Here is a 57,671-nt window from a genome sequence, read left to right as displayed (position 1 = left end):
CCAAGATCGCCCGCAAAATATCGTTTTGTGCTGACGCCGTTGGCGGACGCGATGTTCCAACTGCTGATCTTCTTCATGCTGTCCAGCAACCTCGCGCCCTATTCACTGCTGACAATCCGCAGCGGTGCAACAGGCAGCCCTGAAGGCGGCGAAACCGGCGCCGAAGAACCAGCACCAGCGCCCGCCGCACCTATTGGGGACGTGGCCATCTGGAACGTTGATGCCGGTAATGTCGTTGTCGGCGGCCAGCAATTCGGGTTTGACTTGCTGGCTGATCTGGCCGCATCCCTGAATGCAGACGGCGATGCATCGATCATTCTTGTCGTCCGCGATGAAGCGAACGTGCAGGATTTGTCTAGCGTGCTCGAAGCATTGGCCGCAGGCGGCATTTCCAACATTCAGATCGCAGGGGGGCCTTCCTGATGCGTCCTCTGCCGCAGGCCAAGAAACCGATCGCACTTGATGTGTCGCTGGCCATCGTAAACATCGTTTTGCTGCTGATCTTCTTCTTTCTGGCGACGGGCCAATTGCTGAACCCGCCTGCCGCAGACGTTGATCTTGCCGAAACATCTGAACTGCCGCTTGATCAACTGCCGTCGCCCGTACTGGTCGTCGTGGCCGACGGATCATGGGAATTGGACGGCGCACCAGTGGCACCCGATCTGCTAGAAGTCGCGCTAGAACCGCTCGAACGTCCTTTAACGCTGCATATCCTCATGAACAAGGACGCACCCGCGACCAGCCTAATCTCTGTCATGAACCGCCCTGAACTGGCCGAAGCCGAATTGCGGCTCGTGACCCTGCGTACAGCGGGGGCCGAAGAATGAGCTTAGGACAAAAAGATAAGGCAATCCATTGGGCCGAAGCGCTTGGCCTATCTGCAGCCGTGCACGTCGGCGCCGCATACCTGTTGTTCAACTTCACCGTCGATCTCGACCGTTTGATGCCAGACGACGTTGACGAACGCCCTGATCTGCTGATCACGTCGCTTGTGCTCGATAACAACGCCATTGTCAGCGCGACCAACCAAGCTGCGGGCGTGGAAGAAGTCGAAGAAATCGATGCTGCGAACGAATTGAACGACGGGGCCTTTGTGGATCCCGAAACGCTCGATCCGGTCACAGAGACTGACGAAATCATCGACGCCGTTGTTCCGGAAGACCCCATCGAGGAAATCGAACCGGAACCGGAAGCCCCCGAAGAGGTTGTCGAAGAACCTGAAGCCGTGGCTGAAGTTGTCGAACCCGAAGCGGTCGAAGAGGTGCTTGAACCGGAAACCGTCGGCGAACCTGACGCGCCCGAAGAAGTCGCAGCTGTCGAAGAAGAACCCGAAACCGTTGATGGCACCGATCTCGTCGATACGCCGGAACCGGAAACCGCCCCCGAAGAAATCGAACCCATTGAACAGGCGTCGCTGGAACCGGAACCAATCAGTCCACTGCAACCTGAAGAACCCGAAACACTGGCACCATCCGGCACATCGCCGCTTGGAACTGGCACGGAAACGCTGACCGCAACCGCGCCTGCCGCGGCAGCACTTGTGCCAGAACGGATAGCACCGCGCGCCACGGGTATCGGCACAATCAGCACGGCCGCAGCTGCTGCAGCCGCCGCACCGCGTCCTGTCCGCAGCCTGCCGACCGTTGCCCCCCCTGCCCCCGGCACCCCCGAAGCCGTGGTCAGCCAATTGGTGAACCGGATCCGCACAAACGTCAGCGACACCTGTCTGATCGCCATCCCGCAGATGGCCGATAATGGTGCGCCTGAATTGCTGATCATGACCGCGACAGAAGCGGACGTCGCCCCATACGCCAGCGCAATTCTTGATGGGATCGAACCACGTCCCGGTCAACGGTCGGTGCTGATGGATCCGCGCCAATGTGCGGTGCTTGATTACCTGCGTCAAAACCGCAGCTACCCTGCGTTCCGTATGTCGTTCGGGCTTGAGGTCGATCAGATCACAAGCGGCGAACAACTGACAGGTGCTGTTGGCGGCACGGCTGGCCGCTATGTGTCCCTGATCCTGATCGACGATAACGGCGTGGTTCAAGACCTTGGTCAGTACCTGTCGTTTATCGGTGATCAGGCACGCTTTGACGTGCCATTGCGCCGCGCAGGATCGACACGTGACACCAAGCAGCTTTTGGTGGCCATCGGCACAAACAGCCGCCCACGTGCAATCGACGAACAAAACGGTCAGCTTGCCGAAGATTATTTCGAAGCACTCACCGCAGAGGTCGGCACGAATGTGCCAATCGTCATGCTGCCCTTCGATGTAAGGTAACATCGGGCCATTGGCCCGGTGCATTTCGCACCACAATCCGAAAAATACCGATTCTCCAATTATGGCGAAATAGTGGCGCGCGCTTCGCACACCCTAAAATTGCGCTCTCTTTTGGATAGTTTGCTATGCAACCTCATAGATCGGCTAGGCCGACGTTACCCAAACCATCCTCTCGGTCAGCGGAAAAAGTGACAAAATTTAGCTAAAACTATGTTCATCGCAACGACGGACTGCCTGGGGGCATCCTGAATAAGGATAGAACATATGACCGACGGTCGACCAAAAGAACCAGGACGAGGCTGCCACCTCACACCTGTAAAAACGCTAAGAATATCAGCGACTACGCCAAGAACAGGCACTGCTTTCAATGATATCGAAGGCAACTTCCTAGATCGCCTGTCGTCTCATGTGGATGACCTGCTGGCAGAAAAACAGCAGTCCCAACGTACCCCGCGACGTCGTCGACATTGGTGCACGCACCTTTTGAAACGACTGACAGCAGACAACACGAACCGTCCCATTCAACGGCTTCCGTCGTCACCGATCGAAACAGGGCACACGCCCACACAATCAACCTAAACGTTAAAACTGAAATAAACCCAAGGAAATACCTATGCTTAAAATCACTTTCGCCGCAGTCACTTTGATCTCTCTCACCGCTTGCATGGACATCGATGGGTCCGCACAAAAGAACAAATTCGAAGGCAGCACATCCGGTTGTGCAAACCGTTCCGCCATTTCGCAGCAGTATATGCAAAGCGTGAATGGTCTGGCCGTGCGCTGTGGCCCGCAGTCTGTTCTACCAGTGACTTACCGCTAACAAAACGACCCCAAGGCCCGCCAAACAGCGGGTCTTGGTTCTTTACGGTTTCAGATCAAAATAGCCAAGCGTCATGCCCGCTTCGCCATCACGGCCCAAAATCTCAGCCTCAAGCAGTGGCATCACCGACGCGGCACTTGCCCCGTCCACAGTCGTCGCCGCCGCAATCAACGGCGCGTCAGCGGCCAAAGCCACCAGCACCTGTGGCTGCGCATCACTGCCAGCGGGCGCGTTCAACGCAAAGCTAAACGTCGCACTGCCATCTGCTTGTTCAGTCAAACGATCCGTCAGGTTATAAACACCGCCTTGCGTCGTCACCAAAGCCAACCACACAGGCCGCCCGCGTCGGTCAGACAATCGACCAACGATTGACCCGCCACTTTCCATGACATTGCTATCCAACGTCAGGATCGGTGCAGACCCGGGAATACCCGCTAGAATTTGCGCCAGATCGGCTACCGGACACTGGGTCGGGTCCAGCGTAAATGACTGCGTCGCAGGAGCCGCATCAAACAGCGCCTCGTATTCGGTCATCATCCCATCAAAAACAGCCGCATCGTCGCTATAGGTCGCGATTGTACCGGCTTGCGGCCCTGCCGACAGACGTTCTGCGAAACCACAGCCGTCCTCATGGTAGCTCGCCAGAAACGCACCACGTGTCATTGGGCCATCAGGCGTTTGCGCGGCCTCGTCTGGCAATGGATCACCGGCAACTTCTTCTGGTGGGAAAATCAGTTCTGGGTTTTGCGAAACGTAATAGCCACCCGCACCCAACATCCCTAACAGGATCAACCAACGTACAATGCCGCCGGCACCGCCCGATTTCTTCTCAGCCGTCCGTGCACCCGCCATCGTTTGTCCAGGCTGTGACAGGTTCAAGCCTGTGGTCGCACCGGTATTTGCGCCAAACGGGCTTTGCGATGTATCGCCGATGCCTGTGACGGGCACGATGCTGCGGGCACCACCTGGCGGGCTTTGCAGTCCAGTCGATGACACAAAACTTTGCGGTTGTGCCGACACTTCATTGCCCGGTGGAATGATCCCTTCGGCGCGCCCGTATTTCTCTGGGATTTGCTCGGGGTGGTCCAAAAGCCGCGTGATGTCCGACATGGTCGCAGGACGATCAGCAGGATTTGGTTCCAGCATATGCGCCAACAGCGGGCGCAGCGCCATGTCGATGTCAGTCAGATCGGGGATACCGCGACGGGCATCCACGGCCTCGACCACGGAACTCCCCATATCAATGGGTTCGCCACGCAGGGCGGCGGCCATCAGCAAACCAAGCCCGTAAATATCGGTACGCGGACCAATTTCACCACCAAAGTGGCCAAGTTGTTCAGGCGAAATATATTTGAATTTACCAGCCAACTGACCGTGCAACGTGCTTTCGGCCATTTCACTGGATTTCGCGATACCGAAGTCGATCAGTACAGCTTCGTCAATGTCGCCATCGCGCAGCATCACGTTGTCAGGCGATAGATCGCGGTGCACAACATCCATCGCATGCGCGCGCGCCAGACCATCTGCCAAGCGGTGCAGCAAACGATAGCCTTCTTCGCGCGTGATCGGGGCAACATCCTTGACGTGATCGGACAGTGCGATCCCGTCAATGAATTCCATGATCAGACAGAAACGGTCCAGTTCGGCATCACGCACAAAGTTATAGTAACGTACGATGGATTTATCGGACAAACCGCAAAGCACCTTGGCTTCACGTTTGAACAGGTTCGCGATTTTTTCGTCATGAGCGAGCGATTGCAGAACGATTTTGATCGCCACGGCGTCACCCGTGAACGTGTTTTCACCGCGGAACACTTCGCCCATACCACCCGCACTGATCAGCTGGGTAATCGCGTAGTTATTGTTAATGACCGTGCCAATTGGCACAGCGCCACCATCCGCGACAGGCGGTGGCGGTGCTGGCATCGGTGCAGGCGTCGGCACAGCTGGAGGCGCCGTCACAACAGGCGGCGCTGTTGGTTCAACAGGTTGCGGCGGTGCCGTTACGACAACAGGCTCAGGCTCAGGCTCAGGCTCAGGCTCAGGCTCAGGCTCAGGCTCAGGCTCAGGCTCAGGCTCAGGCTCAGGCTCAGGCTCAGGCTCAGGAATATTTTCTGGTTCAACGGCCTGCGCAACCGGATCAACAGGCAATTCTTCAGGCGGAGTTGTCACAACAGGTTCGGCAGGCTCAACTTCCAAGACCTCGGGTGCCGCGACGGGCGGCGACGTTGGGTTAACTGCAAACGGATCGACATCAGGGGCAGCAAAGGGATCTTCGATCGGGCTTTCAACAGGATCCTCAAGCGGCGCTTCGTCAGGAATTTCTTCGGGCGCTTCGCTTGGTAATTCCGCTGGCGCAGGGTCGTCGACCGGAACATCCGCTGGATCTTCTACAGGCGGGGCGTCCGGCGTTTCGTCTGGTGTATCGACAGGGGCCTCAACAGGTTCATCTTGCGGAACTTCCGCAGGTGCGTCTTCAGGCACTTCAGCCGGAGGATCGATGCGCGTCGGTGGTTGCGTACCCTCTGCCGTCACAGCGTCATCCGTCGCGGGCGGGATCGTGCCTGCATCTTCGACAGCATCGGCGGTCGGCGGAACAGTCGCACCAAACCCTGCTAACGGGCTACCCGCAATAATCGTGCGATCATTGTCCACAGGCGGCTGCTTTTTGGGCGGCATAATCGGCGGCAGCGACGCAATCTTTGTTTTATCGTCGTCGTCGTCACTCATGTCCAAATATCCACATCAGACGGGGCGACGGTGACGACAACGGCTGTGGTGTTGTCTTTCGCACCACGTTCAAGCGTTTGGGCAATCAACATGTCACAGGCTTCCTGCGGGGTGGTCGCGGCATGCAGAAGCGCCTGCAGATCAGCGTCGGAATTGTGTTCGGTCAACCCGTCAGAACACAGCAGAAACACATCACCGGCCCGCACATTGCCAGTCACCATATCGCAGTTGGGATCTTCCGACACACCAATCGCGCGGGTGATCACGTTTTTACGCGGCCATGTCTCTGCTTCTTCGGGCGTGATCATACCCGCTTCAAGCAATTCGCGAACCTCTGTGTGGTCATTGGTTAGCTGTTCCAGCAGGCCGTCACGCATCCGGTAAATCCGGCTATCACCGGACCAGATGCAGGAAAACTCAGCTTCAAAGATCAACAGACCAACAAGGGTCGCACCGACTGTACCGCCTCCAAGGCTTTCGGCATGGGCCCGAATTTGATGATGCGCGCGCCCAAGCCGTTCCATGAACCGCGCCTGTAGATCAGTGGTCGAAATCGAAAATCCGACAGACGCCATTTCACCGGTAATCGTCTGACTGGCATAATCACCCGCGTCATGGCCACCCATGCCGTCGGCGACCACCCAAATGCCTTGATCAGGGCGGACAACAAAGCTGTCTTCGTTATGATCCCGCACGCAACCCGTATCGGTGGCGCCGCCAGTCTCAATCTTAAAATAGTCGTTTGGCATCGCGTCGTTCCTAATGGGTTGGCTGCGGTACGTCCGCAGTCTCTTGTTCTATGGCGCCTTCGTCAGGCTCTGTTTCGGGGGCCGGTGCGCGGACAGCGTCCGTCATCAGCCAGTTTATCACATCAGCCGATTGCAATTGATCGGCAGCATGGATCGCAACACCGCCGGGGCCGTGGACCCACATGTAGGATCGGCACACAGCGGCGCGCGCATGGTCTGCAATCGCAATATCTTCGGCCAGTCCTGTCAGGTCACCATCAGGCCGCACAGCCCAGAAATCAGGCGTGCTGTCATCGCGCAAGGCAACCATCGGTGCGGTCAGGTTCAGTAGGTGGGCTGCAAATTCGTCGGCACCATCGCCAGTGCGGCGCACAAAACTATCAAGCGCTTCACCCAACGCGTCGTACAATTCAGGTCCGCTATCCAAAACAGGGGGCAACTGACCACAATGGGTCACACCAGCCACCATCGGGAAACGCCGACCGACTTTATCCTGCGCGGGGCGGATCAATCCGCAAATACCACCGGGGACAATAGCAGCACCCAACCAGAACCGAATTTCGGGCGCGTGATCAAACCGCTGTTGCCACGTCCCTTCATCAATGCCGCGCAACGCGGGCAACATCCGGTTGAGCCACGCTTCCAGAATTGCTTGCGTTTCAGATGGCAAACCGCCTGTCACAAAATCACCAAATGACGGGTGTTTGCCATATAGACCAATCGACGGTGTCACGACGCTTCCCTCCATCAGTCTAGGCTCTGCGGGCAGCTGAACTCTGACAGTTCAGGCATGGTGAACGGGTTCGACGCGGTGTTGAACCCGATGTCATAGGAAATCGACCGACCACCGACGTTGAATGTCGCCCGCACCGTGTTGCCCGTACGCTGGGTCGACGCTGCAGACCGCATAAAATTCACGAACGTCCATTGGCCGCCACGGAATTCCATCGTCGAATTACGATCAAGCGTCGGGAACACCTGCAACGTCGTCGATGCACCCGCACCGGGCCATGTCACCGTCTTGGGCGGATCACCCGCCGCCGTGATCGTATTCACGCCGTTAATCTCAAGATGCGCCTGTTCAATTGTCGGGTGCGATGCCTCGTGCGAGATCGTGATCTGCACCTCGGGGTTCGTGCCCCCTGCCCCAAAGAACGCGCGCCTGATCTTGATGGCACGGTCAAACTGACGAATTGCAGAGGTGGACAAACGATCAGCCAGCGGGCTGTTCGGATCAACGGCAAGCCCGTCACCGGTCGCCAGAACATGCGGTGCAAGATAGGTGTTATAATACACATCCATATCACCACCCGGACCGAAGAACCGACCGAAATCAGCTGTCGGCACTTGGCGTTGCGAATTCGAGAACGGGAAGAAATCCGTGATCGTCGCACGACACACTTGGGTAATCGTGTTGTTCAACGCACGGTTCATCTCGGCCAATGTGGCGTCTGTCGCCTCCGACCGGAAATCGCTTTCCGCGTCATTCACGATTTTACGCAAGGCTTGGGGAAGCCGTGAATTATTGCGCGTCAGGTTCGACAACAATTGCGGCAGCAGGGCTGCAGATTGAGCAGGGTTCGACGCCGCAAGGCGCAGGTTCCCACGGATCGCTTCCAGATCGGCAAGCACGATATCAATCGGGCGTTGGCCTTCCGGTCCTTCCAACAGGATATGCCAGCTTTCAAACACTTGGGTCAGCCGTTCGACAGATCGCGTTGGGCTATCGCCGCCGCTGCTGCCGTTGACGCGCGTCTGATCCTTGTTCGAATTCCGCACAGAATCCGTCAAAATCCGTAGGGTACGTGGACCGCGCCGCAACGTGTCCCGCGCAACAAAAGCCCCGACATCGCCGGCTGCGTTTTCAGCAACGCTACCGCCTTCGCCACCAGCCAATTGCGCTGCAAGCGCGTCCAATTCGCGGGTCAGTTTTGTTTCATTGTCTACGGCTTTCACAAGCTGCAAAATCGGGGATGCAAACGGGGCAGCCGCAACTGCAAGCGTGTCATAAAGCGGCGCATCAGCCGACATATTCGCAAGCCGGATTTCATCGAACATCGCGAGCCACGCAGATTCAAAATCGCGGCGATACATCGTCTGCAACGCCTGATCCAAACCAGCCATCTGGCTGTCAAAATTCACAAGCGACGCTTGATCACCCAACACCCATTTATCCGCTTCCAGCGCATCACCAACCTCAGTCAGCTGTTCAAAGAAGAAGCTCCAGAAACCTTCGTAGGTATACAGACCTTCAATCGTCACCGTGCTCAGGTCAGATCCGTCAACGGTTTCAAACACCAGACTTCCCTGCACGCCAAGCGCATTTTCCAGTTGGAAATCAAGTAGGCCAGCGGCCTTGGAACGGTCCTTGATCAGCGCATAAGCCTGATCCGCCAGTGACATCTGCACAATCGCAGACCGCGCATTCGTGATTGTCGTCTCGTCCAGTTTCACACCAACATCGCGACGCCCATCAAGCGTCAGCATCGCATCCAGATGGCTGGCCAATGTTTCGCGGGTATCAAGGCCATTCAGGCCTGTGAATTGGTCAAACCAAAGGTCATCAAAGAACGTCTTGATCGCGTCGTCGTCAGATTGATCCTCGGTCTCACCCAGCAGCAAATACACCTTCAACGCGCGGTAAATTTCAGCGGGTTCTTCGGTATTGCGCAGCTCGGCCAGACGCGTTTCAAGGTCCAGAATAAGACGAGGCCGGAACATCTGTTCCAGCGCATCAGCGTAAGCATTTTCAGTCGCGGCACTCAGCCGGTCACGTTGACCCAGACCGAACCCTTCCCAGATGGTCGGCTCAGCCGTTTCACCATAGCCCGCAGGCATCAAACGCAGGCTTTCCAGATACGGCAAAATCGGTTCAAGCGCGGAATCGTCTACCTCAGTCCGTGCGATTTCAACTTGGGCCGCACGCGAATAGGTCGCGGCTTCTGTTTCGGCGACATTCACTAGGTTACGGTTATTCCAGAAACTGATCCCGAAAACAGCCAGCATAGCAGCCGTCGCGACACCAATCGCACCAAGGCTAACAGCACGCAAAACCGCCGTCCGGCGGACAGCGCCCATATCGTGCGACACCCAATCACGTTCCTCGAAAATCACCTTTTTCAGCAGGTCGTGGATAAAGAAACTCTTCCCCTGCCCCGACATAAACGCAGGCGCCATGCCCGCACTTGCATCCGCGGTCTGGGACATCGCACCCAGCACTTGGTCAATCGGCGTGCCTTCTTGGGTACCCGACGTGAAATAGAACCCGCGCAAGATCGCGTTTGTGTTGTGCTTGGATGGCGCGAAAACACGGCGCAGGAATTCAGACACGTTATCGCGCATCAGCGCCATTTGACCGGGCAGACCAAAGATCGCGACGCGCGAAATGCCGTCAGGTTCTTCGGACAAGCGGTCAATCAATTCATCAGACAGGCGGCTGACAAGCTTATCGAACTCTGGCTTCACCTGCTCGAACGTGTCTTCCTTGCGGTCCTTCGTCTGGAACGTGACACCCCAAACATTCTTGCGGCGATTGACGTTAAAGCTGGAAAAATACTCTCGGAAACCGCTGATCAAATCAGACTTTGTAAACAGCACATAAACCGGAAAATCGACGCGCAGATGTTCATGCAATTCACCCAAACGCGCCCGCACCGTTTCCGCGTGATCAGACAATTCCTGATCATTCATCGTCATCATGTCTTCGGCAGAAAACGCCAACATTACGCCGTTGATCGGCTGGTTCGGGCGCGACTTTTTCAGCAATTCAAGGAACGATGTCCAGCTCGCGGAATCCGCCGATGAATTGCTGTCTTGGGTCGTATAACGACCCGCCGTGTCGATCATGATGGCGTCTTCGGCAAACCACCAATCGCAGTAGCGTGTGCCACCGAAACCTTCCATGCCACCGTCATCACCGTCGTCGCCAGACACGGGAAATTCGATCCCAGAATTGCGCAGCGCTGTCGTTTTACCAGCACCCGGTGGGCCAATAATCACGTACCATGGCAGGTCGTAAAGATAGGTCGCACCGCCAGATTTCTTCAGCTTGGCAAGCGCGCCAGACATCTTTTCAGACAGAACTTTACCGTCGCCTTCAGGTTCAGGCGCAATCAGTTCGGCTTCCATTTCAGCGGCCAGTTTGCGCCGCTTACGCCACTTGAAGAACTGTACGATCAGGATGATCGAAATGATGACACCCAGCACAACGGCCCGCAGCCAAATGGTCTGGAAAATCGCCAGCGGGATCATCGGGAACCCGAACCAAATGGCTATGAACAGACACAAAATCCCCAGCACAATCGCGGGGATACGCATCCAAGGACGCCATTTGAAAATCTTCTTCATCTACTGCGCCTCAGTCTCTTCGCTTGCCGCCTCTTCGGGCGCTTCAGCTTGGTCGTCTTCAAATGTGCCATTGCGGGCAATCAGGATTTCAACACGCCGGTTCAGCGCTTGGCCTTCGCGGGTGTCGTTTGTCGCAATCGGGTCTGCTTCGCCACGACCTTCGACACTGATCCTGCTCGGATCCGTGATCAGATCGTTCAACACCGTTTGCACGCCTTCAGCACGGGCAACGGACAGTTCGAGGTTCGTTTTGTAACGCCCCCGACCAGACGCCGGAATACCATCAGTGAAACCTTGAACGATGATCGGACCGGATTCTGCATTCAGGGTCGCCGCGATCTTTTCAGCGACAGGACCAAAGGCGTCTTTCACCTCTGCCTGACCACTTTCGAACAACAGCGCGTTGCCAACACGGACAAAGATGAACTGACCTTTTTCACCAATCTCAACCGATCCATCGGCGATCTGCGGGGCAAGACTTTGCGTGATCCGTTCAAGCTGCGTGGTGTCCACAACGGGCACATATTCCTTCGCAGCGACCGACCGGATCAGGCTGATCTGCGCCACGTTCGGATGCATCAGGTTCAACGTCCGAGCGACGTCATTGCCTTGATTGTTAATGTACGTTGACAGGCCGGCGTAGCTACCAACCACAACAACTGCGGCCACAGCACCAACGATCCACATCGGAATAGCGCCGTAGCGTTTTGTCCCGCTCAGCGGAACAGCGGACCAGTTGACCGAAATATCCTCATCAGGGCGCGGCTGCACACGGCGCAGCGTTTCATAAATCGCGGCACGAATGCGGGACAATTCCATGCCACCGTTCGGGGCGGTCCGGTATTGACCTTCAAACCCGAGCGATAGGCACACAAGCATCAATTCCAGCAGCTGATACCGTTGACCGGGGGCTTGCATCGCTTTTTCGGCCTCTTGGAAAAAGCCGACCCCTGAATCGCGCTTCTGAAAAAACTGGGCGACCATCGAATATTCGATCCAACGGCCACGATCCGCACCGGGCAAGTTCTGCACGATATCATCGGCAGTACCGCACAGCGCATATTTCGCGATCTGGGCTTCCATCGGATCAGCGCCACCATTGATGGCGTTCTGTTCAAACATGCCGATTTCATTGACGACGTGCTGCATCAACGGTTCGGCCTGCATTTCGACCATGCCTGTCCGCAGGCGGCCAAACAGGATCAACAGGTTCGCGGCAGCGGCAAGCAACGGGTTCGACGGACCACCAGCCCCAAGACCGGTCGCCTTCAACGCCTCTTGCAAACCAATCTGCGGACCCTTGTGGACCGGCTGCGGTGCAGGTGCTTTTTCCTGACCGGGGAAGAAACCTTGCGCGCCCTGACCGGGTGTTGGCTGACCAATGTTGGCCTGTGGATACGGGCTAGGCGCCGCTGGCTGTTGTGGGACGGACCCACCAATCCACGTGTTACCACCGGCAGGCGGTTGCTGGTTTCCGTAGGTATTTGCGGGTGCCGCAGGGGCCTGCTGGCCAAACGGGTTTTGCGACGCGGGCGGTGCGGCGGGCTGCGCAGGCGGGATCGGCGGCGCGGACCCGGGGCGTGGTGGCACAGGCAGCGATCCGCCAATGACCGTGCGATCCCCACCTGGTGCAGGGGGTTTGCGCGCAGGTTGGTTCGTTGGCTGAACAGGAAGCTTCCCGCCAAAGACGGTTTTGTCGTTTTCGTCAGCCATCTACGACTTCTCCGGGATTGCCCACAGTTCCAATTTCATATCCGCCCAGTCACCGGCAAAATGCATCCCGATGGCGGGGGCGGTCGAAAACTCTTGCCAAAGCGGGGTATTCTTCTCGAGCAGGAAGTACACATTCGACGACACCACACGGATTTGACGCGGAGGGTTCGGCAAATGGACCAGATTGATGCCCGGCAAGTTGTTCATCACAATCTCGGACATACGGGTGTTTGGACCCAGCTTGCACAGTTGCGGGAACTGCTGTTGGACCTGCGTCAGCGGCTTGCCAACTTCGACTTCGACCACAAAGGTCGCGTCGCGGAACAGGTTCCTGTCGGCCACTTCGGCGATGAAAGAATTCTGACGCACCTGCTTAAGATCAAGCCGGACAGCACGGCCAACATCACGTGCCAGCAACCGTTGAATATCTTGGACGATAGGCGTGAACGTGGCTTTCGGATCAGCATGATCATAGGTGCCGTAATCACGCGCCATCCGGTCGCCGTCGTTGAACGTAGACAGCTCGCCTGCGAAAGAAATCAGCTTTTCGTACATCCGTTCTGGATGCACAGCGTGGGATTTCGCGTAATGACGTAAAATCGGAATTTCACGGTTCAGCGTCATCAGCATCAAATAATCAGTCGCTTGCATCCCACCACCCGCAGACGGGTCGGCGGCGTAACGCGCAAGGCTTTCCAGCTTGGCTTCAACCCAGCCGATGACACGGGTCAGATATCCCATGACCACAGGATGCACACCCACGATCAACGCAGGCGGGGCGACGGTTGTATCAAGCGTGATCACACCATCGCGGATTTCTGCGATCTTTGCGATGCGCAGACATTGATAGCCCGGCTTCGTCGATTTGCGGATATCCAGTTCCAGACGCGGAATAGCCGTTTCGATTTGGTGTTCGATCCGCGTGGCAGAGGCATTGTCGGCAATCGTGGCCGACGACAGCGCGTAACGGGTCGCGGCCGCATCTTCGCCAAGACCAACATCACGCCCGTTCTGGCTGATATCAGGCAAGGTCAACCAGACGGATAGACCAGCGGCATCATCATCGACACTGACAGGTGTCGGCAGATCACCCATTGAAGGCGCATCAAACGGGCCACCGTCAGGCATGATCCCAGTCACGCTACGCAGACCGATCCGGCCTTGCTGCAACATATCGTTGTCGATTGTCATCTCGGACAGCCCCCACGGATAGGGGGTGATTACATCTGTGCGAGCCGTGATCAGGCGTTCTAGATACCGGTCACTTTGCTGAAGATGTTGGGGCTGGAGGAAAAGACCTTCTTTCCAAGCAACCTTGCTATACCAAGACATGATTATCCAATCGTTCAAAATGCAGCTTTTGCAATGCTGCAACTTTGTTCCGCCGCGACCCTTTGGTCAAGGGAACAACGAAAAACTTACTGTTCCCCAAAAGGGTGCCCGCCGCCCGGATCAATCCAAGGCAGCGGGGGTTTGTTTAGAACTGGAAGCGAACCTGACCAGTGATGCCGTAGCTTTCCAGCTGATCGCTATACCGGACATCGGCACGCGCACTGGCACTGACCTGCTTCACATTACCCAACTCGTTTGGCTGCAAGATGCGGACAAAGTTAATGCCGGTGCTGATCTCGCCATAGGTGCCAAGGTTCTGAGATGTCAGTTCCACATCGTCGCTGCCATCTGCAGGGCTAAAGATCGATGTCGGATCGTCAGCCAGATCAGAATACACAGTCGCAGAGAAGAACTGACGCGTCGCGGATACGCCATCGTCGCCAAACTGTGACTTCGCCAAGGTCGCCCCGACAAACAGAACGCTGCTGTCAAAGTCCTTCACATCCAGATCACCAAGGTTTTCAAAGCTGATTGGCCCAGTTTCAACCTGCGTGTAGGCAAAGCCGGCTGTTGGAACAATCGACAGATCCGATTCAGGGATCGAGTAGAAGTAGCTAGCCGCACCCGATAGCGTCGATGCTTCACTGCTGAACTTCTCACCGTTCAGACCCAGCGTGCTGTTTGTCGCGCTAAAGTCTGTTGTTTCCAACCGGTACTGCAAATCGAACGCCGCAGGACCGTTGGCGGCTGTGGCATACAGACCCGCATAAAGCTGGTCAAACCCGACACCCGTTGTCGAAACCGTGGTCTTTTGGTCAAGCCCAAACACAGGCTGGGTCGATGAACCGATGTTCACACCCATGATCCCGCCCATCGACAAGTCCCAACCGCTGACGGCACCGTTGAAGCAGGCGTAATCGGAACCGACTTGGATACCACCATATGTCGCGGAAATAGTGCCTTCGATCGGTGAGCGCCCTTCTTGCGTCACAGTCCCCGTCGTATCGGCAAAACCACCCGTTGCACGTGACCACACACCGTAGCCGCATGGATCTTCGTCTTCAAACGCCAAGCCTGTTACAAACGGGCTGGTTGGACGGTTCACAATGGAGCCAATCAAAGACTGTGTCAGGACGATGTTACCAGCCAGACCGGACAGACCGGAACTCAACCCGTCTTGGATCACCAAATCGCCGCCGTCTGACAGACCAATCGTGTAAGACAGGATGCCACGTTCATCGACAACTTCGTCGGATGAGAACGTGAAGGCAGACAAATCTTGGTTTTCGTCCAGATCGACAAGCGTGACGTCAATATCGCGCGCATCAACAACGTCCAGCAGGTTAAAGCTCAGGTTCACTTCACCAGTGACGAATGCGCCCGCACCCATCACAATTTGGTCGGCCCCCACGTTACCTTCTGACAGGTCGATATCAAAGACCAACTGACCACCACCCGTCAGACCACTGCCACCGATTGTCACAATGTCTGTCGCGGACTCGTTCGTGCTCGACAGATCAAGGATACCTTGGTTGTCCAAGCCACCGTCGAAGTTCAACGTACCAGTGCTGTTGATTGTGCCTGTGTTGTTCACCTGCCCGACAAAGGTTGTACCAGTTGGCGGTGTCAATGGGGCGAGGGCAATTGGACCAGAACCTGCGCTTAGGTTCGTGACATTCAACGTGCCAGTGTTTGTGAACGTACCATCAATCGCAGTGATATCACGCGCGGTAAACGTACCCGCGTTGTTTGTTTCGGTCGCAGTCAGCGTCGTGCCCGTAGACAGTTCAAACGATGTGCTCGCGGCAATATCAAATGTGTTGCCAACAGTCAGGTCGCCGCTTGCCATGATGGCTTCAGCAGCGGACGTCAGCGCCAAATCACCAGTCACATCCAGATTGTTGCGGGCAGTCAGATCAGTTCCGACTGTCAGATCACCATCAATGGTTGCACCACTGAAGGACAATGTTGATCCGGCATCCGCAGTGACATCTGCAACAACAGTCGATCCTGTCACGGCCAATGTACCACCGCTTGCGACAGTACCCGTTGACCCGGACGTCAACGTATTACCACCCGACACTGTAATCGTACCAGCGTTCGTGAACGACCCAACAGTCAAATCACCGCCAGTGACATCAACTGTCCCTGCGTTGGCCAATGTACCTGTGACGGTACCGTCCAAGGATGACATCGCACCCGCGTTCGTCAAATTGCCTGTCACGACCCCTGCAGCATCCAGCGCCAAGGACCCCGACGTGTTCGTCACATTCCCAGAAATCGGGCCAGTCACGGAAACGGTACCGCCATCATTTGCGATGCCGCCGTTGAATGTACCGCCTGCCGCAGTCAACGTGCCGCCAGTCAGGCTAGTCTCACCGCTGGTCGTGCTGCCTGCTGATGTGTTCACCGAACCACCTGAAATCGCCACGTCACCAGTGATGGTCCCGTCGTGGTTCAACGTGCCGCCAGACGCGGTCACATCACCGGCAACAGTCCCATCAACCGATGTCGTGCCAGACACCTGGTTCAAATCGCCAGCCAATGTGCCCGCCGCTGCAACAGTGACATCGCCACCGCTGTTCACAAGCGCGCCGCCAACCCCGACGCTACCAGTCACATCAACTGTACCACCGTTCGCCGTGACGTTTCCGCCAAAGCTGCCGCCCGCGGCAGTCAGCGTACCATCGTTGACCGTCGCATCACCACTCACGCTTGACGTGGCAGACGTCGTCATAGTGCCGCCGCCAACAATGACGTTGCCTTGAATCTCGCCATCCACAGTGGATGTACCGGACGTATTGGTCAGGTCGCCTGCCAACACATTGCCAGCAGGGATCGCAACAGTTGATCCATCGTTTTCGATGTCACCTGTTGTGTTAGCGTTTAGGTTCAGGGTGCCGCCCGTTGTGCGGATTCCGCCCGAGAACGTACCACCGTTGGCATCCAATGTGCCCGCAGACAAGGTCGTCAGACCTTGCGTATCCGCACCAGAGTTCTGATCTACCGTGCCACCTGAAATGGTCATAGCTCCGGTAACAGTCCCGTCGTTCTGGGTTGTGCCTGTGCCGCTGTTCGTCACACTTCCGGTCAAAGTGCCGGCAGACGCAATGTTCAAGGCACCGCCGGTGTTCGTCACAGAACCGGTCGTCGCACCATTGATGTTCACCGTACCGCTCGTGTTTGTCACACCACCGGTCAAGTTCCCGCCGGTCGCGTCAACTGTCCCGCCATTGTTCGTAACAAGACCGGAAATGTTTCCGCCTGCGGCGACCAGTTTACCAGCTGTCAAACCAACCGTACCATTCAGTGTACCGCTGTTTGTCACTGTCGACGCAGCGTTCGACACAGTCACGTCACCTGTCATCGTGCCGCCCGTAATGGACAGATCACCACCGTTGCTGTTCACATCAGCAGTTGTGGCACCCGCCACAGTCATCGTGCCTGCGTTGTTCAAAACAGTCTGGTCAAATGTTGACCCATCTGCGGTAATTGAACCACCGGACTGAGTCACGACACCCGTGACCCGGCCACCGTTTTCGTCCAACGTACCAGCGGCTGATACAGCTACTGTTCCGTCCAATGTGCCTGCGCTGGAAACCGTTCCCGCTGAAACCGTCACTGCACCGGTGATCTGACCGGTTGCATTCACCGTGACCGAAGACAGGGCATTTCTGTTGTCGACAGTGCCAGTCAACGTCGCAGCAGGGTTAACAACCAGATCACCACCATTGTTGTCCACATCGGCAGTCGAATTGCCGGTGACCCGCATCGTTCCGCCGTTGTTCAGGACTTCTTGGGTAAACGTACCATTCGCAGTCACAGTTCCTGTGTTGGTCACTTGGCCCGTCACAGTCCCGTTGTTCGCCAACGTGCCGCTCGTATTTGCAACCGTCGCAGTCAGACCACCACCTGTCGACGTATCAACGCGGACCGTACCGCCGGTGTTCGTGACAGTGGTCAACGCAGTCGCACCGTTCACATCCAGTGTACCTGTACCGCTGACAGCGACAGTTGAATTCGCAGCATCCGCCGCAGTCCGGAATGTACCACCATCGGCATCCAGCTCGCCGGACGAAACAACAACGTTATCATCCAGAATCTTACCGCCAGTTTGGTTGCTCAGCGTACCGCCTGAAACCACAACATCACCGGCAATCGTATTTGTGTTGTTCGTTGTCCCAGCATTCACCGTCAGGTCGCTCGTTACGGTGTGACCACCTGTCAGGTTCAGCGTTGTCGAACTCCCATTCACAATACCAAGGCCAACGGTCACATCACCGTTCACCACAAGACCCGCATCACCACTCAAGGCAATGCCGCCGCCGACACCAGTGTCGTCTTCCATTGTCAACGTACCGGAAGATGCAAGCACGTTTCCGGTTACACCGACCCCAAGCACGCCAGCTGCAGGCGTCGGATTACCAGCGCCTGTCTCCAACGTCACAGACCCGTCGCTCAGCGTCACGTCACCGACAATCTGACCATCAACAGTCGTCGTGGCACTATCGTCGGAGCTGGCAAAAGCACCCGTCAATTGCTGACCCGCGTCAATTGCCACAACGCCACCGTCATTGGTGACATCAGCCACAGTGGATGCATCAACGTTCAGCGTACCACCAGTCAAATTAATATCTGGCGTCAGCAGACCGTCAGTTTCAAAGGTACCACCGTTCGCATTCACAACACCCGCGCCAGAAATCGTGGTCTGGCCCGTGATGATACCGTTGTTGGTCAACTCGCCGCCCGTTGCGGTCAGCGTTCCGTCGATCGTCCCGCTCAGCGCGGTTGTCCCGTCTTCCTGTGTGAAATCACCAGTCAACGTCACAGGACCAGCAACCGACAACCCGACCACACCATCATTGGTCACATCACCAACGGTGCTTGCATTCAGATTGATGGTGCCACCCTGAACGACAAGACCACCGTTGAAGGCACCGCCGTTCGCAACCAGCAAACCATCTGTGACGGTTGTTTCACCGGTAACTGCGGCACCAGCGCTGTTCGTAAACGTCCCATCGGCAACAGTCACGTCATCGCCAATCGTACCGCTGTTCACAACAGTACCACCACTCGCGGCAGCGCCCATGTCACTATCAACCAGCGCGACGGTACCGGACAAAGTCTCGTTCGCGGCGATCGTAACCGCGCCTGCATCAACGCTTACGTTGGCAGTTGTTGTTCCATTTGGCGTAGCCAGCACATCAAAAGTACCGCTTGTCACGTCAACCGCTGCGAATGTCGCGCCAGTTGAATTCAAGTCACCACCATCAACAGTTGTGGCCCCCTGTACGGTACCCGTCGCATTCACAGTGCCACCGTTTACATTCAGCGCGTCCGTGATCGTGCCATTATGATTGATAATCCCGTTCGTGCCTTCAGCAGTCACGTCACCTGTCACGGTCAGCCCGTCATCAATCTCGAAGGTAATACCATCAGCATTACCCACGGTCCCGTTCGCGATGTCGCCAGTCGTGTTCACCGTAATATCGAAAACTGCGGTGCCGCTGACAGTCAAACCACCGTCGAAGGACCCGCCATTTGCGTTCAGATTGCCGGACGTGGCCGTCGCGGCCCCAGAGATCGAACCGTTAGTATTGTGGTTAAACGTACCACCTGTCACCGACAGCCCACCAGTAATATCAGCCGCGTTATCGGTCTGGCCAGCTTGCTGGGTAAAGTCGCCCGTGATTTCGAAATCACCAATGGTCAGCGGGGCTACCCCGTTATTCGTGATCGCCGCGACGGTGTCCGCAGTAACGTTGATCGTACCGCCACTCACAACAAGACCGCCGTCGAAGTCACCACCCGCAGCTTCCAGAACACCGCCAGTAACAGTCGTCAGACCAGTCACGGTCGCATCGGTATTGTTTGTAAACGTACCGTCAGCGACGTCGACGGTCGAACTAATGGTCCCATCGTTTACCACGGTACCGCCGCTTGCAGTTGCACCCATATCGGAATCGATCAAAGCAACCGTACCGTCCAGCTCTTCGTCAGCAGCAATTGTCAGGCCACCCGCATCAACAGTCACATTCGCAGTTGTCGTGCCAGCGGCCATGCCTCCGGCAACAGCAAACGTACCACCGTTCACAGCAACCGTGTTTGTCGTACCACCGTTCTCAAAGGTACCGCCAGTTGATGTCAGGGTCCCGCCAGTGACCGCAACAGACGTATCCGTCACAGTACCCGTGACACCAACCGCGCCACCCTGCACATCAAGATTACCCGTCAGCGTCCCATCAATCGTCGTCGACGATGCGGTCCCCATACCGTTATCGAAACTTGTCAGATTAGAAGTCAAATTCGCGCCGGACTGAACCGTTACAATCGCGCCTGTGTTGTTGACCTGCGCAGCAGTTGTATCGGCGGTAACATCAAGCGTACCGCCGTTCGTGACAGTGAACGTCGCCATACTATCCGCTACGCCACTCCCCAGCGCAGTCTCCGCTCCAAACGTACCACCTGCGGCAGTCAGCGTACCACCGCTCACTGCAATATCGTCGTCGAGGTTAACAGACCCAGATTCAGCGTCGAATTCGCCGGCTGAAACAACGATGTCACCAAGGATCGTGCCAGAGTTGGTCGTCGTACCTGTACCAGAGTTGGTAACGCTACCTGTAATCGACCCGTTGTTTGTCACAGTACTGGTGCCACTGTTCACAACGTCACCAGTCAAAGACCCTGCAGCGTCGACAACCACAGTGCCGTCCGCGGAGTTCGTAATTCCTGTGCTTCCAACCGTCGCGGCGCCATCGACCGTGACGCTGCCCGTGGTCACTGCAACGCCCATCGACAAGTTCGCACCGCCAATTTGGACAATACCGCTGCTTGTCACTAGCCCGCCAACTTGACCGCTATCAGCGTCAAGCGTCGCACCCGACGCCACATTAATCGCACCGCCGTAGTTACCGCCTAGGTTCAGCTCACCGCCGTTAACAGCCATCGCGCCAGTCGCAGTCACATTGTCGCCGGAAAGCTGCAACTCGCCCGCACCAGCAGTATTCACCGTGATCGCACCGTTGCTCGTAATCGGCGCAGACACGATCGCGACATGTCCGGCAGTCGTCACATCAAACGAAAGCGGGTCACCGCCAGTAACAATGCCAAATCCAGGATCGGCGGCAATTGTATATCCGCCAATATCAAACCGCAGGCCGATTGGCTTAACATTACTGCCATCGATAGTAACAACCGCCGCCCCACTGCCACCAACCGTATCGAAAATCGCAAAGTCACCGTCTGCAAAACTCCGTTCATCGGTAATCGCGGTGATGTCGCCCGCGCCGTCTCTTGTAACAAGGGACCAATTGGCGGTATTCCAGTTCCCGGATGGCGTCACATTGATTGTCAGGGGGCTGCCGCCGCCGTCATCCCAAGTCAGTTCTGCCGCATGTACCGCAGCACCACCGCCAATCACCAACGCGGCCCCTGTCGCCAAAACAAAGACAAGCTCTGTCGCGCGGCCGATGCGGCAATGTTTGCGCAGGCTGCGCTGGCGGACACCGGTTTGAACGTTTTCTGTCGGGCTGGCTTTGGATTGCGTATGCATGTGAATGTCCATCTCGGTAACAAGTGTCAAAATATTAAGACTGTGAAAAATCTGAAGGTGCGGCAAATGGCGTTAAGGCCTCGCATGCCCGCCATATCAGTTCCGTTTGAGAAAACGCTCTACGCGGCGATATCACGTCAAAGCACGCACTTTTGGTCATGCAATAGCTTTTTGGCTTCACAAACGAACTTAACACGGCACCCCCCACGGAAAAGCATTTCTTAATTTGCGGTAAACGAAACATGTTCAATTCGGGCGATCAAGAGAAAACAGGCACAATTGGTAATTGAGTTGCAGGCGGTGCACCCCTGCGTCACCCCAATCATGGACCTTACGTTAACCTTTTTCGAACCGTTGAGAGTATCCCAAGGGGTTTCGGTGGACCCCACCGCCCTGTGTTGTATACCGTTGCCTACAGTCTTGCCCTCACACGGATATGCCCCATCATGAGCACCGCAGAAATCGGCCTGATCGGCCTTGGCACAATGGGTGCCGCACTCGCATCGAACATCGCTGACAACGGCTTTGACATCGCGGTTTTTAACCGGACCACGTCAGTCACCAATGAATTCCACGCGACCGCAGGCGAACTTGCAGCCAAAATTACGCCAACCGAAACGCTGGAAGATTTCGTTGCGGCGATTGCCAAACCGCGCGCGATCATCCTGATGGTGCCCGCTGGCGATCCGGTTGACCAGCAGATCGCGGCACTGCGTCCCCTGCTTGATGACGACGACCTGATCATCGACGCAGGAAACGCGCTTTTCCACGACACCAACCGCCGCGCCCGCGAAGCGACGGCACCGTTCCTCGGCATCGGCGTGTCAGGCGGCGAAGAAGGTGCGCGTTTCGGTCCAGCCATCATGGGCGGCGGCAAGCGCGAATATTGGGACCGTGTCGAACACATCCTCAAAGCCATCAGCGCGAAATTCCAAGATGAACCATGCGCGACCTACATGGGCGAAGAAGGTGCCGGCCACTTCGTCAAAGCGGTGCACAATGGCATCGAATACGCCGACATGCAGATGATCGCCGAAGTTTACGGCGTGATGCGCGACGGCATGGGCATGTCTGCAGCGGACATCGGCGTAACCTTCGCCCGCTGGAATGAAGGCCCGCTCGCGTCCTACCTGATCGAAATCTCGGGTGAGGTCGCAAAAGCGACTGATCCGGCATCCGGCAAAGCCATGCTCGACATCATCGTCGATGCAGCGGGTCAGAAAGGCACAGGTCGTTGGACGGCAATCGAGGCACAGCACCTCGCCGCACCGATCCCCGCGATTGAAGCCGCCGTTGTCGCCCGCAACCTGTCATCGCGCATGGACGAACGCGCCGCTGGCGAAGACCTGTTCGGCACTGCCCCTCAGAAAATCGACTCCATCACGCTCGACCAACTCGAACAGGCCCTGATCGCTGGCAAAGTGTTGTGCTACGCGCAGGGCTTCACCATGATTGAAGCTGCGTCCGACAGCTACGGCTGGTCCCTGCCCCTGCCCGCAATCGCGCAAAACTGGCGCGCGGGCTGCATCATCCGGTCCGCAATGCTCGACGATATGGCGACGGCCTTGGGTGAAAATCCGGACCGCAACCTGATGTTCGCACCGGTCTTCGCGGACTACCTGAAGGCCAACCACCAAGCACTGCGCGAAGTCGTCGCCGCAGGTGCATTGGGCGGTGTCGCGATGCCCGCGCTGTCATCCGGCATCACCTATTTCGACGCCATGCGCACCAAGCGCGGCACAGCGAACATGATCCAAGGCCAACGCGATTATTTCGGGCGTCACGGCTTTGCGAAATTCGGCGTCGACGGCAAAGACCACCACGGCCCTTGGGCTGACTAACCGAATTGCGCGGCGGGCCTAGATACAGCGCCCGCCGTCCACTTCCATGCAAACGCCCGTCACCATGCTCGCCTCGTCAGAGCACAGATAGCAAGCCGCATTCCCCATATCTTCAGGCGTCGAAAAGCGACCCATCGGGATCGTCGACAAGAACTTTGCGCGGATCTCCGGCGTGTCGCCACCCATGAACGATTTCAGCAACGGCGTGTCCCCCGCAACAGGGTTGATCGCGTTCACGCGAATGCCTTCGGGGGCAAGCTCAACCGCCATGCCTTTGGTCGCGTTGTTCATCCAACCTTTGCTGGCGTTGTACCAATTCAACCGCGGTCGCGGCGACACGCCAGCGGTCGATGCAACGTTCAGAATACATCCGGACCCTTGGGTTTTGAACAACGGGACAATGTGTTTCGCCGTTAGGTAAACCGACTTACAATTAACGGCGAATACCTTATCGAAATCATCCTCGGTCACGTCTTCCATCGGCGCTGGCAGGTGGGTCGTACCTGCGTTGTTAACCAGAATATCGACCCTACCGAACACCTTGAGTGTCTGCTCAACCATCGCAGCGACGTCATCGTTAACCGCAACATTGGTCTTCACCGCCTCGCCCGCAACACCGTCGATATTCAGATCGGCGATCATAACCTTGGCACCCTCTGCCAAAAACTTCGCGACAATCCCCGCACCAAACCCCGACGCACCACCAGTCACAATCGCGACCTTGCCGTTCAATCTATCACCCATGATATGCCGCCACCGTCTTTAATGTTGAAAATCCATACAGGGCCTCGAACCCCTTTTCGCGGCCATGTCCCGAAAGGCCCGTGCCTCCAAACGGCAACTCAACTCCGCCCCCTGCCCCGTAGTTGTTCAGGAACACCTGACCAGCACGTAATTGCTTCGCCAGCCGCATCTGACGCGCCCCGTTCTGCGACCAGACAGAGGCGACCAAACCAAAATCGGTGCCATTCGCGATCGCCACAGCGTCCGCTTCATCATCAAATGGAATGACGACTTGCACGGGTCCGAAAATCTCGTCCTGCGCCAGCACGTGTCCCGCGTCCACATCCGCAAAAAGCGTCGGCGTCACATAGGCACCGCCGCTTGGCGCGCCGTCCACAATTTCGCCCCGCGCGGCGATTTCAAGATCGTGGCCCTTGGCGACAAAACCATCGACGATCTCCTTCTGCCGCATCGACACCAGCGGCCCAACATGATGATCATCCAACGCAGGCCCCGCCCGCAAATCGCGGTACTTCGCGGCCATCTTCATCACGACTTCATCAAAGCGCGAACGATGCACCAAGATCCGTGAAGACGCCGAACATGTCTGCCCCGCATTCTGTATCCCCGCATTCACCAAGAACGGCAAAGCCGCGTCGACGTCAGCATCATCAAAAACCAATTGCGGGGATTTCCCACCCAGCTCCAATGTCACTGGCACCACATGTGCAGCCGCAACTTCTTGGATCAATTTGCCCACACCAACAGAGCCTGTGAAAGAAATATGGCGCACGCGCGGATGTTTGGTCAGCGCCGATCCCGCCTCTGCGCCCGATCCGGGCACCACGTTCAACGCGCCGTCCGGCAATCCCGCTTGGCGGGCGATTTCGGCAAAGGCGAGCGCGGTCAAACACGCCTCTTCTGCGGGCTTCAAAACGCAAGCGTTGCCCATTGCCAGCGCGGCACCAACGGAACGGCCAATGATCTGCATCGGGTAGTTCCACGGGATGATATGGCCGGTCACACCATGCGGTTCGCGCAGCGTATAGACCGTGTAGCCATCCAGATACGGGATCGTTTCGCCGTGCACCTTGTCAGCAGCACCACCGTAAAACTCCATGTAACGCGCCAACGCCACCACATCAGCACGCGCCTGCGTCAGCGGCTTACCAACGTCCATAGACTCTAACGTGGCCAATTCGTCAATATTCTCTAGAACAAGCCTGCCAATTTTTGCCAGCACCCTGCCCCGTTCCGCAGCAGTCGCCTGCCCCCATTCCCCCGCCAATGCCGCATCAGCGGCACCAACAGCGCGATCAATATCGACGGCATCGCCACGCGCAATTTGGCACAGAACAGACCCATCCGACGGGTTCATCAGATTAAGCGTGCCACCACCAAGCGCGTTAACCCACGCACCCCCGATAAAACACTTGTTAGGGTCTATGTTCAGGGGGCGCAGGGTCATTTGAAAACTCCAGTTAACTAGTTCCCATAGGCCACGGCAGGCAGCCACGTGACAAGTGCTGGGAATTCAAAGACCAAGAACAGGCCAAACAACTGCAACAGCACAAACGGAATCACGCCGCGATAGATATGGCCCAGCGTGACACCCGGCGGGCACACGCCTTTCAGATAGAACAACGCAAAACCAACGGGCGGTGTCAGGAAAGACGTCTGCAACGTCACGGCGACAAGGATCGCGAACCAGACGACTTCAGGGCTGTCGATCACACCATAGCCGTTGATATCCAAACCAAGGCCCAAGATCACTGGCAGCATCAGCGGCATGATGATCAACGTGATCTCGATCCAGTCCAACAAGAACCCAAGCGCAAAGATCAGCAGCAGGATAAAGAACACAACGACCTGTGGATTGTCGGACGACCCAAGGATCATATGTTCAATAATCTCGTCACCGCCATAAAGGCGCAGCACGTAGGCAAAGAAGTTTGCGGCGATGAAAATCCCCACGATGTAACCCGCCGTGTTCAACGTCTGCCGCATCACATCCAGAAACGTTCGGCCCGTCAGTTTGCGGTTCATGATCGCAAGCAACATCGCCCCCATCGCACCCAGTCCAGACGCTTCGGTCGGGGTGGCGAAACCGACAAAAATCGACCCTAACACAAGCAAAATCAGCGCAAGTGGCGGCACCACCGATAAGGCCACGTCGCCAACCACCTTCATCGTCACGGGTTCACGGTTTTGCGGCAATGGCATGGCGTCAGGCTTCACCAATCCGTAGATGATCAGGAACGTGATATACAAACCGCCTAGCAACAGCCCCGGGAACAGCGCCCCCATGAACAAATCACCCAGCGAAATCGCCAACTGATCCGACATGATCACCAACATAATCGACGGCGGGATTAGGATGCCCAAGGTGCCAGATGCGGCGATCGTGCCGGTGGCGACTTCCTTCGAATAGCCCTGCGCGGTCATCGTCGGCAGCCCCATGACACCCAACAAAACGACGGACGCACCGATAACGCCAGTGGATGCTGCAAGGATGATCCCGATCAGCATTACCGACAGGGCAAGCCCACCGCGCAACGCGCCAAACAGCACCTGCATAGACTGCATCATCCGCTGGGCCACACCGGATTGATCCAGCATCAGCCCCATGAAGATGAACATCGGCAATGCGACCAGAACAGGGTTCTGGATCGTCCCGCCAAAGAACCGGCCAGAGTTGGCAAACAGTTTGCGATATTCGATCCGCGTATCATCAAACGCGATGTATTCTCGGATCGCATCACGGTTCGGATCAAGGATGAAGATCGCGATGATGATGAACACCAAAGAGACACCAACAAGGGCAAAAGCCACCGGAATTCCGCGAAACAGCATGACGATAAACACGCCAAACATGGCCAAAACCATCCATTGGTTCAGGTCCAAAAAAGATATCAACGACAGCAACTGCATTACACGTCACCTTTCCGGCGCGAGGTCACAAGACCGATGACGATCAAGGCGACAACAATCGCCAATGAGATGTACATCGCATATTCGAAAATCTCGTACTCGCGGGTGATGCGACGCGCGCGGATTTCATCGTCGGTGAAGAAAACCACCCAGTACAGAATGTAATGAATGAACCGCCAACCCATGAAGACAGCCGTTGGGAACAACCAGATCAGCTGTTTGGCAAGACCCGTGTTGCTGAAAACGGCGAGGTTCTTCTTGAATGTGGAATAGCCCGCAAGCCATGCCAGCGCGAACAAAAACGGCAGCGATGTTTTCAGGATATAGAGCCTATGAAGGCCATTCGGGCTGCTTGACCCTTCGCCTGACTCTATAGACGCCCATGCGTAATGGGACATCACGTCGGTCATCAGTGCGATAAACGGCAAGAGAAGCCAGCCAATCGCGGCCGCCTCGATCTTGGCCTTCTTCGTGTCGGAATAATTCTGGTGGAAAATGTCCACGCGCACGTGGCTTGATGTGGTGATCGCATAGCCAAACGCGGCCAACATCGCGACGCCATAAATCCACCATTGCAGGTCGTCCAACCATGCTTGGTTATGCCCGTTCGCGCGCAACAATACCTGTGCCACGATCGCAACCATCAGCAGCGGGAATGCCCACGCGATGACATTGCCGACGTTAATCACGAACCGGTCGATTTTGGTGTGGCTTTCGCGGTTCACGTCGCCCGGGTCGCTGATCGCGAGGACCTCTTCGACGCTAAGTGGTGTATTCGTGTCTGTCATCTGCTCTTGCTCTCCCCTGCCCGAGACGACGGCGGCACCAATACATGATGCCGCCGCCCCTATTTAGACTCTGAAACGCGGTTTACCGGTCGCGTGGCAGGTAGATGTTTGTGGCCCAGTTTTTGTACCCTTCGCGGTACTCTGACAGGTCAGCCCAAACAGTCGCAAAATATTCGTCTTCTGCAGCCAGTTCTTGTGCGATTTCGTTCCAGTTGCTTTCGAACAGGTCCAGCATTTCTGGATCCCACTGCTTGATCGTCACGCCGTTGTTTTCAACGTTGTCGACCATCGCATCAAAGTTCTTGGCTTCACCTTCCGCAAAGTTGGTGGTGATGTTGGCCAAGCAAGCTACTTCGATCTGGTTCTGCGCTGTTTCGGACATGTCATCCCAAACGTCGATGTTCACCAGCAGTTCGAACAATGTGGATGGCTGGTGCCAACCAGGGAAATAGTTGTACTGCGCGATCTTGTAGAAACCCAAGCGCGCATCGATCAACGGCATGGAGAATTCAGTCGCGTCAATAGCACCACGTTCCAACGCGGGGAAAATATCACCACCCGCAAGCAGCGATGTGGAAACGCCCAAACGCTGCATCACTTCCGCACCAAGGCCGAAGAAGCGCATGTTCAGACCTTCAAGGTCAGCCGCGGAATTGATTTCGTTCTTAAACCAACCGGATGTTTCCGGCGCGATGATCCCGCACGGCAGAACCTTCACGTCGTAACCCGCGTTGTCGTACATGCCTTGCCACAGTTCGGCACCGTCGTCGTACAGAATCCAGCCAAGGAATTCGCCTGCTTCGGGGCCGAATGGCACAGCCGCAAACAGCGATGCAGATGTGATCTTTCCCTGCCAATAGCCGGATGTTGTATAGGCCGCGTCGACGGACCCGTTGGACACAGCGTCCAGAGCTTCGAGCGTTGGCACCAGCTTGCCGGGATCGAAGTGTTCGAACTGCACTTCGCTTGAGATGCTGTTGATCTTTGAAACAAAGTCGACGCCAGCCGTACCGAGGATTGGCAGGTTCGACCCGAAGGCGGATGTCATTTCGATGGTGTCTTGCGCCTGCACAGCAGACGTCAGCATTGTTGCGCCCAAGGCTGCAACTGTCAGTGTCGTTTTCATTGTTTTCCTCCCTAGGAATGACCGCGAGGCCAAATGGTCATTTTGACTGCACCGATAAGCGACCAAATCATCGGGCTTCACTTTGTTATGCATCAAATTGGTTCGAAAGCTTTACCAAAATCAATACAAAAGTTTTCAGAGAGGTCGTTCCGATCCCTCTCCTCACCGCGCTCCCACACGGCAGACAAAGGCTAGCCCGTTTATTTGCTAGTAATCAAGACATGACACGCATTTTATGCATACATTAATAAATACGCTATAAAATCCGCTGTTTCTAGGCAGTTTTTCTAGCGGGTGGACTGAATTCCGCGCGAATCATCCGGTTACACCAGCGTCATATCCACCGGCGCCAGCCCATCAACTGCACCATGCAACACATCACCGGCGCCCACAGGTCCAACCCCAGACGGCGTGCCCGTCATGATGATGTCGCCCGCCCCAAGGTGATAATAGCCCGACAGATGCGCGATGATTTCGGGCACAGACCACACCATTTCGGACAGCAACCCAGTCTGTTTACGGACGCCATTCACGTCCAACTTGATGGTTTGATCTGCAATCTCATCGAACGCCGCGGCAGGGGTGATCGCCCCGATCACCGCACCGTTCTCAAGGTCCTTACCAAGATCCCATGGTCGGCGGTTATCTTTGCCGACCTGCTGCAGATCGCGGCGGGTCATATCAAGCCCGCAGGCATAACCAAAGACAGATGCGTCTTCACCAAGAGCCGCGACAAATTCAATCTCATGATGGAAGTTCTGGGTGCCCTGCGGGTAGGGTAGCGTCTGCCCGCTTTGCGCCAAAGCCGTGGGAGATTTGGTAAAATACCACGGTGATTCACGGTCGACTTCACCGCCCATCTCGGCTGCATGGGCGACATAATTACGACCCACACAGAAGATGCGACGCACTGGAAAAAGCAGGTCGGTACCAACAATCGGCAGCGTCTGAACGGGTGATGGAGGAAAGATATATGACATCGGAACGACCTTGTTACGTCTCTATTATGCGGCTTAGGGCCTATTTCTAGGCACTAACGAAAAAACCTTCCCCGCGGGGAAGGTTTCATATGTTGAAACTCAATCGAGTTTATCAAGCAGCGCCTGCACCGCCATTTCCAGCTTGCGGCGATCAACGGTCGAGAAATCTTTATCCAACCTGATCTCTAACCGCCCTGCCCCAGCTACGCATTTGACCTGCCCCTGCGGTCTGCGCATCTGGAACGATGTTTTGGCTTTAACCGCACCTACTGACGCGGGCTTCGGCTTCGTGGAACTGCGTGGTTTTGCCGCCTCTTGCCCACCCGTGAACCGACGCAACACATCCAATTCATCCGCGACAGATCGGTTATCCCAGTCCTTCAATTCGGCCTGAATGGCACGCACCGTTCCAGGGACATCTTCAATCTGCTGGGCAACAGCAACGCCAAGCGCACGCGGAATATCCTCTGCAAATCGCAGGTCTTTCCACAGTGGCTCGATCAATTTGATAAAGGTCCGGATGTAGCTGCGTTTTTGATAGCTGGCTGATTGGAACAGCGCGGCGACAGCTTTGTCCGCATCATGTACTTCGGTGTCAGGATCAGCAGCGTAAGAAATCGCAAGCTTCGCCATCTCGGCGAAAGAGATGTCTTTGCGCACAAGGTTCTCGTCCACCATACGGCGATACAACGTCTCTAACGTTTCGCCCTGCGCAAAGATCGCCGCCGGAATGCTGCCGTAAGTGTCCGCATCATTTGTCTCAGCCAACAACGCTTTGTACGCGGCGAGCCTACGGAACCCTTGAACCAGTTCGAACTTGCCATCAGCGCGCGGTTCTACCCGGATTGGGTTCGACAGCCCGATATCCTTGATCGACGTGACCAGTTCCTTCAGTTCGAAATCATCGCCCGGCGATCTGTCGCGCGTCAGCTTATAGGTTTCGATCTGATCGAGCGGGATCAAATCCGTGATCAACCCAAGCCGCTTCAACCGAACATGTTCATGCGCGAGCTTATCATTTTCGGCCCTGATCTGCGCCTCAACTTCAGTCCGATCCCGCACGCTGTCGGCGTTTTCCGTGATTGCGGCGGCCATGGGACCACGCCGTTTGGTTTCACTATTTGAAACCTTCCCCACGGGGAAGGTCTGATCATCAGCTATCGGATCGTCAGGCAGGTCGATGTCAAAGACACGGCGTTTCTTGCTCATTGGTCATCCTCCAATTCATCCCACGCGGCCAAAACGTTGTCCTTGAATTCAAGGTAGGCCCGGTCGAACGTGTCGCGGGCCCGACGCCATGTTTCGCGTGTCATATCGCGGTAGTCGATTTCATAGACCGAACTGAGGAAGCGACCGGATTGCTCCACAGCCCGCGTCATTTCAATCGGGTGTTCGGCCAAGTGTTCGCCAAAAACCTTTCGGAATGCATCATACATCGCACGGTGCAAATCGTTGCCCGGCTCATAACGGGTCATCAGGAATTTGATGTTGGCGAATGACTTCGGCAGCGACGTTTTACCAGCGGGAAGTTTCGCCCCGAAGCCTTCTGTCAGATCACCCAAGGCTTCGGAAAGCTGGCCGATGAATGACGTGGTGCTGTCGTATTCCCAGTAGCCGGGGCCTGATGGCACGTAAAGCATGTCCGCCGCGAAGACCGCATTCATCGACTGATAGCCAATCGCGGGGGGACAATCGAAAACGATGAGGTCGTAGGCATCGTCCGGCAAGCTATCCAGGTAGCGAGACACGGCCGCGAAGAACGTCCATTCAGGATTCAAGTGGCGGTACTGGGCCGACGCAAATTCCACGAAGGCGGCGTTGGCGCAGCTTGGGATCACGTCGATGGTGGGCCAAGCAGTCGGTTTGATAAAGTCGGTGACGCGCAGCGTGTCGAGACCCATGTCACGAATACTGGACGGGATGCGGCGTTGGGGCAGGGCGGTCCCGCTTTCCGCACCTTGCACCGCATTATTCATCCGGTCGGTTTCACGCACTAGGTCACGGGCCATGATGCCCCAAACGGTGTGGTCTTCGGCAACGTCGTTCAGGCCCATGGAATGGGACAGCGTGGCTTGCGGATCGAAGTCGACGCAAAGTACGCGATAGCCGTCAAGCGCGGAAGCATGGGCAAGGTGAAGGGCAACGGTCGATTTACCGGCGCCCCCTTTGAAGTTCGCAATCGCCACGCGAAACGCGCGCTTGCCAGCAGGGCGCTTGGGCATCAGCGACTTGCGGTTAATCTTCATTTTACGCCGCAGTTCGTTGATCTCATCAAGGCTAAACCATCTTTGACGACCATCAGGTTCGACTTCCCCACCGGGAAGATCAGGTTCAGCGGCAAGGCGGCCACGGAAGGTGGATTGATTGATCTTGAAGATCAGCTCTGACACCTCCCAACTGGAGAAACGGCGGAGCGACTTTTCATTCTCGGGCGAGAATGTCTGCTGCCGGATGAAGCTTTGCATCTTCAGGGATTTGGACTGGAGGTTTGCCAGATCTTCGTGGGTAAACATGGTGTCGGCCTTCTTCGGGACGTAAAAAACTGCGTATTCCGTATTTACGCTGAATTTGCACAATTCGTAAAATGATTTTTACTGAAAACCGCAAAAGTTCAAAAACGGACGAAACCCCAACGTTTGCTAGCGAATCGGAGCATGGAGAGAATCGGGCTCAGTGAGAGATCCGCGATGCCGCTGCGAAGACCAAATTGAGGGGACACCCAAGTTAGAGACTGCATCATTGGGGTGACAAAAGATAGCGATAGGGTGACACACTGGATGTCACCTATTACCAATATACCTGATTCAAATATAAATATCTGGGTAAGAGTACGATCGCTTTGCACGTCCTGTGGATAAATCCCTTGACAGAATCGACGCTTCGGACGCAAATACATCCAATCACCGGATCAGCGTTGGGAAACGTCTGGGACCGGTCCAAGGGGACACAAGATCCCACGATATAAGAAACGACCTAACGGCGGTCGCAGAGCAGGAGACACCAATCGTGTTGGTGATGAAACCCGTCGGGCGTGACGCCGCGACGAAGAAATACGATATTCTCTCAGCGATGTTGGCGCATGGATTGCGTCAGGACAAGCATAAGCAGCGATTGATCATGCGGCTAATGGCGCTGATCACGACACGGTATAATTGGCAGCGCGACGAATTGACGATGGGCCAAGCCGAGATCGCGAAGCTTTGGGACGTTGATACGCGGACTGTGAAACGCGAGCTGGCGAAGCTGCGCAGTCTTGGCTGGCTTGTGGAAAAGCGGGCAGCGGCGCGGGGCAGGGTGGCGATGCACGGCATCGCGCTTGATCAGATCATGATGGATACGAAACCCGCGTGGGCTGCGATCGGTCCGGACTTCGTGGCGCGTGTTCAGCCCGGGCAGAGCGAAGACCCCGTTGCTGCGAATGTTGTCCCGCTGCGTCCAGTGGCGGCACCAGTGAACGACGGCACGTTGTGGGCAGAGGCGCAGTCTGTGTTCCATGCACAAGACGAGGCCGGCTTCGCTGCGTGGGTCGAGAAGCTGACGGTCGTCGGATATGAGGCGGGTCAGTTGACCGTGATGGCCCCATCGCGGTTCCACGCTACGTACGTTGCGACGAATCTGTCGGCACGATTGCTGGTCATTTTACGCCGAATTGATCCGAGTGTCGCGAAGATCGTTGTCCAACATTAGTCTCTAACAAGGCTGTATCGTCGCTATGCGCATGATTGACGCGCATAGCTCATGTTTGGTATTATGCCTTATGAATATTCAAACACGTAAACCCACAAACCTGTCGCTGGACCGTTCATTACTGGACGAAGCCCGTGCATTGGACGTGAACCTGTCACGTGCTGCGGAGGAGGGCCTGCGCGCCGCTGTGGCTGCTGCAAAGGGCGCACAGTGGCTGGCCGAGAACCAAGCGGCCATCGCGGGCAGCAATGCCTATGTCGAGGCGCAGGGTCTGCCGTTAGATAAGTTCCGCCAGTTCTAGTGGCGCGGTTTGATGTGTATGAGGTCAGCGGCGTCGCTGGCTATGTCGTTGATGTGCAAGCGGATCTACTGGACGCGCTGAACACGCGGATCACTGTGCCGCTGATGCCAATCGACGACGCCCCGCCGCCTGCACGGCGGCTGAACCCTGTTTTTGATATTGGTGGTGCACAACATGTGTTGGTCACGCAATATATGGCCGCTGTTCCACGGGCTGCGTTGAAAGCATGTGTGGGCGACTTGCGCGACGAGGCCGCACAGATAACCGATGCTGTGGATTTCTTGATGCAAGGATTCTAGGGGGCCAGCCCCCTGACCCCCGGGATTTAGAAAACCCCAAAGAAACCGAGGTCCGGTGCCCTAGCGATAGTAGAGCGATTTGCCGTTATGGAAGATTTGCACCTTTTTAGGGTCCGCATTGAACTGCAGCGTGTTGCCGCGCGTATCGGTGTGGATGCCCGGTAGTTTCGCGATGACGGATGCTTCTTCACCTACCGCATCGAAGTAGAGCAGGGTGACTTCGCCCAAAGCTTCGGAAAACTTGACGGTGCCGGTGTAAAGCGGATCACTGTCGACGGTGACGAGATCTTCGGGGCGGACGCCGACGTTGACCTGCAGGCCCTTGTCCGCCGCCTGTGTCGGCACGGCAGAGCGTGCTGTGCCGCCGCCGTCGAGTGCGACTGTGGTGATGTCGCCAGTTTCGACGATCTTACCAGGGAGGAGGTTCATTGAGGGGGACCCAATGAACTGCGCCACAAATTCGTTTTCGGGCCGTTCATAAAGTTCGAGTGGCGTGCCGACCTGCGCGATGCCCTTGTTTGCCAGCACAACGATCCGGGTGGCGAGCGTCATCGCCTCGACCTGATCGTGGGTCACGTAGATCATTGTGCTGTCGGGCATGGATTCTTTGAGCTGCGCGATCTCGATCCGCGTTGCGACGCGCAGGCCTGCATCGAGATTGGAAAGCGGTTCGTCGAACAGGTAAACCTTTGGATCGCGCACAATCGAGCGGCCGATCGCGACACGCTGCCGTTGCCCACCGGACAATGCCTTTGGCAGACGGTCAAGGTATTCATCAAGCTGGAGAATCTTGGCGGCCTTATCAATCGCCGCGTCGATTTCCGCTTGCGGTTTCTTGGCCAGTTTCAACGCGAATGCCATGTTATCGCGGACGGTCATGTGCGGGTAGAGCGCGTAGGATTGGAATACCATCGCGATGCCGCGTTGTGCGGGAGGCACGTTGTTCACGACTTCGCCGTCGATTTCCAATGTGCCGCCCGTAATGCTTTCCAAGCCCGCAATCATCCGCAATAGGGTCGATTTTCCGCAACCTGAAGGCCCAACAAAGACGATGAGTTCACCCTTTTTGATGTCCAGATCGATGTGGTTCAGCACATTGACCGCGCCGCCGTAGGTCTTTTCAACATCCGTGAGTTTGAGATCAGCCATTGCGGTGTTTCCTTATGAAGTACGTAGAGCCAGGCAAGGTTGCCAAGGGCCAAGCGTGACGGTTTTGCCGGAGACATCGGCGCTGTGCAGGTTTTGCCCGATCTGTGTCCAATTGCCTGTGGGCAAGGTGATCGTGGCCGGACCATCAGAGAGGTTGAAGGCGCAGAAGATCGTTTCGCCATCATGTTCGCGGGTGAAATGCAGCACGTCGCCCGTGTTGGTCAGGTTGTCATGCGTGCCGGACGCGAGGGCAGGGTGGGCGTGGCGCAGGGCAATCGCCGATTTGTAGTGGTGCAGCATCGCGTCGGGATCGTCGGTTTGGGTGGCGACGTTGTTCTGCAGATGGGCGTCGGACACAGGCAACCAAGGTGTGGCTTCTGAGAAGCCGCCGTTTTGGTTGCTGTTTTCCCAGACCATAGGGGTCCGGCATCCGTCGCGGCCTTTGAATTCGGGCCAGAATTCGATTCCGTAGGGGTCTTGCAGGTCTTCGAATGCGACGTCCGCTTCTGTTAGGCCGAGTTCTTCGCCTTGGTAGATGCAGACTGATCCGCGCAGGCACATGATCAGTGTGGCCATGGTCCGCGTTGCTGCGTCTGACAGGTTCCAGCGCGAGACGTGGCGGACAACGTCGTGGTTTGAAAATGCCCAGCAGGCCCAGCCGTCTGCCGCGACGTCGTCGACCTTTTGCAGGACTTCGACGATGCGGGCGGCTGTCGGTTGGTTGGCCGCAAGGAATTCGAACGCGTAGCACATCTGCATGAGATCATCGCCGGCGGTGTATTCGCCCATGATTTCGAGCCCGCGTTGCGCGTCGCCGACTTCGCCGACGGCCGCTGCGCCGTATTTGTCCATGACCGCCCGTAGTTTGCGCAGGAAGGCGAAGTTTTCGGGGCGGTTCTTGGAATACAGGTGTTCTTGGTGGTTATAGGGGTTAACGGACGGGGCGATTGTCGAATTCCGTTTGTCCGCTGGCAGGGCAGGGTTGTCACGCAACTGATCGTCGTGGACGTAGAAGTTGATCGTATCGAGCCGGAAACCGTCGACGCCGCGTTCCAGCCAGAAGTGTGCCACGTCGAGCAATGCGTCTTGGACAGCTGGTGTGTGGAAGTTCAAATCCGGCTGCGATGTCAGGAAATTGTGCAGGTAGTATTGTTCGCGCCGCGCGTCCCATTGCCACGCGGAACCACCAAAGATCGACAGCCAGTTATTCGGTGGTGTCCCGTCGGGTTTCGGATCGGACCAGACGTACCAGTCGTGGCGGTTGTTGTCGCGGCTGATGCGGGATTCTTCGAACCATGCGTGTTTGTCAGATGTGTGTGACAGGACGAGGTCGATCATCACCTTTAGGCCAAGGTTATGCGCCGTTTCGATCATGTAATCGAAGTCAGCGAGCGTACCGAACATCGGGTCTACGTCGCAATAATCGCTGACGTCATAGCCAAAATCCGCCATCGGGGATTTGAAGAACGGCGAAATCCAGATCGCGTCCGCGCCCAAGTTTGCGATGTGCGGCAGGCGGTTGGCGATGCCTTTTAGGTCGCCCGTGCCTGTGCCGTTGCTGTCTTGAAAGCTGCGCGGATAGATTTGGTAAATGACCGCGCCGCGCCACCAATCTGGGTCTTTGGTAAAGGAGTTTGTCACGGTCAGTTTTTCCATTTTCGTCATAGTTAGTCTCTGAATTTCGGAGTCTTACTTCACTGAACCGGCGAGCAGGCCGCGTACCAAGAAGCGTTGCATTGAGAAGAAGACGACCAGCGGGACAGCGATCGACACGAAGGCTGCGGTGGCGAGGATTTCCCAATTGCCGCCGCGCGTGCCGAGCAGTTCGACGATCTGGTTGGTCATCACAGTTGTTTCGCCTGTGGCGTCGATCAGGAACACCTTGGCCACGAGCAAGTCGTTCCATGTCCACAGGAACTGGAAGATGCCGAAGGATGCGAGGGCAGGGAAGGACAGCGGCAACACGATCTTCGTGAAAATTTGGAAATCGGTTGCACCGTCCACTTTGGCGTTTTCGATAATGTCACGCGGCAGGCCGATCATGTAGTTACGCAAAAGATAGATCGCGAGCGGTAGCCCAAAGCCGGTGTGCGCCATCCAAACCCCCAGATATCCTTTGCCGATCCCGATGTTCAGGTGCAGTTTCAAAAGGGGGATGAGGGCGAGTTGTAGTGGTACAACAAGCAGGCCCACGACAATGGCGATCAGCAGGGCACGCCCCGGAAAATCCATCCACGCCAATGCGTAAGCCGCGAAAGCCGCAATCATGATCGGGATGATGGTTGCGGGGATCGTCACGGTGAAGGTGTTAAAGAACGCCTTTGCCATGCCGTCGGTACTGCTGCCCGAGAAAAGGACTTGGGCGTAGTTGCCGAGCGTGAATTTGGGTGGTGCTTTGGCTGTTGCGAAGACACGTTGCGCACGGCCCGAGATTTGGTCGTCATTGCCGGACCAGATGTAGTCGCCGTTCGCCTGCAAGGTGAAGCTTTCGCCGTCGCCAAGGTCTGCGGTTTCGCCTGCTGTGTAGACATCGATTGCACGGCTGGAGGTGCCCCAGACGGAAATCACGGCTTCGCCTTCGCCATCGAACAGGTTGCCTTCAACGACATACAGATCACCGCGCTGTTCGCGGAAATCGTCAGGGTCGGCGGCGCGAATGACGACGTTTTGGACGGATGGGAACATGGCGTTCCACCAGCCTGAGCCAGAGATTTGGTCGGCTGTCCGGAAGGATGAAACCAGAAGCCCGACAGTTGGGAACAACCACAATGCGACAAGCAGCGCAGTTGAGATGTGAACCGCCCACGTGAGGGATGATTTGGTGCCTGCGATGGATGACATCCTAGCGTTCCTTCATTTCTTTACGGGCGTTGTAGACGTTCCAGATCAGGATCGGGGACACGAGCAACATGATGATGATTGCGGATGCGGACCCGACGCCCCAGTCATTTGCGCGGAACAGCTTGTCGAACATGTAGTTCGCAAGAACCTGCGTTTCCCACTGGCCGTTTGTCATGGCGTAGACGATGTCGAACACCTTGAGCACGACAAGCGTGATCGTGGTCCAGACTACAACGATGGTGCCCATGATCTGCGGAACCTTGATCTTGAAAAAGACCTCGAAGGGGTTCGCGCCATCAACGATTGCGGCCTCGACCGTTTCTTCGGGTACGCCCCGTAGGGCAGCCGACAGGATGACCATGGCAAAGCCGGTTTGGATCCAGATCAGCACGACCATGAGGAAGAAAGAATTCCAGAAGGGGATGGTCAACCATGTTTGCGGTTCGCCATATGTGAGCGTTGTGGTGAACAGGGCGATGATAGACAGCAGCGATTTGATGACGAGGTATGCGCCGATCAATGCACCTGCGATGCGCAGGACTTTGAAGATGCTGTTCTCTTGGATGTGCTGGTTTTTCAGCGGCGAAAGCACTGCTTTGATCGCGTACGCCACGAGTGCGGCAAAGCAGAGCAGGATGAACGCAGGGAAGATTTTCAGCATCAGGATAGACCCGAGCCCGCCGTCGAATTTCAGCCAGATCGCGTTGAGAATGCCGATCTGTTCTTGGTCCACGGCACGGGTGTCATAGACGAGTTTAAAGATCACGGACGCGCCGACAAATGAAATCGCCATTGGCATAAAGATAAGCGATTTGGCGATATTCCCCCAACGGATACGGTCGGTCAGCTGGGCTGCGAGCAGGCCAAACGCGGTGGACGCGGCGGGCACGATGATCAGCCACAGCATGTTGTTGCGCATGGCTTCCCAGAATTTCGCGTCGCCGAACATTTTGTTGTAATTATCGAGACCCACAAAAGCACCGTCGGCGGCGCGGGATGTGAGAGACAACCGCAGCGTCTCGATCACTGGATATCCAAGGTAGAGGCCAAGCGCGAACATGGCCGGAAACAGGAACAGCCACGGACGGATCATGTTGGCGCGGTTGATGTTGCGGCCCTGATCACCGGCTTTTTGCGGAAAGATGACCTTGTCGAGGATCATGTTCGATCCGATGAAATACAACAGACAGCCACCCACACCGAGGATCACCGTCGTCAAACCGAGGAGGGCAGGATGCATTGCAAAACCTTTCGAGGGACTGCGAATTTTCTAGAAAATCCGGATGATTTTTCGTGAAAAATCGGGGTGCGCTGGCCGATAGGGACCGGCCAGCGCGTGAGTGGTGATCGTCTTACTCAGGCCAAGAGGACTGAATGCCTGCTGCGACTTCGGCTGCGTCTTTGCCGCCTGCGTAGTCAACCATACCTGTCCAGAAAGACCCTGCACCAACAGCGCCCGGCATCAGGTCAGAACCGTCAAAGCGGAATGTTGTCGCGTTCAGCAGAACTTCGTTCAACGCACGGGATGTGTCGTCTTGGAATTTCGCTGGATCGACGTCCTTGTGTGGTGTCAAGAAGCCGCCGTAACCCATCCACACTTCGTGTGCTGCTGGATCACGCAGGAATTCGATGAGTTCCTGTGCGCCGTCTGATGGGTTTGTGATGGCAAACAATGTGCCCGCGCCCAAAACTGGCTTGCCAAGATCGGCTGCTTCATATGCTGGGAAGTAGAAGAAGTCTGCATCTTCGCCAACAACTGTGCCTTCAGGGAAGAACGCAGGAATGAAGGACGCCTGACGGTGCATGTAGCACTGCGGTGGGCTGTCAAACAGGCCTTTAGGGCTGTCGCGGAAGTCTGTGGATGCAACCGCACCAGCACCACCAGCAACATAATCATCGTTCAGTGCGAATGTGCCGAATGCTTCGATTGCACCGACAACTTCTGGGCTGTCGAATGGCAATTCGTTGGAAACCCATGCGTCGTAGACTTCTGGTGGCTGCGTGCGCAGCATCATGTCTTCGACCCAGTCAGTCGCTGGCCAACCTGTCGCCGCACCGGAACCCAGACCGATACACCAAGGTGTGCCGCCGTCTGCGACGATCTGGTCGGACAACGCGATCAGGTCTTCCATGGTTTCTGGAATGTCGTAACCTGCATCTTCGAAGTTCTCAGGTGAATACCAAACGAGCGACTTCAGATCGACGCGGAAGAACATACCGTAGAGGTTATCTTCGCCGTTCTCGTCAGCATATGTGCCCAGATCAACCCAAGACTGACCAGCTGCATAGTTGTCACGAATCCAGTCGGCAGAGCCGTCTTTCAGTGGTGTCAGGAACCCACGGGACGCCATGTCTGCTGCAAGGCCCGGCTGCGGGAAAATGGAAATGTTTGGCGCGGAACCTGCTTCGGCGTCGATCAGAACCTGTTGTTCGAAGCTGTCAGAGCCGACGTAGGACACTTCGTGGCCTGTGCGTTCTTCAAAGATGTCAAAGATTTCTTCAACGATTTCAGCTTCCGGGCTGAGCCACGTGCCGAAAACGGTGATTTGTTCAGCGGAAGCGGCAGATGCTGTCAAAGCAACAAGCGCGGTTCCTGCATAAAGTGCGGATTTCATTCATCTCTCCCTTGTGAACGTTTGGTTGTTCAATTGCTACATCTCCCAATGTGGCTAACCAAAGCGTTTTGAATGCCGCTAAAAGGTGCGATTCCGATGGGTATGTCAACAGATTTTTTCAAGTATACATGGTTCATACTTTGGCTGCTTGATCAAAAAATGCGTTGACCCTTGTGTTTTTATTGCCCAAAGTCGAGCGATGATTGAAAGCGCTTTGGTGAAATAGATGAACCTGAAAGAACTCTCTGGACGGTTGGGGTTGTCGCCCACGACAGTCAGTCGCGCTTTAGGTGGCTACCCCGAAGTGAGCGCAGAAACCCGTCAACGCGTGTCTGATGCTGCGGTGAAATTCAATTATCAGCCCAACAAACGGGCCCGCGCATTGGCCACTGGCCGGTCGTTCAATATCGGCCATGTGCTGTCGTCATCGAACAAGGATCAGTTGGTAAACCCGATCTTCGGGGACTTTGTTGCGGGCGTGACAGAGACAAGCGGCGCGTTGGGCTACAGCCTGTCGTTGACCGTTACGGACGCAGATCAGGAAGCATCGTTGTTCCGACGTTTGCAATCCGAGGGCGCGGTTGATGGTATCGTGTTGCAGGCCCCGCTGATGAACGATGATCGGATCGCGTTGCTACGTGAAATCGGGATGCCGTTTGTGGTGCATGGCCGCGCGACGGATGTGACCACGCCTTACGCTTGGGTCGATGTGAACAACAAACGTGCGTTCGAACGGGCGGGTCAGTTTCTGTTGGATTTGGGCCACGAACGGATTGGTCTGGTGAACGGCGACGAAACGATGGATTTTGCGTTCCGGCGCCGCGCTGGTTTTGAAGCCGCATTGACGGCGCGCGACCTGACCCCGAACCCGACCTATATGACCAGCGGCGAAATGACCGAAGCAAACGGATATGACGCGGTGCGGGCCATGCTGGCGTTGCCAACCCCGCCGACCGCGTTCCTGATGTCGTCCGTGATTTCCGCGATTGGTGCGCGCCGCGCTGTGCAAGAGGCCGGACTGACGCTGGGCCGCGAGGTATCTTTGATCGCCTACGACGATGATTTGTCCTACCTGAGCAATCGCCAAACCGTGCCGATCTTTACCGCAGTCCGGTCGTCCGTGCGCGAAGCAGGCCGCCAGATCGCCCGTATTCTGGTGGACCAAATTGGCGATCCCGATAGCCCGCCGCAGCATAAATTGCTGGAAGCAGAGCTGGTTGTCGGAACGTCGACGGGGCCTGTTTTTAGAGGCTAGGCAGATCGTCTGCGATATAGGTTTTGACGATGTCGGCAAAGCTGGTTTCGGCTTTGAAACCTAGCTCTGCCGCGCGATTTGGTGCGAAGTTGCGCGGCCAACCTGCGACGATTTTGGCGATGTCCGGATCGTGGGCGGGTTTAATCAGGTCGACGGCGTCCTGACCCGCGATGTCGCGCAAGGCTTCGATTTGTTCGGCCACTGTGCAACTGACCCCCGGTAAATTCAGCGCGCGCCGCCCGTCGAGTTTTGCCGTATCCAATTGGCTTGCGTGGATCAGGAATCCTGCCGCCGCACGAGGTGATGCGAACCAGTGGCGCGTGCTGTCGTCCACGGGCAGGATTGCCTCTTGTCCATTCAAGGGTTCCCTGATGATCCCCGAAAAGAACGATGATGCAGCAAGGTTTGGTTTGCCGGGGCGCACGCAGATTGTGGGTAGCCGCAGCGAAATGCCGTCGACAAATCCTTTGCGGGAATAGTCTTGGAGTAAGACTTCGCACGCGAGTTTTTGTGCCCCGTAGCTGGTTTGCGGTGATTGCAGATAGTCGTCTGTGATCACGTCGGGGTAGGGGCCGCCGAACACAGCGATTGAGGATGTGAAGACGATCCGCGGGCAGTGGTCTGCGGTGCGCAACCCGTCGAGCAGGTTCATCATGGCGTGCAGATTTGTCGACCAGCCTTTGGTAAACTGCTGTTCCGCTTCGCCTGACACGATAGAAGCGAGATGGTAAATCGTGTCGTATTTTTCCCGCGCGATCGCTGCCATTGTCGCGGGGTCGGACACGTCACCGGTCTGCTGTTTGCAGGCCACGCCGTTAGGCGGAAACGCGATGTCGTGCAGTGTGATGTCTGCGTTTGGATCTTCCGCCAAGAGTTGACCCGCCAGTTTTTGGCCGATCATGCCGCCCCCACCGAGGATAAAAATGCGTGTCATGGTATTCACTCTTTTTTGTCAGCGTGTAGGGTTGATCCCAACTGGGAGGACATCATGGGTAGACTAACGGGCAAGCGCGCGCTTGTCACCGCTGCAGGGCAGGGGATTGGCCGCGCGTCTGCGCTGGCTATGGCCGCAGAAGGCGCAACTGTTTTCGCAACCGATATAAACGAGGCGGCGTTGGCTGGCATGGACGGTGTCGAGACGTTTGTGATGGACGTCTGCGATCCGGCAAGCATCAAAGACGGTGTTGCGACAGCGAAGCCTGATGTCTTGTTCAACTGCGCGGGCTTTGTGCATCATGGGACAGTTCTGGATGCGACGGACGAAGAATGGGACTTTGCCTTTGACCTGAATGTCCGGTCGATGATGCGGATGATGCAGGCTGTTCTGCCGGGCATGTTGGAAAACGGTAAAGGGTCGATTGTGAATATGTCGTCGGCCTTGTCATCTATCATTGGCGCCCCGAACCGGTTCATTTACGGCACGACCAAAGCGGCTGTGATCGGCATGACCAAATCGGTGGCTGTCGATTACATCAAGCAGGGGATCAGGTGTAACTGCATCTGCCCCGGCACGGTTGAAAGCCCAAGCTGGCACGAACGGGTCAAAGCGTTGGGCGAAGAAATGGGCAGCTATGATGCAGCACTAGAGGCATTTGTGTCGCGCCAGCCGATGGGTCGCGTTGCGACTGCCGAAGAAATCGCGGCGCTGGTCGTCTATCTGGCCAGCGACGAAAGCGGATTTATAACGGGACAGCCGCACGTTATTGACGGCGGTTGGTCCGGCTAAGGGAGAGAGCGATGAAATTACTACGTTATGGTCCTGCGGGTTCAGAAAAGCCCGGAATGTTGGACAGCGACGGTGGCCTGCGTGATTTGTCAGGCGTGATTGACGACATTAACGGTGCGACATTGTCAGATGAAAGACTTGCGAAGTTGCGCGACATTGATCCGGCAAGTTTGCCTGTTGTAGACGGTGATCCGCGTCTTGGGGCCTGTGTTGGTGACATTGGTAAATTCTGCTGCATCGGTTTGAACTATTCCGATCACGCGGCTGAAACCGGTGCGGATATTCCGAAGCACCCGATCCTGTTCATGAAGGCGAATTCCGCGATTGTGGGCCCGAATGATGACGTGATGATCCCGCGCGGATCCACCCATTCCGATTGGGAAGTCGAGCTGGGCGTCGTGATTGGTAAGACGGCCAAATACGTGACCAAGGAAAACGCGCTGGATTATGTTGCGGGGTATTGCGTCGTGAACGACGTGTCCGAACGGCACTTTCAAACGCAACTGAGCGGGGCTTGGACAAAAGGAAAAAGCTGCGACACCTTTGGTCCAACCGGTCCTTGGCTGGTGACGCGTGATGAAATTGAAGATCCGCAGAACCTTGCCATGTCGTTGGATGTGAACGGCAAGCGGATGCAGACCGGAAACACGTCGACGATGATCTTTACGGTTGCCGAGATTATCGAACACCTGAGCGGTCTGTTTACGCTGCATCCGGGCGACGTGATTTCCACGGGCACGCCTCCGGGTGTTGGTATGGGGATCAAGCCAGAGCCTGTGTATCTGAAAAAAGGCGATGTGATGGATTTGACCATCGAAGGGTTAGGTGCGCAGCGCCAGAACGTGGGCCAAGACGCATAAGGTTGCGAATGGCCTGGCGGGATGACGTTCCTGCCGCGCCATTTCATTGCAAATTGCGATGCCATCTGTCGGCTAGCCGACACGAAAAAGCCACTAATTTCATCGTGTTTTGTTTGTTGCGGACAATTTGTGCATTTGTGGTTGTCGTGCTGTTGACGATAGGTCAGACGACACGCATCAATAGTTAAATTGTGTTAAATACTACCCGCGCGCTGAATATTTCTTTCGAGCGCAATTTTGAAAATGTGATCGTCCATTACGGGCAACAAGCCGTTTCGCGCGGCTTTTAAGATCAACTTATGTGTTGTTGGGAATACATTTGATGGGATTTTTTCTTCGGGCGCTTTGCGCATGCGGATTTCATAAATGGCGTGAAAGCACGTCGCAGCCTGGACAGGTTTGCCACACATGTGGTCGCCGCAAGAGCGCGAGCTTGTTTTAGCGCAACCCATTGATCGCAAGATGAGCGGTGCTAGGTCGTGTACAGTAATGTGACGCGATGAAGGTGCTTTGCCTGTTCGCGAGCCGAATAGGGGCGACCATGAGTAAGCGCGCAATCGTTAAGAATTTGTTTTTGCAGACCAGATCAAGCTACTGGTTTGTGCCAACCGTGCTTGTCCTTTTGGCTGTCGTCGCATCACAGATATCGCTGTTGATCGACCTGAACCGCGATTCCATTTTCTACATCTGGCCAGAGTCATGGGAGACCACGGAGGTGGACGGCGCCCGATCGACGGCGTCGGTGATTGCCCAATCTGTGCTGGGCGTCGCTGGCGTGATGTTTTCGGTGACGATTGTGGCTGTATCATTTGCGTCGGGCAATTTTGGTCCGCGTCTGATCGGTAACTTTATGAAGGATCGCGGCACCCAATGGAGCCTTGGTATTCTGTTCGGCACCTTCGTGTTCGCCTTGATGGTTTTGCGTGCCATTCACAGCGGGGATGGTGCCGATGATCCTGCCTTTGAAGCCTTCGTGCCGCATCTATCATTAGGGCTGTCGATGCTTATGATGGGTGTGTCGATCATCACCGTGATTTATTACGTCCACCACATCCCCGAAACAATCAACGTTTCGAATATCTCTGCCGGATTGGGCAAACGTTTACGGGCCGCCATTGAAACGGCCATTGATGAACGCCCCGAAATAGGCACGTCCGACGATGTTGCCCGTCCGGACGGTGATCCGACGCAGTCTTTGCGGATTTCCCATAACGGCTATATCCAGAATTATGACCGCGAACAATTGACTGAATTGGCGGACAAACATGATCTGCACGTTCATATCCTGCATGGCGTAGGTGGTTTTGTAGGTCCATCTACCGCGGTGATGGATGTTTGGTCTGAAAAAAACCTTTCAGAAGAATTGACCGAAACGCTGTGCGGATGTTTTGTCGTGGGATCGACCCCGACGGAGGATCAGAACCTGTTGTTCATCGTGCAGCAGCTGGTTGAAATGACGGCCCGCGCTTTGTCGCCCGGCGTGAACGATCCTTATACGGCGATCAATTGCCTGAACTGGCTGTATGCTGCGCAATCGACCGCGTCGCTTTACAATGGCGGTTTTCGGGAAAGTCCGATCACGCGCGTTTGGTCGGAAGACGTGACCTTTGACCAGATTTTTTCGCAGGGGTTCGGGCAGTGCTATGCTTACATCAAGACCGACGATTTGACGTCCGCGCATTTGGCGACACTGCTTGATCGGCTCATTGCCGAGATCGAAGATCCGGATGACATCGCTACTGTCCGCGATTTTGCGCGCAAAATGGATTAAGCGGTCAGGCCCAATGTCTGGAGCGCATCAAATACCGTCGTATTGGTAAACGGTTTTTCGAGGCAGAAATAGGTTTCGGTCAGATACAGAAAATCATCGGTTGCCCCGACATATAGATGTGGAATGGCCCGCCCCGGTTGCACGCTTGCCAGCGCGAGGCTGCCGGCCTTGTCGGTCACGATATACGCCGCATTCAGGGCGGCGACGCCTGCTTCTTCGATAGATTGCGGCAGGACGATCGCCGTCGGATGCAGCACAGATGTCAGCATTTCAGACAGGTCAAGTGACATGATCGGGTCGGCTACATAGATGACGCCGTGACTTTGCATGAAACAAATTCCCTGTTGGTCAGTTCACCACTTAACAATTCGTCCCGACGGGGCGCATTAAACTGTGACATAGCAAGGGGCATATCCATGACAACCAAATGTGAGGTGTGCCCGCTGAGACAGCGCGATGCGTTCGCACCACTGACAAAAGACGCCGTCCGCGCCATGCAGCGTTTCAAGGTTGGCGAAATGACCGTCGATGCCGGAACGCCGTTAATGTTGGAGGGATCAAACAGTCCGCAGTTATACACCGCATTGCGGGGCATGGGCCTGCGATCCAAGACATTGCAGAATGGCCGTCGTCAGGTGGTGAACCTTGTGTTCCCCGGCGATTTTCTAGGACTGCAAGCCGCGCTGATGGGCGAAATGGGGCATTCGATTGAAGCCACAACAAGGATGACCCTATGCGTTTTTGATCGCACCGAAATGTGGTCGTTCTTTCGGCAGGACCCAGAGCGGGCTTATGCGCTGACATGGCTCGCGGCGGTTGATGAACATTTTTTGGGTGAAACGATCACCACATTGGGTCAACGCGATGCCCTGCAATCAATCGCTTGGGCGCTGGTCAAAATCTATCGTCGTGGCAAATCCCTTGGGATGGTCGCCGATAATGCGATGACGTTTCCATATAAGCAGCAGGATCTTGCAGACACCTTGGGGTTGTCTTTGGTTCACACCAACAAGACGCTGACCAAGCTGCGTGAAATGCAATGTGCTGTCTGGTCTGATGGCGTGTTGCAGGTGAACGATCTGGATAAACTGAGTGACATCGGAATGGTTGACCCTGAACCCGCTGTCCAACGTCCGATTATGTAAAACGCGCCGCCCTATGTGCCACGAAAAAGGGGCCGGATCATACGATCCAGCCCCGTTTTATTGGGTCTGTATGACCGTCGCGTCTTAGGACGCTTTGGCCATCCATGCGTCTACTTCTTCGCGCACTTCTTCTTTGGTCTTGCCGTATTTGGACTGAATCAGACCTTCGAGCTGTTCACGGTCGCCTGCGACTTGATCAACTTCGTCGTCTGTCAATTTGCCCCACTGCGTAATAGCTTTGCCTTTGAATTGCTTCCATTCGCCTTGTACTTGATCCCAGTTCATCATGGTCTCCTTCATTTGCGTTTCGATTGATAGAGCAACTGGAGGCTGTGCAATTCGTTCCAATGTTTTGGAACATTTTGGCATGTCGTCAGTTCTTGGTAAGCAATAGAAAGGCCTTCACATGCAATCTGTCGAAAAGTTCGCCGTCCCCATCTGGATTATGACCGTGGTGGGGGTGATGGTGGTGCTGAATTTCGCAGCGACACTGTTTGCACCGATCCTGCTGGCGGTTGTTTTGGGCGTGGTCCTATCGCCAGTGTCTGATTTGATGGACCGCTTTGGATTGCCACGCGGGCTAAGCGCATTTTCGACGCTCGCGATCACGTTGCTGGTGATCGCCGTGGTGTTGTTCTTACTTGAACCCGTTTTGACGACGGCCATTAACCGCGCCCCTGTGATCTGGTCTGAATTGCGCGAAACCGTTGAATTGGCGCAGTCTACTTTACGGGGCCTCGAAGAAGCGGGTGAAGAGGTTGCCGATGCATTGGGCAGCGAAGGAACAGGCGCGCCCGCTGAAGAAGCGATGGTTGTCCCTTCGGCCACAGAAGCGTTGTTATACGCGCCGGGTTATGCCGCCCGTGTGATGATTTTTATTGGTACGCTTTATTTCTTTTTGTTGTCGCGCGACGAAGTTTACGCCTACATCGAAAAACTGGATCGCGGTCTGACAGGTGGCGATATGCGCGAAGCTGAAAAGCAGGTGTCGCGCTATTTTCTGACGATCACCATCATCAACGCGAGTTTTGGTGCGCTGGTCAGCGTCATGTTGGCGATCATGGGCATGCCTTTCCCGATTGTCTGGGGGTTCCTTGCCGCCTTGGCGAACTTCATTCTGTATCTGGGGCCACCAATGTTTGCCGTGTGTCTGCTGGTCGGGGGGATCGTTGCGTTTGACGGCCCGCTGAGTTTTGCGCCCGCGGTGATCTATGTTGTGGCCAACATGATCGAAGGGCAGTTCGTGACGCCGTCCTTGGTGGGGCGCACGATGGATGTGAACCCGCTTTTGGTATTCCTGTCGCTGGTCGTGTGGCTGTGGATGTGGGGTCCTGTCGGCGGGATCATCGCGATCCCATTGCTGGTTTGGGTCTTGGCCTTGCGCGACCGCTACAAAGTGGCGGTCGTTTAGGTCATTTCTTCGGGCACGCCCGGCAGATTGCGCCCGAAACGGCGGGCCGGTGCGATGGGATAAGGCAGCAGGAACCCGTCGCGATTATGGGGCGGCGTCTGTGCGTTGTCTTGCGCAATCTGGCGCCACGTCGCGACCTGTTTGGAAAGGTCTGTGTCGTCATCGTCGGGCAGCCAATGCCGAAAACAGGCCTTGGTCAGTTTTGCGACGTCTTCAGGGCGGGTCAGTGTCAGTCCCACTTCGGTATCCCAGCGTAGGCTTCGTCCGTTCAGATTAGCGGATGACACAATCGCTGCTGTATCATCAAAGATCGCCACTTTTGAATGCACGTAGATCAGCGGCGCGGATTTGAGAGTTCCACGACTGTCATCATTCACAGGTCGTGGTTGAGCGGGCGACGTGACAAAGACACGATCGCCAAAAGCTTTGACTATCATGTCGATGCATTTGGCCTGTAGGTATTCGCCGTACCGCGCATCGCTGCGGGTGCTGTGATGAAACGCAACATCTTCGGGGGCACCCGGAAGTAAGACAAGCAATTGCAGGTCGGGGTTTGCTTTCGCTGCCTCTGATAGCGCCTTTGCGATGGGTTTGCTGCGCAGGAACTGGGTTTCCAAATAGATAAAGCGCTGCGCTTTTTTGATCTGGTCGATGTGCGCCGCTTCTAATTCTGTGACGACAGGGCGGGGGGACAGGCGGAACGCGCTTGATGTGCGTGGTGCAGATAATGTGCGCAGCAGTGATTGTTTGGGTTTTGCTGTCGCAGTCCCTGATGTGACGGCCAGCAGCTCGTTTAGATGTTCGGCTGCTTCTTTGGCGATAGGGCCGGACGTCAGGATCTGACAATCCCGCCACGTTTGTTCGCCCGGTCTGTCGTGATCAGGTGTGTCGTAGCGTCGTTCATCCAGATCGAGTCCGCCAATGTAGACATTCGTGTCGTCAAAGACCGCGATCTTTTGGTGATATGTGGTTGGCACAAGACGGGGTAAAAGGCGTCGGTTCGCTCGCAGATTTGGGTGGTCCCCAATCATATAGGGCGCAAGCAACGGCATTATCGATAGATCGCGCTTGGCTTCATCCGCAGGTAAGGCGTTTAGGCGACGCGCCTCTTTCGTGATTTCGTGCATGACCTTGGGCCAAAGCATGGCCGCAGACCCTCGTCCGATACGGGCAGGGTGCATGGCGGGCGTGATGTCCAACAGATTAGGCCTGCCGGATGCTTCGCCTGCGGAGATAAACCTGCGCACCGCGTTCCACGTCATCCGGTGATCATCGGGGCGCACGATCGGATCGAAATCGGTCAGGATCATCCGGATCGACACACCACGCCGCAGCGTGTGGGCAATCAGATCGTACCAGTCTTCCCCAATTGCACGCCCTGCGTCGGAACGCAGTTTCGTGCGGGGGTCAAACACGCGAAACCCGGCCGCTATGTGCGACCGGGCTTGCAGAAATTGCTGCTCAAGGGCTGGATAGGAAGATGATGCGGTTAGAAAGATTTGTGTCTCACCAATCGCATCTAGGTGATCGCCCATTTGTTTGTTCCTTCACGGGCCCGCAAGCGGCGCAATTGTTAGGCTGGCATACGGTTGGACCGTGGGCCTGCAACCAACCAAGCGATAAAGCCCAGCAGTGGCAAGATCAGAACGACGAGTGTCCAAAGAACTTTTGAACCGGTCGTGGCACCTGATCCGATGATTGAAACGATAGCCCATACGTTCAGGACCAAAAGAATAAAACCGCCAATACCTGCATATTCCATGATGTATCTCCGTCTTGTTATGTTGCGTTGGCTGAGCAACCGCCAGCGCCGGATAAGGTTCCGAAATAATGGCGCGTTGCGACAAAAGGCCCTGTTTTTAAAGGATTTCAGAATCATTGGAACCATCCCCCAGGTGTCCAGTTGCTACACCAAGCGCGGCAAATATCGTCGCCACCGTAACTGAACCGAAAGGATCGAACCGATGCTACATTACTCACTTATCTTTCTTGTTGTTGCAGTAATCGCTGCTGTTTTTGGATTTGGCGGGATCGCCAGCGCCTCTGCAGGGATTGCGCAAATCCTGTTCTTTATTTTCTTGGCGCTGTTCGTGATCAGCCTGATCGCGCGTGTCGTCAAAAGATAGTCGAACCGCTGATCTGACACCAAACCAATTTACCCCCGAAAGGAGAATACCATGACACAAGCATTGAATATCGTAGGCGAAGAAACAGAAGTACCATCCGGCGTGCGCAACCAAGACGCACTGGCTGAAGCCATTTCAGGCGTGTTGGCGGACACGTACCGTCTGACGTTCAAGACACACGCCTATCATTGGAATGTTGAAGGCCCACTGTTCTATTCAGTCCACAACCTGACCGAAGGCCAGTACGAGAACCTGTTTGGCGCTGCCGATGAGTTGGCTGAACGTATCCGCGCGCTTGGCAAGATGGCCCCGACACAAATGTCGGCCATCATGGATGGATCAGTTGTACAAGATCGCGACGGCGCATTGTCTGCTGGCGAGATGTGTGAAGATTTGGCAGGCGACCACGCACGTATCGCGCATCGTTTGCACGCATTGATTAAAATCGCAGGCGACAACAACGACCCCGTCACCGAAGATTTGGCGACAGAGCGGTCCGCATTTCACGAAAAAGCCGCATGGATGTTGCGTGCTTTGACCAAAGCATAACACCGCACAAAAAAGCCCCCGCGCCGTGATGGCGCGGGGGCTTTTTGTTGTTCTGATTTTCGAACTTAAGAGTTGTGCAGCGTTTCGGTTGTTGAAAAGAACAACGCTTGGCTGACGGCAGACCGGACTTGGTCGACCTTGAACGGTTTCGAGATCAAGAAAGCAGGTTCCGGACGATCACCGGTCAACAGACGTTCTGGGAATGCTGTGATGAATACGACTGGTACATCAAGACCTTCGAGCAGATCGTTGACCGCGTCGATACCGGATGAATTATCCGCCAGTTGGATGTCTGCAAGGATCAGGCTTGGCTTGTCTGCTTTGCCAAGTGCGACAGCTTCGGTGCGTGTCCGCGCCACGCCTGTGACCCGATGACCCAAGTCTGTCACGATGTCTTCGAGATCGGCTGCGATAATCGGTTCGTCTTCGATAATCATCACGGCACCAGAAGAGCTCGCAGCGATTTCTGCAATCGCGATGTCCAGAAGCTGGGTGACTTCGGTGTCATCTGCTTCGATGATCCGGCCGATTTCTTCGCGTGTGAACCCTTCGATGGTTTTCAATAACAAAACTTCGCGGGCGTTTGTTGTCAGGGCTGCAAGGTGGTCTTGGGCTTTGCGCACCAACCCATCAACTTCGTCCTCGATGCTAAGCTGACGACCGGAAGTCACCCAGATCGCATGGAAGCACCGAAATAGGCCTTCCTTGATTGTTGGGGCTTCTTCGACGGTGCTGCGGTCACGCAGAATTACGTCAAGTGTTGCGACGGCATACTTGTCGCCCCGCCCCTGAGAGCCGGTCAATGCGCGTGCATAGCGGCGTAGGTACGGCAACTCTGCGGCGACATGATCCGAGAACGTGTTGTCCATGGTGTTACTTTCCGTCATTTTTTCAATCTTTTTTGCAGTTCTTTGGAACAATACTGCCAACTACGGGTATTGTTCCATGTAAGTTTCAAATTCGCACACAAAAATTAGTTAGGACCTCCATGTCTGAAGGCAAACATCCGAAGCGTGACGCTGTCATCGCGCATCATATCGATGAGAACCTGAAAGAGGTTTTCGCCGATTATGCGAGCGGCGATATGCCGACAGAGATTGTTGATCTGTTGACTGTGTTGAAAGCACAGGATCAGGAGAGAAACAGCAAATGAGCCATCCTGATCCGAAGGAAGAGCTGATTTCCTTGATGCCGAACCTGCGCGGTTTCGCGATGAGTTTGTGCCGCAACCGTAGTCTTGCAGACGATATGATGCAGGATACGATCGTAAAAGCGTGGGCCAAGATCGATACGTTTGAACCGGGCAGCAACATGAAAGCGTGGCTTTTTACGATCCTGCGCAACACGTATTATACCCGTCACCAAAAGATGAAACGCGAAGTATCCGACAAGGATGGCGCGTTTACAGATACGCTGTCGGTGAAGCCGGACCATGACGGACGTCTTCAGATGCGCGACTTTAAGACCGCTTTTGAGACGCTGCCGGATGAACAGCGTGAAGCACTGATGTTGGTGGGGGCCCAAGGGTTTTCTTATGAAGAAGCCGCAGACACGGTTGGTGTCGCTATCGGTACGATCAAAAGCCGCGTAAACCGTGCCCGTGCTGCATTGACCGAATTAATGTCGCTTGATGGCGAAAGTGCCATGGAACTAACTGATCAGTCGACAGTTGCTGTCATTAATCGCGACATAATTCTGGAAAACTAATGACCCAATTGGCGGATGCGGCACCAAAGCGGTGGTATCATGGACTACGCGCGCGCGTGATCTTGATGCTTAGTCTCGCTGCATTCCCAATCGGTATGATTGCGGTTTTCCAGACAACACGCCTAGCTGAGACTGCTGACGAAAACGCTGAACTTGCCTTGTTGGCGTTGTCGGACCAAGCGGTGCAGGCGGAACGATTGCTGATCCAGCGCGCGTTTGGGGCCGCCAATATGTTGGGGAACCTCGCGCCGTATCTGCTCGAAAACCCAGATGAATGTGCGCCGGTTCTTCAGGGTGTCATTCAAACCGAACCTGCATTTAGTTTTGCAGGGATCATGCCGCTAGATGGTGTGATGGACTGTTCGTCAGTCGAGGAAACGCTGGAATTCGGGAACTACGAAGGTTTTGCAGAGCGGATGCAAAACCCGACCGCCAATGTCGAAATGAATCCTGTCGCACAGGGCAGCAACGCGGCGGTGATCATCGTTTCCACCCCCTTCGAGATCAACGGCGTGTTCGCCGGCTATACCTCTGTTTCGATCCCGCAGTTGAAGTTAGCACAGCAAAAAGCGTTGTCCGATCTGCCTGTGTCCGGTTTGGTTGAACTGTTTACGTTCAACGAAAGGGGCGATGTTCTGACCGCCGAGCATAGCCTTGAATCAGTCGACACGTTGCTACCGCAAAATTTTGACGTGACGCGGTTCCCGAAGTTCCGTGCGCAATCGTTCCGCGATTTCGCGCAAACCGGCGAAAAGTACATCTATACTGTGGTCCCTGTCGCTGACAGCCCGACGACGATCGTCGGGGTTTGGGACCCTGACGCAACGACCGAAGCGGGTGCGATGCAATCCCCGATTCCGGCCAGTGCCTTTCCGATCATCATGTGGATTGCGACCGTCGTCGTGGCCGTGATGGCGCTGTATTCGCTGGTGATCAAACACATCGCGGTCCTGCGTAAACAGATGAACAGGTTCGCAGTGACACGCACCGTTCCCGAAACAGGTTTGAGCAATGGCGCACCTGCGGAGCTGCTGGAAATTCAGGAACGTTTTGTTGACCTGACCGACGATATTCTGCGCGAAGAAGCTCGTCTTGAAGCGATGGTGCGCGAACAGAAGGTGCTTGCGAAAGAAGTGCACCACCGCGTGAAGAACAACCTGCAAATGATCGCGTCGATCATGAATATGCAGATCCGCAACGCGGAACAGCCCGAGACAATTGAAACGTTGCAACGTGTGCAGGACCGGATTGCCGCGCTGGCCGATGTGCACAAGGATCTTTATTCGACCCAAGACGAAGGGCGGGTCAATGTCGGATCACTTGTTGATCGGACGGTTCAGCATTCCATTGAAGTCGGCGTCACAGACGTTACCGAGATCAATCTTGAGAAATCCATCGCGGACGTTTGGATGTTCCCTGATCAGGTTGTTGCCTTGTCGTTGCTTGCCAACGAAGCGATCACCAACGCCATTAAATACATGTCCGCCCAACCAGGTGAAAAACCGATATTGATTGTCAGTCTGCAACAAGATGGAGACACGTGTACGTTGCGCGTGTCAAATTCGACAGTGGACGAAACAGCGGGACGTGGCACAGGCATCGGGTCAAAACTGATCCGCGCGTTCGGAATTAAGTTGGGTGCCGAACAAGACGTCACGCACGAGGCCGGTCTTTATACGTTGCAGGTGCGTTTTGCGATTGCCGCATTTGAGCACGAAAGCCTTGATTACTAAGGTTTACAGTTATTTTGGAACCATTTCCGGACTGATCAGTATCTCTACCAACGCATAGAAGGAGATACATCATGTCCGCACCTGACGTGAACATTGAAAAGCAAAGCCGCCGCCATAAAGGTCCGTTGATCGGAATGGCGCTTGGCCTAATCTTCGCATTTGGCCTGTTTGCCGCCTACACGGGATACGTGTGGGAGCCGGTCGCCGATGAGCCCGAAGCGGCCATTGGTGTCGAAAACTAAGCCACCCTCTTTGCAAAGACATTTATCTGAAAGGAGACATTTCATGGCTCATTCAAAATCAATAACCGAAGCTGGTAGCGAGATCGCAAAAGACGGTGCGAAGGCTGTAAAAGCAGGCGCACGTAAAGCAACTGATCACGCCAAAGCCGAAGCATCAAAGCAAGCGGATGCGGTCAAGACAAATGCCGCGAACAAAATCGCTGGTGAAGCAGCACGCCTTCGTGCCGCCGCTGGTGAGATGACGCAAGACGCGCCGCATACGCAGGCTGTTGAAACGGCCGCCGCGACATTGCAGGACGCCGCGACCCGGGTGCGCCAAACAGACCCGAATGATCTTGTCCGTGATCTGGCCACGTTTGCACGTCGTCATCCTGCGGCCTCTGTTGCTGCAGCGACGCTGGCGGGCTTTGCCATTGGCCGTTTCTTCCGGTCGACGAACCGCGTAGAGTCGGATTTGCCAATGTCGGACGTGACCACGCACCATATCCCGACACCTGACATGTCAGTGCCGTCATGAAACCGGACACTGCACCGCGCGACATGAGCGCCGCAATTTCATCTGTTCTGAGCCATGTGCATGCCCTGCTTCGTAAAGAGGTGGCGCTGCTCAAAAGCGAAATGGCGGATCGGATGAACCATGTGGCAATCGCCCTTGGCCTGATGGGTCTGGCGCTTGTCCTTGTGATGACGGCCCTGCAAGTGCTGACCGGTGCTGCCGTCGCACTACTTGTGGAAGTCGGGCTGACCCCCGCCCAAGCGGCTGGCGCGGTTGCCCTGATCGCCCTGCTGATCGCTGTTGTTGTCGGCATGAAGGCGCTGCGGATGCTGAAATCCGCGTCGCTTGTACCGCACGACACCATCGCGACCATTCAAAAAGACACGACTATTCTAAAGGAGACGTACAGTGACTAATCAAGCTGCCCTAGAGGCCGAAATTTCACAGGAACGTGCCGACCTCGCAGAAACACTGACATCTATCGCCGAAGGTTTTAAGCCATCCGCGATGATTGAAAGCTGGGACAAATCCGCGCCGGAACTGGCTCAAAAGGCCGCGACCGCCGCCAAGGAAAACCCGCTTGCTGTGGGTGTTATTGGTGCCGGCATTGCATTGCTGGCACTTGGTGCGCGTCAAGCGCCCCCCGCGGCAGAGGTGAAAGCGACAGCGGCAAAAGCCGCCGACACCGTGAAGAAATCCGCAGCCCAGATGCGCGAGACACTTTATGATCAGACGAATGAACTGAGCGATGTTGCCCGCGCCCGTATCATCGAGGCCCGCTTGAAAGCCATCGACGCACAAGAGCGGATCGAACGTGGTGCTGCAAAAGCGGTCAAGTCGTCCGAAAATGCCTATCAGACCAATCCGCTGTTGATCTGCGCCGGTTTTGCCGCCGCCGCCGGTGCGGTCGCGATGTCCCTGCCACGCACAGAAACCGAAGACAGAACCTTTGGCGATCACCGTGATGCGCTGGTCGATAAAGCCGAAGCGATCCTGAGCGAAGAAATGGATCGTGCGATGGCGCAGGGGCGTGATGCGCTTGATGCAGCCCAAGAGGCCATGCAGACACCTGCGGGAACGACGGCGGCAGATGTAAATGCGCCAAAACCGCATTGATTCAATCCGATCAAGAAAATGACAGATGCCGGGCCGTTTGCGAGCGGTCCGGCTTCCGCGTGTGAAGATCAAGAAGATAGGCGACCACAATGGTGAAGTCAGATCTGCCTGAAGACCCATCATCAGATGATCTTGCCGAAACGCGTACTGCCTGGGCGGAAGACCGGACCATGTTGGCCAATGAGCGAACGTTCGCGGGGTGGATGCGCACAGGCATGGCCTGCGTGGCGCTTGCGCTGGGTCTGCGGGCGCTTTTTCAGGAAACGACGTACCCGTATCTGGCAAAAGGGGTGTCGGCAGTTTTCATCATTGCGGCCGTTCTGATCTTTTGGGCCGCCGCGATAAAATCGCGCAAAACGCAAAAACGGATGGACTGTCATGCCGTGCAGGCGCAGTCGCATTACCGGATGACGATCCTTGCCAGCCTGCTCACATGTGGGGCGATTGCGACCGGGGCGCTGCTGATCATTCTATGACCAACGGGCGGACCAATACATAATTCACAAAGTGCCTCCTGCTGGTTTTTGCGGCATCCTAGAATCATGATTATTCGATGATCGGGGTGCATATTTTTTAGTGTTCAAATTAATAATTCACGGCGCAATAAGCGATTATCAGTATAAGAAATGTACCATGTCTTGCCAAAATGTGAAAATTGTATGTACTTTTGCAGTTATTGTATTTGGTGAATTTTCGATACAGACACATACTATCCGCACAGACTTT

50 protein-coding genes (1 of these 50 running past the window's edge) are annotated in these 57,671 nt (G+C 55.7%); 24 read left to right on the top strand and 26 right to left on the bottom strand.

The features are described from left to right. The 4 genes from AC0L7R_RS19560 to AC0L7R_RS19545 form a co-directional block, all read left to right on the top strand. Nucleotides 1–423, top strand: partial view of an ExbD/TolR family protein gene (locus AC0L7R_RS19560; protein WP_348394215.1) — the 3' portion only. It extends 27 nt beyond the left edge of the window; 423 of the gene's 450 nt are visible here — the last part of the coding sequence; its start codon lies off the left edge, out of view; it ends in the stop codon at nt 421–423. Next, entirely contained in the window at nt 423–827 is a 405-nt protein-coding gene (locus tag AC0L7R_RS19555; RefSeq protein WP_247129722.1) for an ExbD/TolR family protein, read from the top strand. The genes AC0L7R_RS19560 and AC0L7R_RS19555 overlap by 1 nt, the downstream gene beginning before the upstream one ends. After that, nucleotides 824–2,284, top strand: a complete 1,461-nt coding sequence (locus tag AC0L7R_RS19550) for a hypothetical protein (protein ID WP_473661071.1) — start codon at nt 824–826, stop codon at nt 2,282–2,284. Before AC0L7R_RS19555 ends, AC0L7R_RS19550 begins: the two co-directional genes overlap by 4 nt. Before the next feature lie 613 nt (nt 2,285–2,897). After that, nucleotides 2,898–3,104: a hypothetical protein gene (locus AC0L7R_RS19545; RefSeq protein ID WP_247129724.1), complete on the top strand. Its 207-nt coding sequence runs from the start codon at nt 2,898–2,900 to the stop codon at nt 3,102–3,104. A 42-nt stretch (nt 3,105–3,146) separates the two neighbouring features. On the opposite strand, the gene AC0L7R_RS19540 is transcribed toward AC0L7R_RS19545, so the two are convergent. The 7 genes from AC0L7R_RS19540 to AC0L7R_RS19510 form a co-directional block, all read right to left on the bottom strand. After that, nucleotides 3,147–5,834 (bottom strand): protein kinase domain-containing protein, encoded by a 2,688-nt coding sequence (locus tag AC0L7R_RS19540; protein ID WP_473661069.1) that lies wholly within the window; start codon nt 5,832–5,834, stop codon nt 3,147–3,149. Further along, nucleotides 5,831–6,583 (bottom strand): PP2C family protein-serine/threonine phosphatase, encoded by a 753-nt coding sequence (locus tag AC0L7R_RS19535; protein ID WP_247129726.1) that lies wholly within the window; start codon nt 6,581–6,583, stop codon nt 5,831–5,833. Before AC0L7R_RS19535 ends, AC0L7R_RS19540 begins: the two co-directional genes overlap by 4 nt. Before the next feature lie 10 nt (nt 6,584–6,593). Next, complete coding sequence (tagF, locus tag AC0L7R_RS19530) at nt 6,594–7,316, bottom strand: type VI secretion system-associated protein TagF (protein WP_348394409.1); 723 nt, start codon at nt 7,314–7,316, stop codon at nt 6,594–6,596. A gap of 14 nt (nt 7,317–7,330) precedes the next feature. Next, nucleotides 7,331–10,930, bottom strand: a complete 3,600-nt coding sequence (tssM, locus tag AC0L7R_RS19525; protein ID WP_473661067.1) for a type VI secretion system membrane subunit TssM — start codon at nt 10,928–10,930, stop codon at nt 7,331–7,333. Next, nucleotides 10,931–12,643 (bottom strand): type IVB secretion system protein IcmH/DotU, encoded by a 1,713-nt coding sequence (gene icmH, locus AC0L7R_RS19520; RefSeq protein ID WP_473661065.1) that lies wholly within the window; start codon nt 12,641–12,643, stop codon nt 10,931–10,933. Continuing rightward, nucleotides 12,644–13,975: a type VI secretion system baseplate subunit TssK gene (gene tssK, locus AC0L7R_RS19515; protein WP_247129730.1), complete on the bottom strand. Its 1,332-nt coding sequence runs from the start codon at nt 13,973–13,975 to the stop codon at nt 12,644–12,646. 145 nt (nt 13,976–14,120) lie between these two features. Next, nucleotides 14,121–21,527 carry a hypothetical protein gene (locus tag AC0L7R_RS19510; protein WP_473661062.1) on the bottom strand — a complete coding sequence of 2,469 codons (7,407 nt, stop codon included), beginning with the start codon at nt 21,525–21,527 and terminating at the stop codon, nt 14,121–14,123. A 446-nt stretch (nt 21,528–21,973) separates the two neighbouring features. Between AC0L7R_RS19510 and gndA the strand changes: the two genes are divergently transcribed. Continuing rightward, entirely contained in the window at nt 21,974–23,368 is a 1,395-nt protein-coding gene (gndA, locus tag AC0L7R_RS19505; RefSeq protein WP_473661061.1) for an NADP-dependent phosphogluconate dehydrogenase, read from the top strand. An 18-nt stretch (nt 23,369–23,386) separates the two neighbouring features. On the opposite strand, the gene AC0L7R_RS19500 is transcribed toward gndA, so the two are convergent. The 8 genes from AC0L7R_RS19500 to AC0L7R_RS19465 all read right to left on the bottom strand — a co-directional run bounded on the left by AC0L7R_RS19500 (nt 23,387) and on the right by AC0L7R_RS19465 (nt 32,429). Continuing rightward, entirely contained in the window at nt 23,387–24,112 is a 726-nt protein-coding gene (locus AC0L7R_RS19500) for a glucose 1-dehydrogenase (protein ID WP_473661060.1), read from the bottom strand. Beyond that, nucleotides 24,105–25,559, bottom strand: coding sequence for an aldehyde dehydrogenase family protein (locus AC0L7R_RS19495; RefSeq protein ID WP_473661058.1), 1,455 nt, complete (start codon nt 25,557–25,559; stop codon nt 24,105–24,107). The genes AC0L7R_RS19500 and AC0L7R_RS19495 overlap by 8 nt, the downstream gene beginning before the upstream one ends. Before the next feature lie 17 nt (nt 25,560–25,576). Then, nucleotides 25,577–27,022, bottom strand: a complete 1,446-nt coding sequence (locus tag AC0L7R_RS19490) for a TRAP transporter large permease (protein ID WP_247129735.1) — start codon at nt 27,020–27,022, stop codon at nt 25,577–25,579. After that, a complete protein-coding gene (locus AC0L7R_RS19485; RefSeq protein ID WP_473661056.1) occupies nt 27,022–27,810 on the bottom strand; it encodes a TRAP transporter small permease subunit in 789 nt (262 codons plus the stop codon). The genes AC0L7R_RS19490 and AC0L7R_RS19485 overlap by 1 nt, the downstream gene beginning before the upstream one ends. Nucleotides 27,811–27,892: 82 nt before the next feature. Then, complete coding sequence (locus AC0L7R_RS19480) at nt 27,893–28,936, bottom strand: TRAP transporter substrate-binding protein (protein ID WP_247129737.1); 1,044 nt, start codon at nt 28,934–28,936, stop codon at nt 27,893–27,895. A gap of 323 nt (nt 28,937–29,259) precedes the next feature. Next, on the bottom strand, nt 29,260–29,916 hold the full coding sequence (locus AC0L7R_RS19475; RefSeq protein ID WP_473661054.1) for a fumarylacetoacetate hydrolase family protein: 657 nt from the start codon (nt 29,914–29,916) through the stop codon (nt 29,260–29,262). Between the two features lie 99 nt (nt 29,917–30,015). Beyond that, on the bottom strand, nt 30,016–31,125 hold the full coding sequence (locus tag AC0L7R_RS19470; protein ID WP_473661052.1) for a ParB N-terminal domain-containing protein: 1,110 nt from the start codon (nt 31,123–31,125) through the stop codon (nt 30,016–30,018). Continuing rightward, entirely contained in the window at nt 31,122–32,429 is a 1,308-nt protein-coding gene (locus AC0L7R_RS19465) for an AAA family ATPase (RefSeq protein WP_247129740.1), read from the bottom strand. Before AC0L7R_RS19465 ends, AC0L7R_RS19470 begins: the two co-directional genes overlap by 4 nt. Before the next feature lie 502 nt (nt 32,430–32,931). Between AC0L7R_RS19465 and AC0L7R_RS19460 the strand changes: the two genes are divergently transcribed. The 3 genes from AC0L7R_RS19460 (at nt 32,932) to AC0L7R_RS19450 (ending at nt 34,203) form a co-directional block, all read left to right on the top strand. After that, nucleotides 32,932–33,603, top strand: coding sequence for a DnaA N-terminal domain-containing protein (locus AC0L7R_RS19460; protein ID WP_473661109.1), 672 nt, complete (start codon nt 32,932–32,934; stop codon nt 33,601–33,603). A 70-nt stretch (nt 33,604–33,673) separates the two neighbouring features. Further along, a complete protein-coding gene (locus AC0L7R_RS19455) occupies nt 33,674–33,904 on the top strand; it encodes a type II toxin-antitoxin system CcdA family antitoxin (RefSeq protein WP_247129742.1) in 231 nt (76 codons plus the stop codon). Beyond that, nucleotides 33,904–34,203 carry a CcdB family protein gene (locus AC0L7R_RS19450; RefSeq protein ID WP_473661050.1) on the top strand — a complete coding sequence of 100 codons (300 nt, stop codon included), beginning with the start codon at nt 33,904–33,906 and terminating at the stop codon, nt 34,201–34,203. The genes AC0L7R_RS19455 and AC0L7R_RS19450 overlap by 1 nt, the downstream gene beginning before the upstream one ends. Nucleotides 34,204–34,263: 60 nt before the next feature. On the opposite strand, the gene AC0L7R_RS19445 is transcribed toward AC0L7R_RS19450, so the two are convergent. The 5 genes from AC0L7R_RS19445 to AC0L7R_RS19425 all read right to left on the bottom strand — a co-directional run bounded on the left by AC0L7R_RS19445 (nt 34,264) and on the right by AC0L7R_RS19425 (nt 40,808). Then, nucleotides 34,264–35,352, bottom strand: a complete 1,089-nt coding sequence (locus AC0L7R_RS19445; protein ID WP_473661048.1) for a sn-glycerol-3-phosphate ABC transporter ATP-binding protein UgpC — start codon at nt 35,350–35,352, stop codon at nt 34,264–34,266. A gap of 12 nt (nt 35,353–35,364) precedes the next feature. Next, nucleotides 35,365–37,017, bottom strand: coding sequence for an alpha-amylase family glycosyl hydrolase (locus AC0L7R_RS19440; RefSeq protein ID WP_473661046.1), 1,653 nt, complete (start codon nt 37,015–37,017; stop codon nt 35,365–35,367). A gap of 24 nt (nt 37,018–37,041) precedes the next feature. After that, entirely contained in the window at nt 37,042–38,193 is a 1,152-nt protein-coding gene (locus tag AC0L7R_RS19435) for an ABC transporter permease subunit (RefSeq protein WP_473661044.1), read from the bottom strand. Between the two features lies 1 nt (nt 38,194). Continuing rightward, nucleotides 38,195–39,433 (bottom strand): ABC transporter permease subunit, encoded by a 1,239-nt coding sequence (locus tag AC0L7R_RS19430; protein WP_473661042.1) that lies wholly within the window; start codon nt 39,431–39,433, stop codon nt 38,195–38,197. 112 nt (nt 39,434–39,545) lie between these two features. After that, entirely contained in the window at nt 39,546–40,808 is a 1,263-nt protein-coding gene (locus tag AC0L7R_RS19425) for an extracellular solute-binding protein (RefSeq protein ID WP_473661040.1), read from the bottom strand. A 226-nt stretch (nt 40,809–41,034) separates the two neighbouring features. Between AC0L7R_RS19425 and AC0L7R_RS19420 the strand changes: the two genes are divergently transcribed. Further along, the gene (locus AC0L7R_RS19420) at nt 41,035–42,063 is read left to right on the top strand and encodes a LacI family DNA-binding transcriptional regulator (protein ID WP_247129749.1); all 1,029 of its coding nucleotides are present in this window, start codon (nt 41,035–41,037) and stop codon (nt 42,061–42,063) included. Here the strand turns inward: AC0L7R_RS19420 and denD are convergent. After that, complete coding sequence (gene denD / locus AC0L7R_RS19415) at nt 42,053–42,997, bottom strand: D-erythronate dehydrogenase (RefSeq protein WP_473661038.1); 945 nt, start codon at nt 42,995–42,997, stop codon at nt 42,053–42,055. The genes AC0L7R_RS19420 and denD overlap by 11 nt on opposite strands. Before the next feature lie 54 nt (nt 42,998–43,051). On the opposite strand from denD, the gene AC0L7R_RS19410 reads away from it, so the two are divergent. The 3 genes from AC0L7R_RS19410 to AC0L7R_RS19400 all read left to right on the top strand — a co-directional run bounded on the left by AC0L7R_RS19410 (nt 43,052) and on the right by AC0L7R_RS19400 (nt 46,420). Beyond that, on the top strand, nt 43,052–43,789 hold the full coding sequence (locus tag AC0L7R_RS19410; RefSeq protein WP_247129752.1) for an SDR family oxidoreductase: 738 nt from the start codon (nt 43,052–43,054) through the stop codon (nt 43,787–43,789). An 11-nt stretch (nt 43,790–43,800) separates the two neighbouring features. After that, nucleotides 43,801–44,649, top strand: coding sequence for a fumarylacetoacetate hydrolase family protein (locus AC0L7R_RS19405; RefSeq protein WP_473661036.1), 849 nt, complete (start codon nt 43,801–43,803; stop codon nt 44,647–44,649). Between the two features lie 541 nt (nt 44,650–45,190). Further along, complete coding sequence (locus tag AC0L7R_RS19400) at nt 45,191–46,420, top strand: DUF2254 family protein (protein WP_473661034.1); 1,230 nt, start codon at nt 45,191–45,193, stop codon at nt 46,418–46,420. Here the strand turns inward: AC0L7R_RS19400 and AC0L7R_RS19395 are convergent. Beyond that, complete coding sequence (locus AC0L7R_RS19395; RefSeq protein WP_473661032.1) at nt 46,417–46,749, bottom strand: hypothetical protein; 333 nt, start codon at nt 46,747–46,749, stop codon at nt 46,417–46,419. The two genes, AC0L7R_RS19400 and AC0L7R_RS19395, sit on opposite strands and share 4 nt — an antisense overlap. Nucleotides 46,750–46,836: 87 nt before the next feature. On the opposite strand from AC0L7R_RS19395, the gene AC0L7R_RS19390 reads away from it, so the two are divergent. Beyond that, a complete protein-coding gene (locus tag AC0L7R_RS19390; RefSeq protein ID WP_473661030.1) occupies nt 46,837–47,565 on the top strand; it encodes a cyclic nucleotide-binding domain-containing protein in 729 nt (242 codons plus the stop codon). An 84-nt stretch (nt 47,566–47,649) separates the two neighbouring features. On the opposite strand, the gene AC0L7R_RS19385 is transcribed toward AC0L7R_RS19390, so the two are convergent. Beyond that, nucleotides 47,650–47,850 (bottom strand): CsbD family protein, encoded by a 201-nt coding sequence (locus AC0L7R_RS19385; RefSeq protein ID WP_473661108.1) that lies wholly within the window; start codon nt 47,848–47,850, stop codon nt 47,650–47,652. 121 nt (nt 47,851–47,971) lie between these two features. Here AC0L7R_RS19385 and AC0L7R_RS19380 point away from each other — a divergent pair, with 121 nt between their 5' ends. Beyond that, on the top strand, nt 47,972–48,976 hold the full coding sequence (locus AC0L7R_RS19380; protein WP_473661028.1) for an AI-2E family transporter: 1,005 nt from the start codon (nt 47,972–47,974) through the stop codon (nt 48,974–48,976). Here AC0L7R_RS19380 and AC0L7R_RS19375 read toward each other — a convergent pair. Together AC0L7R_RS19375 and AC0L7R_RS19370 are read right to left on the bottom strand one after the other, a co-directional pair. Next, a complete protein-coding gene (locus AC0L7R_RS19375) occupies nt 48,973–50,511 on the bottom strand; it encodes a phospholipase D-like domain-containing protein (RefSeq protein ID WP_473661026.1) in 1,539 nt (512 codons plus the stop codon). The genes AC0L7R_RS19380 and AC0L7R_RS19375 overlap by 4 nt on opposite strands. Before the next feature lie 38 nt (nt 50,512–50,549). Then, nucleotides 50,550–50,738, bottom strand: coding sequence for a PLDc N-terminal domain-containing protein (locus AC0L7R_RS19370; protein WP_473661024.1), 189 nt, complete (start codon nt 50,736–50,738; stop codon nt 50,550–50,552). Between the two features lie 202 nt (nt 50,739–50,940). Here AC0L7R_RS19370 and AC0L7R_RS19365 point away from each other — a divergent pair, with 202 nt between their 5' ends. Further along, the gene (locus tag AC0L7R_RS19365) at nt 50,941–51,102 is read left to right on the top strand and encodes a DUF1328 domain-containing protein (protein WP_247129761.1); all 162 of its coding nucleotides are present in this window, start codon (nt 50,941–50,943) and stop codon (nt 51,100–51,102) included. Between the two features lie 51 nt (nt 51,103–51,153). After that, the gene (locus AC0L7R_RS19360; RefSeq protein ID WP_247129762.1) at nt 51,154–51,651 is read left to right on the top strand and encodes a Dps family protein; all 498 of its coding nucleotides are present in this window, start codon (nt 51,154–51,156) and stop codon (nt 51,649–51,651) included. Between the two features lie 65 nt (nt 51,652–51,716). On the opposite strand, the gene AC0L7R_RS19355 is transcribed toward AC0L7R_RS19360, so the two are convergent. Next, complete coding sequence (locus AC0L7R_RS19355; RefSeq protein WP_473661021.1) at nt 51,717–52,538, bottom strand: PhyR family response regulator anti-anti-sigma factor; 822 nt, start codon at nt 52,536–52,538, stop codon at nt 51,717–51,719. A gap of 101 nt (nt 52,539–52,639) precedes the next feature. On the opposite strand from AC0L7R_RS19355, the gene AC0L7R_RS19350 reads away from it, so the two are divergent. The 8 genes from AC0L7R_RS19350 (at nt 52,640) to AC0L7R_RS19315 (ending at nt 57,421) form a co-directional block, all read left to right on the top strand. Next, nucleotides 52,640–52,804 carry a hypothetical protein gene (locus AC0L7R_RS19350; protein ID WP_348408854.1) on the top strand — a complete coding sequence of 55 codons (165 nt, stop codon included), beginning with the start codon at nt 52,640–52,642 and terminating at the stop codon, nt 52,802–52,804. Next, nucleotides 52,801–53,358 carry an RNA polymerase sigma factor gene (locus AC0L7R_RS19345; RefSeq protein ID WP_348408853.1) on the top strand — a complete coding sequence of 186 codons (558 nt, stop codon included), beginning with the start codon at nt 52,801–52,803 and terminating at the stop codon, nt 53,356–53,358. Before AC0L7R_RS19350 ends, AC0L7R_RS19345 begins: the two co-directional genes overlap by 4 nt. Continuing rightward, entirely contained in the window at nt 53,358–55,091 is a 1,734-nt protein-coding gene (locus AC0L7R_RS19340; RefSeq protein WP_473661019.1) for a histidine kinase dimerization/phosphoacceptor domain -containing protein, read from the top strand. Before AC0L7R_RS19345 ends, AC0L7R_RS19340 begins: the two co-directional genes overlap by 1 nt. A 71-nt stretch (nt 55,092–55,162) precedes the next feature. Beyond that, a complete protein-coding gene (locus AC0L7R_RS19335; RefSeq protein ID WP_348394509.1) occupies nt 55,163–55,333 on the top strand; it encodes a hypothetical protein in 171 nt (56 codons plus the stop codon). Between the two features lie 43 nt (nt 55,334–55,376). After that, nucleotides 55,377–55,850 carry a hypothetical protein gene (locus AC0L7R_RS19330; RefSeq protein WP_473661016.1) on the top strand — a complete coding sequence of 158 codons (474 nt, stop codon included), beginning with the start codon at nt 55,377–55,379 and terminating at the stop codon, nt 55,848–55,850. Further along, the gene (locus tag AC0L7R_RS19325) at nt 55,847–56,245 is read left to right on the top strand and encodes a phage holin family protein (RefSeq protein ID WP_473661014.1); all 399 of its coding nucleotides are present in this window, start codon (nt 55,847–55,849) and stop codon (nt 56,243–56,245) included. Before AC0L7R_RS19330 ends, AC0L7R_RS19325 begins: the two co-directional genes overlap by 4 nt. After that, nucleotides 56,238–56,945, top strand: a complete 708-nt coding sequence (locus tag AC0L7R_RS19320) for a hypothetical protein (RefSeq protein ID WP_473661012.1) — start codon at nt 56,238–56,240, stop codon at nt 56,943–56,945. Before AC0L7R_RS19325 ends, AC0L7R_RS19320 begins: the two co-directional genes overlap by 8 nt. 89 nt (nt 56,946–57,034) lie before the next feature. Then, nucleotides 57,035–57,421: a DUF202 domain-containing protein gene (locus AC0L7R_RS19315; protein ID WP_473661010.1), complete on the top strand. Its 387-nt coding sequence runs from the start codon at nt 57,035–57,037 to the stop codon at nt 57,419–57,421. Nucleotides 57,422–57,671: the final 250 nt, after the last annotated feature.

It is taken from the genome of Yoonia sp. D2-7, assembly GCF_055809435.1.
This window is presented reverse-complemented; position numbering and strand designations above follow the sequence as displayed.

Coding starts and splice junctions, on each gene's coding strand:
- AC0L7R_RS19325 (WP_473661014.1), top strand. CDS start 55,847: ATGAAACCGGACACTGCACCGCGCGACATGAGCGCCGCAATTTCATCT.
- AC0L7R_RS19370 (WP_473661024.1), bottom strand. CDS start 50,738: ATGGAATATGCAGGTATTGGCGGTTTTATTCTTTTGGTCCTGAACGTA.
- denD (WP_473661038.1), bottom strand. CDS start 42,997: ATGACACGCATTTTTATCCTCGGTGGGGGCGGCATGATCGGCCAAAAA.
- tssM (WP_473661067.1), bottom strand. CDS start 10,930: ATGAAGAAGATTTTCAAATGGCGTCCTTGGATGCGTATCCCCGCGATT.
- AC0L7R_RS19335 (WP_348394509.1), top strand. CDS start 55,163: ATGTCCGCACCTGACGTGAACATTGAAAAGCAAAGCCGCCGCCATAAA.
- icmH (WP_473661065.1), bottom strand. CDS start 12,643: ATGGCTGACGAAAACGACAAAACCGTCTTTGGCGGGAAGCTTCCTGTT.
- AC0L7R_RS19405 (WP_473661036.1), top strand. CDS start 43,801: ATGAAATTACTACGTTATGGTCCTGCGGGTTCAGAAAAGCCCGGAATG.
- gndA (WP_473661061.1), top strand. CDS start 21,974: ATGAGCACCGCAGAAATCGGCCTGATCGGCCTTGGCACAATGGGTGCC.
- AC0L7R_RS19400 (WP_473661034.1), top strand. CDS start 45,191: ATGAGTAAGCGCGCAATCGTTAAGAATTTGTTTTTGCAGACCAGATCA.
- AC0L7R_RS19455 (WP_247129742.1), top strand. CDS start 33,674: ATGAATATTCAAACACGTAAACCCACAAACCTGTCGCTGGACCGTTCA.
- AC0L7R_RS19490 (WP_247129735.1), bottom strand. CDS start 27,022: ATGCAGTTGCTGTCGTTGATATCTTTTTTGGACCTGAACCAATGGATG.
- AC0L7R_RS19375 (WP_473661026.1), bottom strand. CDS start 50,511: ATGGGCGATCACCTAGATGCGATTGGTGAGACACAAATCTTTCTAACC.
- AC0L7R_RS19365 (WP_247129761.1), top strand. CDS start 50,941: ATGCTACATTACTCACTTATCTTTCTTGTTGTTGCAGTAATCGCTGCT.
- AC0L7R_RS19440 (WP_473661046.1), bottom strand. CDS start 37,017: ATGACGAAAATGGAAAAACTGACCGTGACAAACTCCTTTACCAAAGAC.
- AC0L7R_RS19355 (WP_473661021.1), bottom strand. CDS start 52,538: ATGACGGAAAGTAACACCATGGACAACACGTTCTCGGATCATGTCGCC.
- AC0L7R_RS19500 (WP_473661060.1), bottom strand. CDS start 24,112: ATGGGTGATAGATTGAACGGCAAGGTCGCGATTGTGACTGGTGGTGCG.
- AC0L7R_RS19420 (WP_247129749.1), top strand. CDS start 41,035: ATGAACCTGAAAGAACTCTCTGGACGGTTGGGGTTGTCGCCCACGACA.
- AC0L7R_RS19460 (WP_473661109.1), top strand. CDS start 32,932: ATGAAACCCGTCGGGCGTGACGCCGCGACGAAGAAATACGATATTCTC.
- AC0L7R_RS19340 (WP_473661019.1), top strand. CDS start 53,358: ATGACCCAATTGGCGGATGCGGCACCAAAGCGGTGGTATCATGGACTA.
- AC0L7R_RS19385 (WP_473661108.1), bottom strand. CDS start 47,850: ATGAACTGGGATCAAGTACAAGGCGAATGGAAGCAATTCAAAGGCAAA.
- AC0L7R_RS19330 (WP_473661016.1), top strand. CDS start 55,377: ATGGCTCATTCAAAATCAATAACCGAAGCTGGTAGCGAGATCGCAAAA.
- AC0L7R_RS19555 (WP_247129722.1), top strand. CDS start 423: ATGCGTCCTCTGCCGCAGGCCAAGAAACCGATCGCACTTGATGTGTCG.
- AC0L7R_RS19550 (WP_473661071.1), top strand. CDS start 824: ATGAGCTTAGGACAAAAAGATAAGGCAATCCATTGGGCCGAAGCGCTT.
- AC0L7R_RS19495 (WP_473661058.1), bottom strand. CDS start 25,559: ATGACCCTGCGCCCCCTGAACATAGACCCTAACAAGTGTTTTATCGGG.
- AC0L7R_RS19540 (WP_473661069.1), bottom strand. CDS start 5,834: ATGAGTGACGACGACGACGATAAAACAAAGATTGCGTCGCTGCCGCCG.
- AC0L7R_RS19380 (WP_473661028.1), top strand. CDS start 47,972: ATGCAATCTGTCGAAAAGTTCGCCGTCCCCATCTGGATTATGACCGTG.
- AC0L7R_RS19480 (WP_247129737.1), bottom strand. CDS start 28,936: ATGAAAACGACACTGACAGTTGCAGCCTTGGGCGCAACAATGCTGACG.
- AC0L7R_RS19475 (WP_473661054.1), bottom strand. CDS start 29,916: ATGTCATATATCTTTCCTCCATCACCCGTTCAGACGCTGCCGATTGTT.
- AC0L7R_RS19465 (WP_247129740.1), bottom strand. CDS start 32,429: ATGTTTACCCACGAAGATCTGGCAAACCTCCAGTCCAAATCCCTGAAG.
- AC0L7R_RS19425 (WP_473661040.1), bottom strand. CDS start 40,808: ATGAAATCCGCACTTTATGCAGGAACCGCGCTTGTTGCTTTGACAGCA.
- AC0L7R_RS19395 (WP_473661032.1), bottom strand. CDS start 46,749: ATGCAAAGTCACGGCGTCATCTATGTAGCCGACCCGATCATGTCACTT.
- AC0L7R_RS19535 (WP_247129726.1), bottom strand. CDS start 6,583: ATGCCAAACGACTATTTTAAGATTGAGACTGGCGGCGCCACCGATACG.
- AC0L7R_RS19350 (WP_348408854.1), top strand. CDS start 52,640: ATGTCTGAAGGCAAACATCCGAAGCGTGACGCTGTCATCGCGCATCAT.
- AC0L7R_RS19510 (WP_473661062.1), bottom strand. CDS start 21,527: ATGCATACGCAATCCAAAGCCAGCCCGACAGAAAACGTTCAAACCGGT.
- AC0L7R_RS19360 (WP_247129762.1), top strand. CDS start 51,154: ATGACACAAGCATTGAATATCGTAGGCGAAGAAACAGAAGTACCATCC.
- AC0L7R_RS19390 (WP_473661030.1), top strand. CDS start 46,837: ATGACAACCAAATGTGAGGTGTGCCCGCTGAGACAGCGCGATGCGTTC.
- AC0L7R_RS19545 (WP_247129724.1), top strand. CDS start 2,898: ATGCTTAAAATCACTTTCGCCGCAGTCACTTTGATCTCTCTCACCGCT.
- AC0L7R_RS19410 (WP_247129752.1), top strand. CDS start 43,052: ATGGGTAGACTAACGGGCAAGCGCGCGCTTGTCACCGCTGCAGGGCAG.
- AC0L7R_RS19315 (WP_473661010.1), top strand. CDS start 57,035: ATGGTGAAGTCAGATCTGCCTGAAGACCCATCATCAGATGATCTTGCC.
- AC0L7R_RS19445 (WP_473661048.1), bottom strand. CDS start 35,352: ATGGCTGATCTCAAACTCACGGATGTTGAAAAGACCTACGGCGGCGCG.
- AC0L7R_RS19435 (WP_473661044.1), bottom strand. CDS start 38,193: ATGTCATCCATCGCAGGCACCAAATCATCCCTCACGTGGGCGGTTCAC.
- AC0L7R_RS19345 (WP_348408853.1), top strand. CDS start 52,801: ATGAGCCATCCTGATCCGAAGGAAGAGCTGATTTCCTTGATGCCGAAC.
- tssK (WP_247129730.1), bottom strand. CDS start 13,975: ATGTCTTGGTATAGCAAGGTTGCTTGGAAAGAAGGTCTTTTCCTCCAG.
- AC0L7R_RS19485 (WP_473661056.1), bottom strand. CDS start 27,810: ATGACAGACACGAATACACCACTTAGCGTCGAAGAGGTCCTCGCGATC.
- AC0L7R_RS19430 (WP_473661042.1), bottom strand. CDS start 39,433: ATGCATCCTGCCCTCCTCGGTTTGACGACGGTGATCCTCGGTGTGGGT.
- AC0L7R_RS19470 (WP_473661052.1), bottom strand. CDS start 31,125: ATGAGCAAGAAACGCCGTGTCTTTGACATCGACCTGCCTGACGATCCG.